Raw genomic sequence first — 57,441 nt, forward strand, 5'->3', positions numbered from 1 at the left:
GGCGCAGGCCGCAGCTGATGCGCGGGCCGCCGAGGCGGACGCGGCCAAGGCTGGGCGCAGGCCCATCGTGCCGGTGGTACTGCTCGCGCTCGCGGCGGTGCTGTTGTGGGGGTCTTCGCGGATGACGTGGGCCAGCCTCGAGATCACCAGTGATTACGGGCTGCCGCGGACGAAGGATCTCGACGGCGGGGTGTGGTTCGGCGCCCTGACGCCATTGGCGCTGGTTTTCCTGGCCACCATCGCGGCCGTCTTCGCCACGCACGGCTGGGCCAGGCGCGGCATCGGCGTGGTGGTCGCGGTGCTGGCCGCTGTCGCGGCGGTGCCGGGGTACGCCCTGTTGGTCGGGCGTGGGGAGACCGCCGACCGGGCGGCACGGCTGGCCGAATTGCACGGTGGCGACCATGCGGGGGCGGTGACGACCTCGACATTGCCCGCCGTGTTGTCTCTCGCGGGCGCGGTGGCCGCGTTCCTCGCCGGGCTGCTGCTGGTCCGGACGTCGGCGGGCGCGCCCAAGATGTCCGGCAAGTACGACAATCCGGCCAAACGGAAGCTGTCGGCGGCCGAGCAGGTCGCCGAGCATCACGTGCGTTCGCAGCAGGCCGAATCCGGGTCGCCGCAAGGCGGTGAACAGCAGCTTTCCGGCCGCGTGCTGTGGGATGCGCTCGACGAAGGCGTCGATCCGACCGATATCGAAACCAATACCCCTGCCGCACACGATGATCCAGGTAGCGGGGACGCGGGTCACCACGCCCGCTGAGCAGGTGGGGGACCGGAACCCGGTCGCCCGGACAGACCCGGCGTCAAGCACGGGAACATAGCCATTTACTCTTTATCAGCATCGGTGAGACAGCGCCTGGGGGGATTTCTCAGGCAGCAAGTCCGTCTCCCCAGAAAGGATTCGAGCCAGATGACGGTACTCGACTCGATTCTCGACGGGGTCCGCGCGGATGTGGCCGCGCGCGAAGCCCTCCTGGACTTCCAGGCTGTGAAGGCCGCCGCCGCCAAGGCCCCTTCCCCGCGTGACGCCAAGGCCGCGTTGCACGCGGACGGTATCGGCGTCATCGCCGAGGTGAAGCGGGCCAGCCCCTCCAAGGGCGCGCTCGCGGACATCCCGAACCCCGCCGACCTGGCCCGCGCCTACGAGGACGGCGGCGCCCGCATCATCAGCGTGCTGACCGAGCAGCGCCGCTTCGGCGGTTCCCTCGCCGATCTGGACGCCGTGCGCGCCGCGGTCGACATCCCGGTCCTGCGCAAGGACTTCATCGTCGGCCCGTACCAGATCCACGAGGCCCGTGCACACGGTGCGGATGTCATCCTCCTGATCGTGGCCGCGCTCGAGCAGGCCGTGCTGGAGTCTCTCATCGATCGCGCCGAATCGCTCGGGATGACCGCGCTGGTCGAGGTGCACACCGAAGAGGAAGCCGACCGCGCCCTGCTGGCCGGCGCCAGCGTGATCGGCGTGAACGCCCGCAATCTGAAGACCCTCGAGGTGGATCGCGACGTGTTCTCGCGTATCGCCCCCGGTCTGCCCAGCGAGATCATCCGTGTGGCCGAGTCCGGCATTCGCGGCACCGCGGACCTGCTGGCCTACGCCGGTGCGGGCGCGGACGCCGTGCTCGTCGGCGAGGGCCTGGTCACCAGCGGTGACCCGCGCGCCGCGGTGGCCGAACTGGTCACCGCCGGAACCCATCCCTCCTGCCCGAAGCCGGTCCGGCGGGGCCGGTGAAAGAGCCGATGACACAGACGAACATCCCCGGTAAGAACACCCTCGGCCTGCCCGAGGCCAGTGCGGGCGTCGCGCACAAGAGCGCGCACGAACCGGATACCGGCGGCCATTTCGGCGTCTACGGCGGCCGCCACGTGCCCGAGGCGCTGATGGCCGTGATCGAAGAGGTCACCGCCGAATACGAGAAGGTGCGGCTGGACCCGGGCTTCCTGGGCGAACTGGACCGCCTGCAGCGCGACTACACCGGCCGTCCCTCGCCGGTGTTCGAATGCAAGAACCTGGCCCCGCACGCGGGCGGCGCGCGCATCCTGCTGAAGCGGGAAGACCTGAACCACACCGGATCTCACAAGATCAACAACGTGCTGGGCCAGGTGCTGCTCGCCAAGCGCATGGGCAAGACCCGCATCATCGCCGAGACCGGCGCGGGCCAGCACGGCGTCGCCACCGCCACCGCGTGCGCGCTGCTCGGCCTGGAATGCATCATCTACATGGGCGCGGTCGACACCGTGCGCCAGCAGCTGAACGTGGCCCGCATGCGGCTGCTCGGCGCCGAAGTCGTCAGCGTGACAACGGGTTCGCAGACGCTCAAGGACGCCATCAACGAGGCGCTGCGCGACTGGGTCACCAATGCCGACCGCACCTACTACTGCTTCGGCACCGCCGCGGGCCCGCACCCGTTCCCGCTCATGGTGCGCGACTTCCAGCGCATCATCGGCCTGGAGGCGCGCGAGCAGGTGCAGGCCATGACCGGCCGCCTGCCCGATGCCGTAACCGCTTGCGTCGGTGGCGGTTCCAATGCCATCGGCATCTTCCACGCCTTCATCGACGATCCGTCGGTGCGTCTGATCGGCTACGAGGCCGCGGGCGACGGCGTCGAAACCGGCCGCCACGCCGCCACTTTCACCGGCGGCTCGCCCGGCGCGTTCCAGGGCGCGTACTCGTACCTGCTGCAGGACGAGGACGGGCAGACCATCGAATCGCATTCCATCTCCGCGGGTCTGGACTACCCGGGCGTCGGCCCGGAGCACGCCTACCTCAAGGACCGGGGCCGGGCCGAGTACTACCCGATCACCGATACCGAGGCCATGGACGCGCTCATGCTGCTGAGCCGCAGCGAGGGCATCATCCCGGCCGTCGAGTCCGCGCACGCGGTCGCCGGCGCGCTGAAGCTGGGCCGGGAACTGGGCGAGGGCAAGATCATCGTGGTGAACCTGTCCGGTCGCGGCGACAAGGACATGGACACCGCCGCCCGCTGGTTCGGGCTCTTCGACAAGGAGGCCGAGGCGTGAGCCAGCAGTCCCGTCTCGCCAATACCTTTGCCGCGGCCCGCGAGGAGAACCGCGCGGCGCTCATCGGCTACCTGCCGGCCGGTTACCCGGACCTGCAGGGCTCCATCGACGTGTGCCGCACCATGGTCGAATCCGGTTGCGACATCATCGAAGTCGGCGTCGCCTACTCCGATCCGGTGATGGACGGCCCGACCATCCAGCGCGCCGCCGAACAGGCCCTGGCCGGCGGCGTGCGGGTGCGCGACGTGTTCAAGGTCGTGGAGGCCATCTCCCAGGCCGGCGGCAAGGCCGTGGTCATGACCTACTGGAATCCGGTGCTGAAGTACGGCGTCGAACCCTTCTCCCGCGATCTCGCGGCGGCGGGCGGCCTCGGGCTCATCACGCCGAACCTGATTCCGGAGGAGGCCGACGACTGGTTCATCGCCTCGTCCACCCACAATCTGGATCGCATCTTCCTGGTCGCGCCGTCCTCCACCGAGGAGCGCCTGGTCAAGACCCTGGAAGCTTCGCGCGGATTCGTCTACGCCGCCTCCACCATGGGTGTGACCGGCGCCCGTGACGCGGTATCGGACATGGCTCCGGCGCTGTGCGCCCGGGTGCGCGCGCATTCCGACATCCCGATCGGCGTCGGCCTGGGTGTGCGCAATGGCGCGCAGGCCGCCGAGATCGCTTCCTACGCGGACGGCGTCATCGTCGGTTCGGCGCTGGTGAGCGCCGCCGCCGAGGGCCTGGGCGCGGTCGCGAAGCTGACCGAGGAGCTCGCCCACGGCGTGCGCTCGGCGGGCGTCGCCTCGTAATTCCCCGAACGGCAAGGGCGCGTATCGAACTCGATACGCGCCCTTTTCGTATTCCGGAGAATGGCCTGTGGCTACTGTTTGGCTAACTAATGAAAATGGTCGAATTCGTTTGTCAAGCATGCTTTATCGCCCTTAACCGTGCGATTTGAGAAGGTGCTGAGAAGTTAGTTAATGTTCAGCAATATGTTGAGCATTCTCGCACCCGCCCCTCACAAGGAGCGGTTGCCCGACAACGAGGTCGATCCGCTCTACAAGCGGATGCGCTGGCAGATCTTCATCGGCATCTTCTTCGGGTATGCCGCGTACTACCTGGTTCGCAAGAACTTCGCGCTGGCCATCCCGTACCTCACCGACGGCGAGCACGGCGACTACTCCAAAGGCCAGATGGGCCTGGTGCTTTCGGCCATCTCGCTGTCCTACGGCATCTCCAAGTTCGTGATGGGGCTGATCTCCGACCGCTCCAATCCGCGCGTCTTCCTGCCGCTGGGCCTGGTGCTGTCAGCGAGCGTCATGCTCTTCATGGGCTTCGTGGAATGGTCCACCTCCAGCGTGCTGATCATGTTCGTGCTGCTGTTCGTCTGCGGCTGGTTCCAGGGCATGGGCTGGCCGCCGTCCGGGCGCACCATGGTGCACTGGTGGTCGCAGAAGGAACGCGGCGGCATCGTCTCGGTGTGGAACACCGCGCACAATGTCGGCGGCGGCCTGCCGCCGCTGCTGTTCCTGATCGGCATGGCCTGGTTCCACGACTGGCGTTCGGCGTTCTACATGCCGGCGTTCCTGGCCATCGCGGTGGCGATCTTCGCGTACTTCATGATGCGCGACACCCCGCAGTCGGTGGGGCTGCCGCCGATCGAGGAGTACAAGAACGACTATCCGCCGGACTATTCGGCCAAGGACGAGCAGGAACTCACCGCCAAGCAGATCTTCCGGCAGTACATCCTGCCCAACAAGCTGCTCTGGTACATCGCGTTCGCGAACGTCTTCGTCTACCTGCTGCGCTACGGCGTGCTGGACTGGTCGCCGACCTATCTCAAAGAGGTCAAGCATTTCACCCTGGACAAGTCCTCGTGGGCGTACTTCCTCTACGAGTACGCGGGCATTCCGGGCACGCTGCTGGCGGGCTGGATGTCGGACAAGGTGTTTCGCGGTAATCGCGGCGCCACGGGCGTGTTCTTCATGGGCCTGGTGACGGTCGCGGTCATCGTGTTCTGGATGGCTCCGGCGGACTCGCCCGGCATCAGCATGGCCTGCATGATCGTCATCGGCTTCCTGATCTACGGACCGGTCATGTTGATCGGCCTGCACGCCCTGGAACTGGTGTCGAAGAAGGCGGCCGGTTCGGCGGCAGGCTTCACCGGCCTGTTCGGCTACCTCGGCGGCTCGGTCGCGGCCAGCGCCGTAATCGGTTACACCGTCGACCATTTCGGCTGGAACGGCGGTTTCGCGATTCTCATCGGCGGCGGCATCGGAGCGGTGCTGTTGCTGATCCTGACCATGGTCAGCGAGAAGGAGCACAAGGAACAACTGGAACTGGTGGAGGCGCGCTAGTGGCGGCGAGTCGCGGCGTGGCGATGGGCAGCGGCGCTCTCGGACAAGATTCCAGTACGGTGGGCGCGTGACCTTACGAGCCCTTGCCGAGAGCACCGGCGCCGACGTTCTGGCCTACATTCCCAGCCCCGCCCGCGGCGTCTGGTACCTCGGACCTTTCCCGCTGCGGGCGTACGCGCTGTGCATCATCATCGGCATCGTCGCGGCCATCTGGCTGGGGGAGAAGCGCTGGCAGGCGCGCGGCGGACAGGCCGGCATGGTCCTGGACGTCGCCATGTTCGCGGTGCCGTTCGGTCTTATCGGCGGGCGGCTGTACCACGTGGCCACCGACTGGGAGAAGTACTTCGGGCCCGGCGGGCGCCCGGGCGACTTCTGGAAGGTGTGGCAGGGCGGTCTCGGCATCTGGGGCGCGGTGGCGCTGGGCGCGTTCGGCGCCTGGATCGCCTGCCGCATGTACCGAATCCCGTTGCCCGCCTTCGGTGATGCGGTGGCGCCCGGCATTCTGCTGGCGCAGGCCATCGGGCGGCTCGGCAACTACTTCAACCAGGAGCTCTACGGCCGCGAGACCACCCTGCCGTGGGGTCTGGAGATCTACGAGCGGTATTCCGGCGCCACCCCGGACATGATGAACGGCACCTCGTCCGGCGTGATCATCAAGATCGTGCAGCCCACCTTCCTGTACGAGATGGTGTGGAATCTGCTCGGCGTGGCGGTGCTGCTGTATCTGGATCGCAAGTTCCGGATCGGGCACGGGCGGCTGTTCGCGCTGTACGTGGCGATCTACTGCTTCGGGCGGTTCTTCGTCGAACTGCTGCGCGATGACGAGGCCACCCACATCGCGGGCATCCGCATCAACTCCTTCACCTCCGCGGTCGTATTCCTCTGCGCCGTCGCGTATTTCGTGTTCGCCACCAAGGGCCGGGAGACGCCGGAGCAACTGCGGCCGGGCATCGAGCGGCCGTGGCCGTGGCAGCTGGGCGCGCTGCGCGCCTTCGGGGCGGCGGGCACGGTGGCATCCGAACCGGCGGGTCCGGCGGCATCCGAACCGGAGGCCGACTCCGAATCACCGTCCGACGGCAACGAATCCGGCGAGCCCGGCGATAACACCGCAGAATCCGGCGATTCCGAGCCGGTGGCGAAGGACGATGTGAAACTCGACAAGACGGACAAGGTCGACTCGGGCAAGAATGACTCCTGACCACCCGGTATCGGGCTGACCGGCCCGGCGTTTCAGGAGGATCGAGTGACCGACCCGTTCAACAAACAGCCCGAACAGGGCCCGCAGTACGGCGCGCCCGGCACGGGCCCGCAGTACGGTCAGCCGCAGCAGCCCTACGAGCAGCCGCAGTTCGACCAGCAGCAGCCCTACGGCGCGCAGCCGCAGCCCCAGTACGGTCAGCCGCAGTACGGCCAGCAGCCCTACGGCGCACCGGGTTACGGTCAGCCCACGCCCTACGGCGCGGATCCGGAGGCGCCCTTCGGCCGCAATGTGTTCGGCGTTCCGTACTCGGACAAGAGCAAGCTGACCGCGGGCCTGCTGCAGATCTTCCTGGGCGGCTTCGGCATCGGCCGCTTCTACCTGGGCTACAGCACCATCGGCGTGCTGCAGCTCGTCGTCACCATCGTCACCTGCGGTATCGGCAGCATCTGGGGCCTGGTCGACGGCATTCTGATCCTCGTCGACAAGGTGCCGGACCCGCAGGGCCGCCCGCTCAAGGACTAGCGCCGGGCGCGCGACACACCGACTTCGGGCGGGCACCACCGGGCAGGGCGGTGCCCGCCCGCCGCTATCATCACCACCGGAAAACGCGCAAGGTTTACGCGCGACGTGAGCATTGTCGTGCCGAGTGGTCGGATTGTGGCGTACCCTTTGCCGGTTGTTTGTCGCGTGGTCGTACCACGCTCGAGGAGAGGTGTTCCCCGCCGTGCGTCGTCGTAAGCTCTTCGCCGCCCTGGCCGCCGTCGTGGTGGCCGCCGGTATCACCGCCTGCAGCAGCAGCTCCGACTCCGACACCCTGAAGGTCGGCACCGAGGGCACCTACTCGCCGTTCAGCTACAAGGAGAACGGCGAACTCACCGGGTACGACATCGAGGTCATCAAGGCCGTCGGCGACAAGATCGGTCGCAAGGTCGAGTTCGTCACCACCACCTGGGATTCCATCTTCGCCGGTCTGGAAGCCAAGCGCTTCGACCTGGTCGCCAATCAGGTGACGGTGAATCCCGAACGCACGCAGAAGTATTCGCTCTCGGACCCGTACACCACCTCCGAGGGCGTCATCGTCACCAAGACCGGCGACTCCTCCATCCACGCGCTCGCCGACCTGAACGGCAAGAACTGCGCGCAGTCCTCCACCAGCAACTGGTCCAAGGTCGCCTCCGGCGCGGGCTGCAAGGTGGACAGCGTCGAGGGCTTCGTGCAGGCCGTGCAGCTGCTGAAGACCGGCCGCGTGAACGCCACCGTCAACGACACCCTCGCGGTGAACGAGTACATCAAGAAGAACGGCACCGGCGATGTGCAGGTGGGCGGCAAGACCGGTGAGATCAGCAAGATGGCCTTCGCCGCGCGCAAGGATTCCCAGGACCTGACCGACAAGATCAACAAGGCGCTCGGCGAGCTGCGTGCCGACGGGACCCTGGCCAAGATCTCCGAGAAGTACTTCGGAACCGACGTCAGCAAGTAACCCGATATGCCGATCGCGCTGAGCGACACCCTGGCTCTCGACGACGCGACCTGGTCGCTGATCCGGGAGAACCTGTGGCCGATGCTGAAGGCCACCGTCGAGATGACGCTGCCGCTCACCGCGATCAGCTTCGTCATCGGCCTGGCCATCGCCGTATTCGTGGCGCTGGCCCGGATGTCGAAGATGTGGCCGGTGCAGGCGGCGGCCCGCTTCTACATCTCGATTATTCGCGGCACGCCGCTGCTGCTGCAGCTGTTCATCATCTTCTACGGCCTGCCGAATCTCGGGATCGTCTTCGACCCGTTCCCGGCGGCGGTCATCGCCTTCAGCCTCAATGTCGGCGGGTACGGCGCGGAAATCGTTCGTGCCGCCATCCTTTCGGTCGCCGAGGGGCAATGGGAGGCGTCCTACGCGGTCGGCATGAGCCACGCGCAGGCGTTGCGGCTGGTCATCCTCCCGCAAGCCTCGCGCATCGCGGTGCCGCCGCTGTCCAACACCCTCATCTCTCTGGTGAAGGACACCTCGCTCGCCTCCACCATCACCGTGACCGAGTTGCTGAGAACTGCCCAGGACGCCGCCGCGCCGACCTTCGACTTCTTCTGGCTCTACACCGTGGCCGCCGCTTACTACTGGGTGATCTGCCTGATTCTGGGTTTCGGGCAGAGCCGCCTGGAGACCCGCCTCGCCCGTCACGTAGCCCGTTGACCCAGTAGTTCGTGGCGCGTCTCGTTCTGGACTGACGGAGCGGGGGAGCGAAGCGGAGGAGCGGAGGAGGGAAGAACGAGACATACAGCGCCACGAACCCGCCGGAGCGAAGCGGAGGCAAATAGGCACTGACCCGGTGTTTGCTGAACAGCAGGTGTATATCTTTCGCGACAGCCCGTGCCCGTTCAGCGGGACGAATGTCACAGGTCTAGGGTTGTTCTCGTGATGCGACGAACGAAGATTGTGTGCACTCTCGGGCCGGCTGTGTCGTCCGAGGACCGTATTCGTGAACTCGTCGAGAGCGGCATGGACGTGGCGCGGCTGAATTTCAGCCACGGCGAGCACTCCGATCACGCCGAGAACTACAAGAAGGTGCGTCAGGCCAGCGATCTGCTCGGCCGCGCCGTCGGCATTCTCGCCGACCTGCAGGGACCGAAGATCCGTTTGGGACGGTTCATCGAAGGCAAGACGGTGTGGGCTACCGGAGAGGAAATCCGGATCACCGTCGACGATATCGAGGGCACCCACGATCGCGTCTCGACCACCTACAAGCAGCTCGCGGAAGATGCCAAGCCGGGTGACCGGCTGCTCGTCGACGACGGCAAGGTCGGCCTGACGGTCGAACGCGTGGACGGCAACGACGTCGTCTGCCGCGTGACCGAAGGCGGACCGGTCTCCAACAACAAGGGCGTCTCGCTGCCCGGCATGGACGTGTCGGTTCCGGCCTTGTCGGAGAAGGACATCGAGGATCTGGAGTTCGCCCTCAAACTGGGCGTGGACTTCATCGCGCTGTCCTTCGTGCGATCGCCCTCCGATGTCGAACTCGTGCACGAGGTGATGGACCGGGTCGGCCGGCGGGTGCCGGTGGTGGGCAAGCTCGAAAAGCCGGAGGCCATCGACAATTTGGAGGCCATCGTGCTGGCCTTCGACGCCATCATGGTGGCGCGCGGCGACCTCGGCGTGGAACTGCCGCTCGAGCAGGTTCCGCTGGTGCAGAAGCGCGCCGTGCAGATGGCGCGCGAGAACGCCAAGCCGGTCATCGTGGCCACCCAGATGCTGGAATCGATGATCACCAACTCGCGCCCGACCCGCGCCGAGGCCTCCGACGTGGCCAATGCGGTGCTCGACGGCGCGGACGCGGTCATGCTCTCCGGTGAGACCTCGGTCGGCGACTACCCGATCGAAGCGGTGCGGACCATGGCGCGCATCGTGCACGCCGTGGAATCCGAATCCTCCACCCGGGTGCCGCCGCTGACCCACGTGCCCCGCACCAAGCGCGGCGTCATCTCCTACGCTGCCCGCGATATCGGCGAGCGTCTCAATGCCAAAGCGCTGGTTGCCTTCACGCAGTCCGGCGACACCGTGCGCCGCCTCGCGCGCCTGCACACCCCGCTGCCGCTGCTCGCCTTCACCCCGCAGGCCGAGATCCGCAGCCAGCTCGCTTTGACATGGGGCACCGAAACGTTCATCGTTCCTCCGGTGAAGGACACCGACGAGATGATCCATCAGGTCGACAACGCCCTGCTGGCCATCGGGAGGTATCACAAGGGTGACCTCGTGGTCATCGTGGCGGGCTCCCCGCCGGGTACCGTCGGTTCCACCAACCTGATTCACGTGCATCGCATCGGCGAGGAGGACCACTAGGGTGAGTGCGTCACTGGGCGCGGAGCCGTCCGCGGAGTCCGTAGCGGACCCCGAGGGGACCGGTCTATCCGACGATCTCCGGGTCCTGCTGCGGATCCTGGATCTGGCGGAAGAGGGCCCCGACATCTTCATCGGGCAGCATCCCGAGAAGGTGTGGAGCCGGACCTTCGGCGGCCAGCTGGTCGCGCAGGCGATCGTCGCCGCGGGCCGGACCGTCGGACCCGAGCGCCCGGTGCACGCCGTCAACGCGCATTTCGTGCGCGGCGGCGATACCAAGAAGCCGATCGAATACCACGTCGACCGGCACCGCGACGGGCGCTCGTTCGCCAATCGCACGGTCACGGCCTACCAGGACGGACAGGAACTGTTCGTCATGCTGGCGGCCTTCCAGGACTACGGCAAGGGGCTCGAGCACGGGACCCCGCTGCCGGAGGTGGCGGATCCGGAAGGGCTGCCGCGCGTGGAGGAGTCGTTCGCCGGGCTGGAAGACAAGCTCGAAATGTTCGTCAACGCACCGCATCCCATCGATATGCGGTACACCAACGACCCGGCCTGGATCATGAAGGGCAAGGGCGAGAGCCTGGACTACAACCGGGTGTGGATGCGGACCGACGGGCCGCTGCCCGAGGATCCGATCATTCACGTTGCGGCGCTGGCGTATTCGTCCGACACCACGGTGCTGGATTCGATCATCACCACGCACGGGCTGTCGTGGGGGCACGACCGGATCCTGGCGGCGACGGTGAACCATTCCATCTGGTTCCATCGGCCGTTCCGGTTCGACGACTGGTCGCTGTACGCGACGGAATCGCCGGTAGCGGCGGGGTCGCGCGGACTGGCGCGCGGGCATTTCTACTCGCGCGGCGGGGATCTGCTGGCGACCACGGTGCAGGAAGGCGTGATCCGGCACTTCCCGGCGCGCCGCTGAGTCTCTTTCCGAATCTCGCGGGTCACGCTGACAAGGCGTGGCCCGCGTTGTTCTTCATCCTCCGCGCCACCGGCCCGCATCCATCAGGATGCGGGCCGCATCCGTTTTGCGTCAGATGAGTTCCCGGTTCTCTTCGAGTTCGAAGTTCTCCCGTTGCAGCGCGTGCACGATGTACGGGATGGGTTCGTCCGCCGAGAGACCGAGGATCAGCTGCTGTTCCAGCTTGGCGATCCCGGCTTTGGTAAGCTGCCGGGCCTCGCCGACGAGGGAGAGGGCGATCTCGTACGTTCGCCGGTCCCCGGGCTCGTCGTCCGGATTGTCCAGACGCCATTGGGTTTCCAAGACGGTATGCGTCGGATCATCGCATTCGACCGGAAGCGTGAACCTCCAGGCGAAGATATCCCGATCCGCCACATGGTCGTCGACAATGCGGCACACCGTCTGAACGACATGATCGAGAGTCTGCGGTGTCACGTAAACATGGAGCGAAACATCCGAAATTCGTTTCGGCATGTCCTTGATCCTGTTCCTGTGTCGAACCACCGGCCGGCGGTGGTGTTCCGCGCGGAAGTGTAGCTCTTTACCGGACCAAGCGGGCAGACAGGTGCATTGACACGCAGGGTTTCGTTGCGACTTCGATGCCTAGTGCGCCGAAGTTCCGGTGCGCGAAGCATGTTGGGCGCCCGGCGCGCCCGCCGGTCCGACCGGTTTGCCCGGCTGGGCGGGTTTGCCGGATTGTCCACGGCCGCCGGGCAGTACGAGCAATTGCGGGCGCTGATCGCCGCCCTCGCCCCGGGGATCGATGGTGGCCTGCGGGTGCTGATGGGCGTGCAGCGCGAGCAGCAGCGGCACCAGGGCTTCGGCGATGCGATCGCCGACCTCGCAGAACGCCTGCGCGGACAGCCCCACCGGATCGGAGATGTTCTCCCGGCCCACATAGGCGAGATCGTCACGGGCGGCGTGCAATCCGACCACCGTGCGGGCGCCGCTGACCTTGGCGATGCGGTAGGCCTCGAGCAGGGTGAAGGTGCGGGGGAGGGCTTCGGGCACCAGCTCGCGCACCTGGTCGCGGAGTTTGTCGGTCATGGTGAGCACCAGGTCGGCGCGGTGCACCATTTCGGGTTTGAGGCGGCGGGCCTTGAAATTGCCCGGATCGCCGCCGAGCCCGGTGATGGTCTGCGCGGCAAGCGGTTCCACCGGGAAACCGACCAGTGCGCGCACGCCGGCGCTTTCGGCCGATAGGTCATCGAGTCCGTGGTCGGCGGCCACCGCGAGGGTCAGTCGTTCGGCAATGACGGACCGGCAAACGTTTCCGCTGCACACGAACAGCACATGCATGGGCACAACGTATGCCCTTCGTGTTTTGTTCGAAACGCTTCCGTGACCGGATCACACCTTTTGACCGGGATGTTCATGATGCGGTCGGGTGTCGGACGCATGCTGTTCGCTATTGCGTACCGATTGGTCCAAGGGGCAACATGTCAACGCCCCTGGAATGTGAGCATGCAGGTTCGCGCTCAGCAAATCAATAGCGGGCGTGAATAGGTTCGATTCGTAGAGTTCCGACTCCTCGACCACGGGCGCGATTTCGGTGCGCGCGCCGTGCACCCGGCCGCGCGTGGAGAACAGCCGCCCGCGCGCCGGGACCATCGGCGCGAACTTCGCCAGTCCCGCACCGGGACCCATATCGTCGTACACCGAATCGATGCCGCCGCGGGCGAAATACGCCTCGTGCCAGAAACCGGTGCCGCCCGAATCCTTCAGGAACTGCTGCCACCAGATGCGGTGCGGTTCCGAACGGGTCCAGCGCTCCAGGCTTTCCAGATCCCGCCAGTACTGCCGGGCGCCCCAATGCGGCGGGAACATCGACCACACGATGTCCTCGTGCGCGAGCAGACCGTCCGGGCGATCGTGATGGGACCGATACAGTTTGGGCCCCACCCCGAGCAGCCGCAGTATTCCTTTGGGTTTGCGGACCCGCATACCCAGCAGAATCACCACCAGATCCGGATATTCCGAAAGATCGGCCGTCACCCTGTGCACCCGCATCGGCGACCTCCCAAGATTTCGTCGCTTTGCCGGGTTGTACGAGTAGCCGGGGTGAACGGTTCGAAACATCGGTGGATCAGTCGGTATCAGTTCAGCATCGACACCACCGCGCGGGTGGCATCGGCCAGCAATGCGTTGTCGGCCTTGGTGTCGGCTCCCGTTTTGCTGCTCAGCAATGCGATGACGACCGGCACGCCCTTGTCGGTCCAGGTCACGGCCACGTCATTGGCGCCGCCGCGTTCGGTGGTCCCGGTTTTGTCGCCCACCGTCCACCCCTGCGGCAGTCCCGCTCGAATCCGCTGTCCGCCAGTCGTATTCGCGAGCAGCCAGCCCTTCAGCATTTCCCGCTCCGGCTCGCCCAGCGCATTCCCCAGCACCAATTTCTCGTAATCCGCCGCTACCGCCGCCGGTGAAGTGGTGTCCCGTTCGTCGCCCGGCGTATCGGTATTCAACTCGGTTTCCCACCGGTCCAGCCGCGAGACGGAATCGTCCAGCGAACGCAGGAACGCCGTGAATTCGCCCGGTCCGCCCTGCAGCCGCAGAATCAAATTCCCCGCCGTATTGTCGCTGACCGTGATCGCGGCCTGACACAATTCGGCGACCGTCATCCCCGTTTCCACCCGCTGTTCGGCCACCGGCGAATTGGCCACCACCTCGTCCGCCCCGAACCGGATCACCTGATCGAAATACCCGCTCGACAACGGATAGTCCTTCAGCAGCGCCCCGCAAGCCAGCCCCTTGAACGTGGAAGCCATGGCGAACCGCTCCCCGCTCCGATAAGCCACCTCCCGCCCGCTCTTGGTATCCACCGCATAAACCCCCAGCCGCGCCCCGTACTTCTCCTCCAACCCCCGCAACGTCGTTTCCCCCGCCGACCCCGCCCCCGCCATATTCTTCGCCCCCGCGCCCCCCTCACTACTCCCGCACCCCGCCAACGCCGAAACCACCACGAGCCCCGCCGCCAACCCCCGCCACCCGAACCGCATCCGACTCCCTCTCCTAAGCGAACCCATCCGATCGCGCCCCACCCTGCCACACCACTTCCCCTGCCCCACCCCAAGTTTCGATTCCCTGCCCCTCTTCACCGAATCTCCACAACGACCCCCACCCATTCCCACACCCCCTCCCTACCCTCGAAACCCGAACCCCGGCCCCGACAGGGAGACCCACATGCCCGACCCCACCGACTTCACCCGCTGGACCATCGAATTCGAAGCCAGAGCCACCGCCCGCCGCACCGCCGGCGACCCCGACTGGACCCGCCCCACCCACCTGCACCCCGCCATCCTCCGCAGCATCCAACGCTTCCAGGTAGGCGAAAGCGGCGACGGCGCCAACCTCATCACCAAAGCCGACGCCGCCGGCGACCCCACCTACGCCACCGCCGCCCGCCTCTTCGTAGCCGAGGAACAAAACCACGCCCGCCTGCTCGCCCACCTCCTCGCCGCGGCCAACGCCCCGACCATCGACTCCCATTGGACCGATGCCCTCTTCGTCCGTCTCCGCCGGGCGCTGGGCCTCCGCTTGGAGCTCATGACCCTCACGGTCGCCGAGGTCGTGGCGCTGCGCTACTACCGAGCTCTCCGGGATGGCACGTCCGACCTCCTGACTACCCAGGTGGCATCGCTGATCCTGGAGGACGAACGCCGCCACGTCCCGTTCCATTCGCAGCGGCTACGTCAGTCCTTCGCCTCGACACCCCGCCCGCTGTGCATCGTCGTCCACGCGGTCTGGTGGCTTATCCTCGTTGCCGCCGTTCTGGTGGTATCCGCCGACCACGGACCCGCGCTCCGCGAATTGGGTGTATCCCGAGTCCATTTCGCCCGCGATGCGAGTCGTCTGTTTCGAACCATTCTCCGCGGCAACATCACTCGTTCCTCGTCCGAGCTACTCCAGGCCGGATGACGCCGCGGATTCCCTATTCTCAAGGGCAGCAGAAGTTTTCGTGAGATGGGAGTCGTTGTGGGGGGAGCGTCTGTAGCTGGGCGACGTGGCATGGCGGGACGAGGTCGATCGCTGCGCCGGCCCCCGCCCCCGGCGCCACCGGAACCGAGCCCGTCTCCGGATCCGGTGCCGAGCTCACCGACGCGATGGCAGCGCACGCGGCGTCGTTTGCTCACGGTCGCGGTATGGCCGGGCTGGATGAGTTTCACCGCCCTGGTGACGACCGTGGCCGCGGTGGCCGCGCTGTGGTTCACCGGGCAATCCTTGCGCGCCACCAACAATCAGTACGATCTGGCTCAGCAGACGGCGCTGACGGACCGCTTCCAAAAAGCCGCCGAACTGCTCTCCTCCGAGAGCGCGGACACCCGAATCGCCGCCGTCTATCTTTTCGAGCGTTTGATGCAGGATTCCCCGAAGGACCATCCCGTCATCCTGTCGGTGTTGACGTCTTTCCTTCGGACTCGATCGAGCGCAGCCGACTGTGATCGCAAGGCAACGCCCGATGTTCAGGTGGCGCTGACCGTGGTCGGCCGGCGTCAAACCGGTCGCGACACCGAGCGGGTCAACCTCGAAGGTGCCTGCCTGGCTGGTCGAATATTCGCGAACACGCACTTCGCGAAGGCGAGCTTTCGAGGAACGAACCTGGCCGGAGCGATTCTGGACCGGGGCGATCTGGCGGGAGCGGACTTCCTCGAGACCGATCTGAGCAGGTCATCCATCGACGCGACAACTGTGCTGGAGGGTGCCGAGTTCGCCGGCCTCAGTGCCTCGGATCTCACCGGCGCCGACCTGTCCGGTGCGGACCTCACGGGTGTCTATTACGACCGGTCGACTGTTTGGCCCGCTGGATTCACTCCGCCGCCGAGTCGCGGTGCACGATGACGAGCCGCGGAATCCGCGAGATGATCGGACTTCGAGACGGCGACGATCTCGGGGTTACAGTCCCGGTCGCGCCGCCCGGGGGAGGAGTCTCGTGATGTCGCAGTACCTGCCGCTCATCGGAGTGCTCGTGGGCGGACTGCTCACGTTCGCGGGCGGATTCGTCGCGGAGCTCGTGCGCTGGAACTGAAGATTGCCAACGCGAAAGGTGTCTTTCCTGCCCAAAACCCAGGAACCGCAGACCTGCCCGCCTTGCTGCCCTTGCTGACCGAATCCGTGAGACTGCTGCCCGACGGTCGGGAGTTGCCCGGAGGAACTGTGAGAATCGGTTGGTATGAGCCTTGATTGGACGAGTGTTGCCGTGTCGGCCACTACTGCGACGGCGACGCTGGGGGGTGCGGCGCTGACGCAGTTCTTCGGGATCCGGAGCAAGCGGGTCGATGCGCGGTTGCAGAGTGCGGTGCGGGCGGAGGAGATGGCGGAGACGGCGCGGAAGGAGGAGTTGAGCGAAAAGCGTTCCTGTTATGCGGGTCTCAATACTTCCGTGCATTACTTCAGGGCAGTCGCACGCCGATACCTGGCGATGAAAGGCACACCGGACGGGGACGTCGCGAAACTCGAAGCGGCGTGGGAAGCGTTGCGGGAGAACTACGCGCACGCGCAAATGGTGCTGTCCGATCGCGCGCTCGACGTCGCGTCGGAGGTCACCCGGTACGCCGAGGTCGGACATCGGGAGGTCCTGGATGTCGATCCCGCCGATGTCGATCGGGTCGCGCGGATCGAGCGATTTCTCGCCGACGATATGGGGGCCGCCGTGCGGTTGTTGCGCCGGGCGCTGCGGGAGGACGTCGGGATCGCGCCACCCGCGGACGTCGACATCGACGCGCGTCTGATCGACCTGCGGGCGGAGCGGCTGCGCTATCGGGGCCCCGGAGTTCAGGGGCGTCCCGCCCGTTCGGAACAGTGGTGAGGTCGTTGTCGCAAAGACGTTGTCCAGCAGTGGATTCGGTGTAGCACCGGCGTTCGGATGCGGTCGGCCGCGAAATGCGAAGAGGGCCGTCTCGGAAAATTCCGAGACGACCCTCTCGCTTGGTGCCGAGTGTGGGACTCGAACCCACACGTCCTTCCGGACAACGGTTTTTGAGACCGTCGCGTCTGCCAGTTCCGCCAACCCGGCGCACCGGATGGAAAGCATAGCGGGTTCGGGTCGGGAGACCAAAAGGGGGCGGGGACACGCGGGTGACGTTGTGATACTGGTCGGTTTGCGCTGGGTAGATGGGTTGTGTGGGCGGGTGGACGGTACTCTTTGGGTTACTCGGGTGCGTGCCGATCCCACGAGGGTGGCGTCGGACCGGTGGTCTCGGGTGTTGAGTATGCGAAGCGACAGGGGTTCATCTATGGGAACGACAGCAGGGGGCGGTTCGAAGAAGGATGCCGCGGCGTCCGCCCCCAAGCGGGTGGTGGTTGCCGAGGACGAGGCGCTCATCCGGATGGACCTCGTGGAGATGCTCTCGGAAGAGGGTTATCTGGTGGTGGGGGAGGCGGGCGACGGTCAGCAGGCCGTGGACCTGGCGGAGGAGTTGCGTCCGGATCTGGTGATCATGGACGTGAAGATGCCACGACGGGACGGGATCGACGCGGCGGCCGAGATCGCTTCGAAACGTCTTGCGCCGGTGGTGATCCTGACGGCGTTCAGCCAGCGGGATCTGGTGGAGCGGGCACGCGACGCGGGGGCGATGGCGTACCTGGTGAAGCCGTTCACCAAGTCCGATCTGGTGCCGGCGATCGAATTGGCGGCGAGCCGCTTCCATGAGATCGCCGCATTGGAAGGCGAAGTCGCGAATCTGACCGACCGGCTGGAAACACGCAAGCTGGTCGAGCGTGCCAAGGGTGTGCTCATGCAGACCCAGGGCCTATCGGAACCGCAGGCGTTCAAGTGGATTCAGCGCACGGCCATGGACCGTCGCACCACCATGAAGGCCGTTGCCGAGGTGGTGCTGGAGAATCTGGCGCCGAAGTAAGCCGGATTTGCTCCGTTATAGCCCCTCTGTTGCCACCGATATGCGGAACTGCTTTACGCGGTGGTAACACGAGGGGCTCTTTCAATGGTTGCGATGTCACATGGATGATCCGAATGTGATGCGGAGCTAACGTGGTGGGGATATGTTCTGAGCCAGGCCGATAGATGAGGCGGCCCGCCCGGCAAGCCGGGGGAGCACAGAACATAGAGGTGAATCGTGCTTGGTTCAAAGACGCGCGGCTCTGTGAGCGGTAGGCGACGGTGGCGCACGGTGCAGGCTGCGGTCGCAGTCGGAGCGGCCGTGGCGCTCACGGTGGCCGGCTGCAGCAGTTCGTCGACCGACGACACCGGTAAGAAGAACCGGTCCAAGCTGGTCGAGTTCGTGAAGTCGTACGACGGCCCGGGCCTGGCTCGCAATTACAAATGGGGCTCCAACGGTGAGCTCGAGAAGGCCCTGATCTGGATGTACAAGGTCGACGCCTCGGGTGAGATCAAGCCCGTGGTGCAGATCGACAGCACCGGCAAGGAGGTCGCGGCCACCGATCAGGCCGCCGCCGCCAAGGCCGCCGGTGACGGCAAGGCCACCTGCACCGAGCAGTCCATCGCCATGGCGGGCCCGCTGACCGGCCCGAACGCCAACCTGGGCCTGAACATCGTGCGCGGCGTGCGGCTCGCGCTCGACGAGTTCAACAAGGCCAACCCGGGCTGCAAGGTCACCCTCAAGGAATTCGACACCGAGGGCAACCCGCAGAAGGCCACCCAGGTCATCCCGACGATCATCAACGACAAGTCGATCGTCGCGCTCATCGGCCCGACCTTCTCCGGCGAGACCAAGGCGACCGGTCAGGTGCTCAGCGAGGCGAACCTGCTCGCGCTGACCCCGTCGGCCACCAACCCCGACCTCACCAAGAACAACTGGAAGACCTTCTTCCGCGGCCTCGGCAATGACGCGGTGCAGGGCCCGGCCGTGGCCAAGTACCTGCAGACCAGCGGCAAGTACAAGAAGGTCTGCGTCGTCAAGGACAACACCGAGTACGGCACCGGCCTGGCCAAGAACCTGACCGAGACCCTCGGCCCGATCGCCGACGCGAGCTGCGCGGCGGATGTCAAGGAAGGCGACAAGGACTTCTCGGCGGTCGTCTCCAAGCTCAATTCCGCCAAGCCGGACGCCATCTACTACGCCGGTTACTACGCCGAAGCGGCCCCGCTGGTGCAGCAGCTGCGTTCGGGCGGCGTGACCGCGGAATTCATTTCCGCGGACGGCACCAAGGACGTCGAGTTCGTGAAGCAGGCCGGTAATGCCGCCACCGGCGCGTTGCTCTCCTGCCCCTGTGGCCCGGCGCCGGATTCCTTCGCCGCCGCGTACAAGGCGTCGAGCGGTTTCGACGCGGGCACCTATTCGACCGAGGGCTATGACCTGACCACCATCGTGCTGAAGGGCATCGCGGCGGCCGGCAGCAAGTAGTTCCACGTATTCGGAGAACAGCGTGTGCCGGGAATCCGGTGAGACCCACCGATTCCCGGCACACGCGTCTTCCTCGACGGCGAGAGTAGCGAATGAGTTTTCCCGTTGCGACGACCCTGCTCGCGGGGTCGATCGAATTCAACGTATCGGGGGTGGTCGACCAATTCTGGCGGCTCACCGTGGACGGTTTGTCCTACGGATCCATCTATGCCTTGGTCGCGGTGGGCTACACGCTGGTCTACGGCGTGCTGCGGCTGATCAATTTCGCCCATTCGGAAATTTTCATGGTGGGCATGTTCGGCCAGTATGTGGGCTTGATGGCGCTCGGGTTCGAACCCAGCGGTAATGCCTATTCCAAAGGCCTGATACTGACCGTCGTCTACCTGTTGCTCGCGATGCTGATCGGTATGGCGGTGGCCGGTGGCGCCGCCGTCGGCCTGGAGCGCGTCGCGTATCGCCCGCTGCGTAAACGCGGTGCGAAACCCCTGATCTTCCTGATCACCGCGATCGGCATGTCGTTCGTGCTGCAGGAGTTCGTGCACTATGTGCTGCCCAAGATCTCGCCGCGGCTGGGCGGCACCAATGCCCAGCAGCCGATCATCCTGGTGCAGCCGACCGAACAGTTCTCGATCTTCGGAGCGCCGGTCACGAACATCACCCTGGTGATCATCCTGGCCGCGGTCGGCCTGGCCGTGGCGACCGAATTGCTCATCAACCGAACCAAATTCGGCCGCGGTATCCGCGCGGTGGCGCAGGACCCGGACACCGCGACGCTGATGGGCGTCTCGCGGGAGAAGGTCATCATGCTCACCTTCCTGGTGGGCGGTCTGCTGGCCGGCGCGGCGGCGCTGTTGTACACCTTGAAGATTCCCAACGGCGTCATCTATTCCGGCGGATTCATTCTCGGCATCAAGGCGTTCAGCGCCGCGGTGCTGGGCGGTATCGGCAATCTGCGCGGCGCGCTGCTCGGCGGGCTGATCCTGGGCCTGGTGGAGAACTACGGCCAGATCCTGCTCGGCACCCAATGGCGCGACGTGGTCGCATTCCTGGTCCTGGTGGTCGTGCTCATGTTCCGCCCCACCGGCATTCTGGGTGAGAGCCTCGGGAGGGCGCGCGCATGACCGAGACAGTGAAACGCGGTGTGGGCGACAAACTTCGGACCTGGTGGGGCGGTTTGTCGCGGCCCGCGCAATGGGGCGTCGGAATTCCGGCGCTCATTCTGCTGGCGCTGCTGCCGCTGTATCCGCCGCCTTTGATCGATACTCCCGGCACCAGCTTCGGCGGCGTCATGGCGCAGTTCGCCATGGTCGCGCTCATCGCCATCGGCCTGAATGTCGTTGTCGGCCAGGCGGGTCTGCTGGACCTGGGCTATGTCGGCTTCTACGCGGTCGGCGCGTACACCGTCGGCCTGCTCACCAGCCCGAACAGTCCGTGGAATCAACTCGACGAAGGCGGCTGGCTGAAGCCGGGCTGGGCCTGGTGGGCGTGCGTGCCCATCGCCATCGCCATCACGGCGATCTCGGGCCTGATCCTGGGTTCGCCGACGCTGCGCCTGCGCGGCGACTACCTGGCCATCGTGACGCTCGGCTTCGGTGAGATCGTGCGCCTGATGGCCGACAATCTCGGCGAGATCACCAATGGCAGTTTGGGTTTGGCCGGTATCGCCTATCCGAGGGTGGGCGTGTCCGACGACCATCCGACCGGCTACTTCTCCTCCGGCAACCTCGGCGACACCGATGTGACCAGCCCCGTGGACCGCGCCAATTCCGGCACCTGGTGGTTCTGGCTCGGCATGGTGCTGGTGATCCTGGTGCTGCTGGTGGTCGGCAATCTGGAGCGCAGCCGGGTGGGCCGCGCGTGGGTGGCGATCCGCGAGGACGAGGACGCCGCCGAGATCATGGGCGTGCCGACCTTCAAGTTCAAGCTGTGGGCGTTCCTGATCGGCGCGTCGATCGGCGGGCTGTCCGGTGCGCTGTACGCGGGCCAGGTGCAGTTCGTGGCGCCGCCCGGGTTCAACATCATCAACTCGATGCTGTTCCTGTGCGCGGTGGTGATCGGCGGCCAGGGCAACAAGCTGGGCGTGATCGTGGGCGCGTTCCTGATCGTGTACCTGCCGAACCGCTTCATGTCGGTGCAGATCGGCGGGCAGTCGCTCGGTGACTACAAGTACCTGTTCTTCGGTATCGCATTGGTGGTTGTGATGATCTTCCGGCCGCAGGGGCTCTTCCCCGCGCGTCAGAAACTACTCGCCTACGGACGGCAGGTGTACCGGGCGGTGCGCAAGCCCGCGCCGGTTCCGGCCGAGACCGCCGGAGCGGCGTCATGACCGGGCCCGGCGGCGCGCTCTTCGACAACGAGGACATGGCGGCGGGCTATCAGGCGCCGCCCGAGGAAGCCAGCGCGGGCATGCTCGACGTGACCGAGGTGCTGCCGATCTACTCCGACGAGAAGGTCGTCGCCGAGGTCGTCGCACCGCATCGCGAGATCGAAACCGCCGTCGGCGCACCGCTTCTGCGCACCGAGGGGCTGACGGTGAAGTTCGGCGGCCTGACCGCGCTGGACGATGTCAGCTTCGAGATCAAGCGCGGTGAGATCCTCGGGCTGATCGGGCCCAACGGCGCGGGCAAGACCACCTGCTTCAATGCCATCACCGGCGTGTACCGGCCGGCCGGCGGCACCGTGTTCTTCGACGGCAAGCCGCTGACCAAGTCCAAGCGCAACGAGATCACCCGGCTCGGCATCGCCCGCACCTTCCAGAACATCCGGCTCTTCAACGAGATGACGGCGCTGGAGAACGTGGTGGTCGGCGCGGATGCCCGGCATCGCACCTCGGTGCCCGGCGCGGTGTTCCGCACCGCCCGGCATCGGCGCGAGGAGCACGACGCCATCGAACGTGGCATGGCGCTGCTGGAATTCGTGGGCATCGCGCCGCACGCGGTGGAGAAGGCGCGCAATCTCTCCTACGGCGATCAGCGCCGCCTGGAGATCGCCCGCGCCCTGGCCACCGAACCCAAGCTGCTGTGTCTGGACGAGCCCGCGGCGGGCTTCAATCCGAGCGAGAAGTCGGCGCTCATGGAGCTCATCCACAAGATCCGCGACGACGGCTACACGGTGTTGCTGATCGAGCACGACATGCGATTGGTCATGGGCGTCACCGACCGGATCGTGGTGCTGGAATTCGGCCGGAAGATCGCGGACGGGTTGCCGGAGGATATCCGGGAGAATCCGGCGGTCATCAACGCCTATCTGGGCGTGCCGGACGACGGCGCGAAACCCGTTGCGCCCGAACCGGAGATCCGCAAGATCGCGCCCTCGCCCGCCGACACCACCACCACGACGGTCTTCGAACCGATCCGGGACCTCGAACCGCCCGCGCCGGAGCCCGCTCCCGCGCCGCTGCTCGAAGTCGAGGAGATGACCGTCAACTACGGCAGAATCGAAGCCCTGCACGGGATTTCGCTGTCGGTGGGTCAGGGCGAACTGGTGACCCTGCTGGGCGCGAACGGCGCCGGCAAGACCACCACGATGCGCGCCCTGTCCGGTCTGCTTCCGCTCACCCGGGGCCGAATCCTGTTCGAGGGCAAGGACATCACCCGCATGAAGGCGCACGAACGCGTCGTCGCGGGCCTCATCCAAGCCCCCGAGGGCCGCGGCGTCTTCCCCGGTATGACGGTGCAGGAGAACCTCGACATGGGTTGCCACGCCCGGCCTTTCGATTCCAAGGCGGAGTACGGCGAGACCCTCGACTGGGTGTTCGACCTGTTCCCCCGCCTGGCCGAACGCCGTAAGCAGGTCGGCGGCACCCTCTCCGGCGGTGAACAGCAGATGCTCGCCATCGGCCGCGCCCTGATGGCCCGCCCGAAGCTGCTGCTCCTCGACGAACCGTCGATGGGCTTGGCCCCCATGGTGATCCAGCAAATCTTCAAGATCATCGCGGATATCAACGATCAGGGCACCACGGTCCTGCTCGTCGAACAGAACGCCCAGCAGGCCCTCACCCGCAGCGACCGCGCCTACATCCTCGAAACCGGCGAAGTAACCAAAACCGGCGACGGCTCGGCCCTGCTCCACGATCCGGCGGTCAAATCCGCCTACCTCGGCGTGGGCTGACCCGCCGGGAACCTCGGGCCGGTCGCGCGTGCAGGGTGACCGGCCCGAGTCGTTTGCACCGAGACCTCAAGTGTGAAAACCACTTCGGGCCGGTCACTCATCCGAGTGACCGGCCCGAAGCTCTTGCAGGGGCGACAGGACTTGAACCTGCAACCTGCGGTTTTGGAGACCGCTGCTCTGCCAGTTGAGCTACGCCCCTTCGCGTGCGGTCACGCTACCAGGGATCGCGCCCGGAACGGAAATCGGTTTCGGCGCAGCGGGCGTCCCTACTGCTGGGCGAGCGTGTTGAGCCGTTCGACCAGGCCGACGATCTGCGTGAAGCCGTCCAGGCTCTTCAGCGAATCCGGGATGAGGTTCGCCAGCCGCCGCCAGCGCCGGGTGACGCGCGGGACATCGGGCTGATCGGCGGAGGCGGCTTCCAGGACATCGTCGACATCCTCGGGTTCGATGGTCGCGTCGCCGGCGGCGGCGACCTGGTCACGTAGCCGTGCGAGTTCGCCGCGCAGTGCTTCGAGGGTGGCCGCCAGTTGATCGGTGTCGGCCGCCGTGCCGAAGCTGATCGGCCCCCGGACGGTGCCGGTATTGCCGGAGCCGCCGATCGCGCCCGCGACGATCTGCCCGCCATGGATGGTGACGTCGGAGGAATGGTGCGTGTTCTCAGGCATCGTGTTGTCCTCTCACTTGCTGTCGCCGGAACCGGTGGGGCTGCCGGCGGTGGCCTTATCGGTACCCACCGATCCGGAATTACCTTCTCCGCCAATGGTTCCCGCGATGACATTGGAATTGCTGACGACGGTGGAATTGTTGATCTGGGTGACCATTTCCTCGAAACCGCGGGCGACGATGCCGCGCTGCTCCAGAAACTGCCTGACCGCGCCGAGTACCCGTCGCTCCAGGATCTTCTGATAGCGGTCGGAGTCCGATCCCATGAAGAAATTCCCGTAGCGGGTCGCCGCGGCCAGTTCCCGGATGCTCGCGGCCGCGCCGAAGGTCCACGCCGCCTGTTCGGGCGTGTACCAGGTGCCTCCTGGTACGGAGCCTTCGCGTAGCCCGCGCACCACATCCGCGGTTCGCGAGGGCAAGGTGGTCGGCAGCAGTGCCAGATCGGCCAGGGCCTTCCAGATGGCGCGCCACTCCAGCGCGGCCGGGGGCGCATCGACCATGCGGAAGCCGGGTGCGATGGGCGGCAGCACGAAGGCGTGCCACTCCAGCACCAGGGTGTTCTCCTCGCAGCCGACATGCAGGTAGCCCGCGACCGCGAGCTGGCGGTCCCATCCTTCGAGCCGGTAGCACACGTAATACCGCAGCCACTCGGGCGAGCAGTCGCCCAGCTCGGTCCACGCGGGTTCCGGCAACTGTGGCGCCTGCCCGTTCTGCAATTGCGCCATCACGATGTCCAAACCGGGTGCGTAGGGCAGCTGTGCCCCGGAAACCATTGCCCAGCGGCTGATTTCGAGATCCGTGAAGCGCCAGCCGGGCGTCAGGTTGCGGGCCTTGCGCAGCCGGGCCAGGTCGATCGCCACGAACTCCTGGAGGTCGACCGGCCGGAATTCCGGAACCGGCAGCTGCTCTTTCGGTTTGCCGTTCTCGGCGCAGAGTTCGAAGGTCGCCGACCACGACCGGACCCGAATGCCCGCGCCGACGAACGGATCCTCGCCGCGGTAGACGATCACCTCGTCGGACGTGCTGCCCATACGACGCAGATCGTTGTCGGCGATCAGACGCAAGCGATCCGCGTATCGCGCGCACGCCTTGACGACCTGGTCGCGCACCGGCGCGGACGGATTGTAATTCTGCAGGCTGTACCAGTTGAGCACGGTGGTCCACGGCAGGTACACCGCGGCGACCAAGAGCGCGTACAGGATCGGGGTCAGTATCGCGGCGCCGACGACCCACACCATGGGCGGCGTGACATCGCCCAGCATCGCGGCGACGAACAGGAGCGGTGCGAGCACGATCCACCAGAGAAACGAAGTCGCGGACCAGATCACCGCAGTGACCCACCAGCGTTGAATCGGCCCCGCCAGTTTGATGCCGAACCGCGACAGCGCTCGTGATGCCGACATTTTGGCGACCACGGCCGAACACACTCGCCAGCCGAACCCGGATGCCCACCAGAATCCGAGAATCGGCGGCGCCACCACCGTCATCAGGATCAGGCCGCTCACCAAGGCGGCATTGATGGCGCGGCGGCGCGCCCGGGCCGTGACCGCTTCCCGTAGCACCACCTCGGCCCGGACACCGGGCGACGGCGGCACCGCGCGGTACTGCTCGGAGAGGAATTCCGCGACCACCGCGTCGGCGAGAGTGTCGTCGAGATGGACCGCCGAGGCCAGTAAACGAGTCGGGTGATCGCCACGCTCGTATGCCGGATTTGTCAAGTACTTCCCCCTGTGCCGAACGAATTATGTTGGCGCGCACAGGTTAACAAGGTCGCGAATGCGGCGCGCGCTGTTCCCGGCGGTAACTTGGGCCTATGTCGCGCCCGCCGCCGTGCCACGCGGTCTTGCCCGCTGCGCACGGATGTCGGTGGGGCTCCCTAGACTCTCTGGCGTGACCCCTGCCTCTACCGATCAGCGTCCGAGTGCCGTGTCCGCAGCAAGCGCCTCCGCAGAGCAGCCGACGCTGCTGCTGTTGGATGGGCATTCGCTGGCTTATCGCGCGTTTTACGCGTTGCCGGCGGAGAATTTCAAGACGCAGAGTGGGCAGACCACCAATGCGGTGTACGGGTTCACCGCGATGCTGATCAATTTGCTGCGGGACGAGAAGCCGACTCATGTGGCGGCGGCTTTCGATGTGAGCCGGAAGACGTTCCGGACCGAGGCTTATCCGGAGTACAAGGCGAATCGGGCTACCACGCCGGATGAGTTCCGGGGGCAGGTGGAGGTCACGCAGGAGGTGCTGGGGGCGCTGGGGATTCCGGTGATGGCCATCGACGGGTATGAGGCGGATGACCTTATCGCCACGTTGACCACGCAGGCGGTGCCGCAGGGGTACAAGGTTTTGATCGTTACCGGGGATCGGGATTCGCTGCAGTTGGTGAATGACGATGTGACGGTGCTGTATCCGAAGAAGGGCGTTTCGGAGCTCACCCGGTTCACGCCGGCGGCGGTCGAGGAGAAGTACGGGCTGACGCCGGCGCAGTATCCGGATTTCGCGGCGCTGCGCGGGGACCCGAGTGACAATCTGCCGGGGATTCCGGGGGTGGGGGAGAAGACCGCTACCAAGTGGATTCGGGAGTACGGGGATCTCGAGACGCTGGTGGACAAGGTGGACACCGTGAAGGGCAAGGTGGGGGATGCCTTGCGGGCCAATCTGTCCAGTGTGGTGCTGAACCGGCAGCTGACCGAGATGGTGAAGACGGTGCCGCTGCCGTACGCGCCGGACCAGCTGGCCATGCAGCCGTGGGATCGGGACAAGATCCACCGGTTGTTCGACGACCTGGAATTCCGGGTGCTGCGGGACCGGCTGTTCGACACCCTCGCGCCGGTGGAGCCGGAGGCGGAGTCCGGGTTCGAGATCAGCGGTGCGGCGCTCACGCCCGGATCGGTGGCCGATTGGCTCACCGATCATGCCAAAGCCGGTGAGCGGCACGGGGTTTCGATCGTGGGCACCGGTACGCCCATTCACGGGGACGTGAAGGCGATCGCGCTCGCCGCCGCCGACGGTGAGGGCGCGTACATCGATGTGGTCGCGCTGACCCCGGAGGACGAGAAGGCGCTGGGCGCGTGGCTCGCCGATCCGGATGTTCCGAAGGCCGTGCACGAGGCCAAGGCCGCCATGCACGCGCTCGCCGGACGCGGGTGGAAGCTGGGCGGTCTCACCAGCGATACCGCGCTGGCGGCGTACCTGGTGCGCCCGGGACAGCGCACCTTCAACCTCGACGACCTGTCGCTGCGCTACCTGAGTCGCGAACTGCGCGTGGAGGATTCGGGCGAGGCCCAGCTGTCGCTGCTGGACGAGGAAGGCGCGGCGGACGAGGAGATCGCCAAGGGCGAGATGCTGCGCGCCCGCGCGGTCGCCGATCTCGCCGACGCCTTCGACGCCGAACTCGAGCGCATCGAATCCACCGCCCTGCTGCGGGATATGGAACTGCCGCTGCTCACCGTGCTCGCCGAGCTGGAACAGGCCGGCATCGCGGTCGATTCGGCGAAGCTGGAAGAACTGCAGCGCGAATTCGCCGACCGGGTCGCCGAAGCCGCCGAAGCCGCCTACGGCGTGATCGGCAAGCAGATCAACCTGGGTTCGCCCAAACAGCTGCAGGTGGTGCTGTTCGACGAACTCGACATGCCCAAGACCAAGCGCACCAAGACCGGCTACACCACCGACGCCGACGCCCTCGAAGGGCTGTACGAGAAGACCCAGCATCCCTTCCTGCAGCACCTGCTCGAACACCGCGACGCGACGCGGCTGAAGGTGACCGTGGACGGCCTGCTCAAGTCGGTCGCCGACGACGGCCGCATCCACACCACCTTCAATCAGACCGTCGCCGCCACCGGCCGGCTGTCCTCCACCGAGCCGAACCTGCAGAACATTCCGATCCGCACCGACACCGGCCGTCGTATTCGCGACACCTTCGTCGTCGGCCCCGGCTACGAATCGCTCATGACCGCGGACTACAGCCAGATCGAAATGCGGATCATGGCGCACCTGTCCAAGGACGAGGGGCTCATCGAAGCGTTCAACTCGGGTGAGGACCTGCACAATTTCGTGGCGTCCAAAGCGTTCGACATTCCGATCTCCGACGTCGATCCGGAACTGCGCCGCCGCATCAAGGCCATGTCCTACGGTCTGGCCTACGGCTTGTCCGCGTACGGCCTGTCGCAGCAGTTGAAGATCAGCGCCGACGAGGCCAAGGTCCAGATGGACGTCTACTTCAACCGCTTCGGCGCCATTCGCGACTATCTGCAGGACGCGGTCGAGCAGGCTCGCAAGGTCGGCTACACCGAAACCCTCTTCGGCCGTCGCCGGTATCTGCCGGATCTGGACTCCAGCAACCGGCAGCGCCGCGAGGCCGCCGAACGCATGGCGCTCAACGCCCCCATTCAGGGCACGGCCGCCGACATCATCAAGGTCGCCATGATCGACACCCAGCAGGCCATCCGCGCCGCCGGCCTGAAGTCCCGCATGCTGCTGCAGATCCACGACGAACTCGTCTTCGAGGTCGTCCCGGGTGAACGCGAGCAGCTGGAAGCGCTTGCCCGCGAGCACATGTCGAAGGCCATCGAGCTTTCGGTGCCGCTCGAGGTGTCGGTCGGCGTCGGCCGCAGCTGGGACGCCGCCGCGCACTGAGCGTTTCGCCCTCGGCGTGTCTCAATGCACTCCGGATCGTCCGGAAACGCCCGCTCTCCTTCGGGAGGCGGGCGTTTTCGTATTGTCCGAACAGTCGGAAAATAGCTCTGAGCGGCGGGTGTTCACGAAGCGTTCGGTATCGGGTCCGGCGGGGTTTGCCGACTGTGACACCCGGCACTCCTAATCTGGCACTGACATACCGGGTGACCTGCGACAAAGTTACTCGTGGGTCGATTGCGAATATGGTTGCCATCGACGAGGAGTGCCCTTATGCTCGGTGCCGTGCCGAATCCCGTCTACAGTCGCAAGCTTGCGCGAGGTGTCGCCGACCGCGACCGTGCAACGCTTCTTCCGCTCACCGCGATGGTGACTGTAGCGCGCGTACTCGTAGTTCTCCGCCGTAGCGGGGTCTGATTCGGACCGGCCCCTCGCTGCGGCCGCTTGAACACTTTTACCGCTGGTCCCCTCTGCCATTTCTCTGGAAGAAGTCGGGAAGACCTAGTTCAATGACCATCACACTTGATGCCCACACGTTCATCGCCGCTGCCCCCGCGAGCCTGAAGGCCGAGGCCAGCAGCCTGACCCCCGCCGAGTTCAACGACCGGTACTGCGAGCACAGCGGTCCGATCAAACTCAGCGACTGGACCTCCATCGGCCGGACGGCGACGCTCGAAATCGCCGACCACCTGCGCACTTTCGTGGCGACGGGTAGTCCGGTGGCGGCGCTCACCTCCGCCCTCTACGACGAGGGCTACCCGGTGGAAATTCTGCAATTCCATCAGCGGCGGACCGAATCCGGCATTGCGACTTTCGTGCAGTGCGAATTCAACGGCCGCCGCGGTTGGGGAGCGGCACTGGCGGATGACTCCGCCGAGTCCACGATCCGCGCGATGATCGCCGGGATCAACCACCTCGGTTCACGCTTCTGAAAAACGAAACCCGCCCCCGCTACTGACGTAGCGGGGGCGGGATCGCGTTATGGGTAGGACGCCATCACCGCTACGGATGTAGCGGGGTGGCATCACGTTGTGGGGAGGACGCCGCCCCCGGCTACCGAGGTAACGCGGGGGCGGAATCGTGAATACCGTTGTGGCGGTGGGTTTTACTGCGCCTGCTGCTCGGCGAGCTGCTTGCGCACCTCTTCCATGTCGAGCGCCTTGACCTGACCGATCAGGTCCTCGAGGGAATCGGCGGGCAGCGCACCCGGCTGCGCGAAAACGAGCACGCCTTCACGGAACGCCATGATGGTCGGGATGGAGCGGATGTTCGCCGCCGCCGCCAGCCCCTGCTCGGCCTCGGTATCGACCTTGCCGAACACCACATCGGGGTGCTTCTCGGACGAGGCCTCGAAAGTCGGGGCGAAGGCGCGGCACGGTCCGCACCAGGCAGCCCAGAAATCGACGAGCACGACGTCGCTCCCGGTGACGGTCTCGTCGAAGTTCTGCTCGGTCAGGGTCTTGGTGGCCATGGTGTCCTCTCGTGGTCGGTTACCCGGTCCAACACCGGGCCCCGCGGCTATGTTCCTGGCGTGACCGGCCACTCCCGGGCCCGTCACCGTCCCATCGCCGGTTACCCACAACGGTAGCCCGGGAATCGTGCCCGGCCGCCATGCGCACCCGGTCGCGCGCAGGTTGCGATATGTGCGCGGGCGTGTGCCTACCCGGCGGGGAAGCGGCAATTGCGCGAGGATAGCGGGATGAACGACAGCGAGACCTTGCGGCTGGGATTGATCGAAGGGGACGGCATCGGGCCGGAAGTCGTGCGCGCCACCCGCGCGGTGGTCGACGACGCCATCGAGGTCGTGGGACTGCCGCCGGTCGAATGGGTGCCGCTGCTCATCGGGCACGCCGCCATCGCCGAATACGGGAGTCCGGTGCCGGAGGAGACCCTCAAGGCCCTCGAAGGGTTCGACGCCTGGATCATGGGTCCGCACGACAGCGCCTCCTACGAGCCGGAGCACCGGATCGGCCTGCCGCCCGCGGGGGCGGTGCGCAAACGCTTCGGGCTGTACGCCAATATCCGCTGGGCCCGCACCCACGAGGGCGTGCGCGCGGTCGCCTCGGACATGGATCTGATCATCGTGCGCGAGAACAGCGAAGGCCTCTACGCCGACCGCAATATGTTCGCCGGTTCGGGCGAGTTCCGGCCCAGCCAGGACATGGCCCTGGCGGTGGGCGTGTTCACCCGCCCGGCCATCGAGAAGATCGCGCACCAGGCTTTCAAGATCGCCAGCCGGCGGCGCAAGAAGGTCACCGTGGTGCACAAGGCCAATGTGCTGCCCATGACCATGGGCCTGTTCCGGGACGTGTGTTTCGAGGTGGCGCTGGAGTATCCGGATGTCGAGGTGACCGACGAGCATGTCGATGCGATGGCCGCGCTGTTGGTCCGCACCCCCGCCGATTTCGACGTCATCGTGACCGAGAACCTCTTCGGCGACATCCTCTCGGATCTGGCCGGCGAACTGAGCGGTTCGCTCGGAATGGCCGCCTCGCTCAACAGCTCCGACACCCAGGCCATGGCGCAGGCCGTGCACGGCGCCGCACCCACCCTGGCCGGGCACAATCGGGCGAATCCGACGGCGCTCATCCTGTCCGCGGTCGGCATGCTGCGCTGGCTGGGAACCCGGGATTCGCACAGCGCGCTCTACCGGGCCGCGGAGCGAATTGAACACGCGGTAGCGGAGACGTTGCGGGCCGGGGTCGCCACATCCGATTTGGGTGGGTTAGCATCTACGACCGAATTCACCGAGCAGGTGCGCGCCCGGCTGCACCGCTGGTGAGCGCGCACTTCCGGGACCGGGCGTGTTCGGCCACGCGACAGCGTGTCGCCGATTAATGTTCGGTTACCGACCCGCACGGACGGTCCGACCCGCCTAAGTTTCAAATGGCGGGCGACGCCCGGATGTCGCGCAACCGAACTGTGGAGGACTGCTGTGTCTGTTCGTAACTCACTCCGCGGGCGTGCCCTGCGGGCCGCCTGTGTACTCGCCGGCGGCGCCCTCGCGCTCACCGCGTGTACCAGCAACTCCGAGACCACCCAGCCCGAGGCGGGCAAGGTCGACGTCGCGAAGGTCGACACCATCGCGACCAAGGTGCCGGACAACATCAAGTCGACCGGCAAGCTGACCGTCGGCGTGAACGTGCCCTACCAGCCGAACGAGTACCGGGACCCGAGCTCGGGCAAGATCGTCGGCTTCGACGTGGACCTGATGGACGCGGTCGCCAAGGTGCTCGGCCTATCGGCGGACTACAAGGAAGCCGACTTCGAGAAGATCATCCCGGCCATCGAGGCGGGTACGTACAACCTCGGCATGTCCTCGTTCACCGACAACAAGGAACGCGAGAAGACCGCCGACTTCGTCACCTACTTCAACGCGGGCAGCCAGTGGGCCCAGCAGAAGGGGAAGACGATCGATCCCGACAATGCCTGCGGCAAGCGAGTCGCGGTGCAGCGCACCACCGTTCAGGACACCGACGAGATCCCGGCCAAGTCCGCCAAGTGCGTGGCCGCCGGTAAGCCGGAGATCACCAAGGTGGCCTACGACGAGCAGGCCCAGGCCGCGCGCGCTCTGGTCGACGGCCAGGTGGACGCCTTCTCCGCCGACTCCCCGGTGACCGCGTACGCCGTCAAGCAGGCCAGCGACAAGATCGAGCTGGCGGGCAAGATCTTCGACTCGGCCCCCTACGGCTGGCCGGTCCAGAAGGGTTCCGCGCTGGGCCCGGTGCTGCAGGAGGCCGTGCAGTACCTGATCGACAACGGCCAGTACAAGAAGATCGCCGAAGCCTGGGGCGTCCAGGAGGGCGCGATCTCCAAGTCGGTCATCAACGGCGCCTCGTAATCGATCATGTCGCAGGACGAGACCAATCCCGCAGCCTCGGCTGCGACGGTCGCGGCGAGCACCGAGCCCGAGCCGATCAAAGCGATTCCGCTGCGACGGCCGGGCCGGTGGATCGCGGCCGCGGTAATCCTCATCGCGCTGGGCCTGTTCGTCTACGGCGCGGCCACCAACGAGGCCTACCACTGGAACACCTACTTCAAGTACCTGGGCGATGTGCGAATCGCCAAGGGCGCCCTGGTGACCCTGGAACTGACCGTGCTCGCCATGGCGATCGGCGTGGTGCTGGGCGTGGTGCTGGCGGTCATGCGGCTGTCGCCGAATCCGGTGCTGCGCTCGGTGTCCTGGGCGTACCTGTGGATCTTCCGCGGCACCCCGGTGTACGTGCAGCTGGTGTTCTGGGGCCTGTTCCCCTCGCTCTACAAGACCATCACCGTCGGCGTGCCGTTCGGCCCGTCGTTCGCGCATTTCGATGTGCAGCACTGGTCGGCGCCGTTCTTCTTCGCCATGATCGGCCTGGGGCTCAACGAGGCCGCCTATATGGCCGAGATCGTGCGCGCCGGCATCAATTCCGTCGGTGAGGGTCAGCGCGAGGCGTCGGTGGCGCTGGGCATGTCGTGGACGCAGACCATGAGCCGCACGGTGCTGCCGCAGGCCATGCGGGTGATCATTCCGCCCACCGGCAACGAACTGATCTCCATGCTCAAGACCACCACCCTGGTCACCGCCATCCCGCTCACCACCGACCTCTACGGCCGGGCGCGGGACATCTACAGCGTGAACTTCCAGCCGATTCCGCTGCTGCTGGTCGCCGCCACCTGGTACCTCGCGGTCACCAGCGTGCTCATGGTGGGTCAGTACTACCTGGAGCGGTACTACTCGCGGGGCCTGTCGCGGCAGCTGACCGACAAGCAGTTGCGGGCGCTGGCCCAGATGCAGCGATCGGCGGTGGAGGGCCAGTGAGTCTCGATATGTCCAAGGGCGCAACGGGTTCCGGCGAGCTCATGGTGGCCGCCGACCGGGTGTGCAAGAACTTCGGCGCGCTGCAGGTGCTCAAGGGCATCTCGCTGGAGGTCAAGCGCGGCGAGGTGCTGTGCCTGATCGGGCCCTCGGGTTCGGGCAAGTCCACCTTCCTGCGCTGCATCAACCATCTCGAGCAGGTCAATGCCGGACGGCTCTACGTGGACGGCGAACTCGTCGGCTACCAGGAGAAGAACGGCAAGCTCTACGAGCTGCACCCGCGCGAGGCGGCCCGGCAGCGCCGCGATATCGGCATGGTGTTCCAGCACTTCAATCTGTTCCCGCACCGTACGGCGCTGGAGAACATCATCGAGGCGCCGACCCAGGTCAAGAAGATCAAGAAGGCCGATGCGGTCAAGCGGGCCAAGGAACTGCTGGCGCGAGTGGGCTTGGCGGACAAGGCCGATGCCTATCCGGCGCAGCTGTCCGGCGGGCAGCAGCAGCGGGTGGCCATCGCACGCGCCCTGGCCATGGATCCCAAGCTCATGCTCTTCGACGAGCCCACCTCGGCGCTCGATCCGGAGCTGGTGGGTGAAGTGCTCGGCGTCATGCGGGAACTCGCCGCCGACGGCATGACCATGGTGGTGGTGACGCACGAAATGGGCTTCGCCCGTGAGGTCGCCGACCAGCTGGTGTTCATGGACGGCGGCGTGGTGGTGGAAGCGGGCGATCCGCGCGAGGTGCTGGCCAATCCGCAGCACGATCGCACCAAGGCGTTCCTGTCGCGGATTCTCTGACGGCACAACGACATTCCGCCCCGCTCTGGTAATTCGGAGCGGGGCGGGGTCCGTTCAGGGCGCGGTGAGGAATTCGAGCACGGTGGCGGTCTGGCCGAGGACGGCGTGACCGACGCCGGGCAGTACCCGCACCGTGTGATCGGGGACGAATTCGCTGATGCGCCGGGCGGTTTCGGCGGAATCGAGTATGACGTCCCGATCGCCGACGATGGCCAGCACCGGCATGGGCAGGTGCGCCAGCTGTTCGTCGGTGAACCGGGGGAGCCGTTCGGTGCGCGGGTTGAAGTGCTCGAAGATCAGGACCACCTCGTCGAGCACCGGTTCCAGCTCCGGGCCGGACAGGCCGGTGACTACGCTCGCGGATCGGCGCAGGTCGTGGCGGCCCAGCAGACGCGGGATGATCGATTTCAGGAGCCAGCCGTAGCGCTGCCTGCCGATGCCGCCGGGGCACAGCAGGGCCAGCTTCTCGACCTTGTCCGGACGCCGGACGGCGTAATCCATTGCGGTCCAGCCGCCCAGCGACATTCCGACGAACGCCGCCCGCGAAATGCCCAGTCCGGCAAGGACATCGTCGATCCACTCCGCGACGGCCTCGGTGCCGAGCACTGGACGCGACGGAGCGCTGCCGCCCGGTTCGCCGGGCAGATCCACCGCGTAGGTGCGGAAATGCTGTGACCAGGAGCCGATATCGCCGAGCCAGGTGCTCGAGTTCGCGCCGGAACCGTGCAGCAGCACCACTGGCGGCGCGTCGGCCGGGCCGGAGATCACGACGAAGATATCGCCCGCACGGGTCGGGATCTCGCGGTGCTCGGCGGGGACCGGCCACTGCGCGAGCCGGGCCTGATAGCGGCGCGCGACGGTCTCGGCGCCGGCCTCGGATTTGTAGATGGCGCTCATGAACCGAGCACTCCCTCCATGTATTCGAGCAGCCGGGCGGTTTCGCCCAGGCCGCCGACGATGATCACTTTCAGGCGGGCGCGTTCCGCGTCGTAGAAGGTCTGGAAGCGCAGCGGCTGATCGTTCGGGTGGCGATTGCCGGTGGCGCCGGTGAGCAGACTGCTGAGCCGGTCCACGGTGGCGCGGTCCACGGCATCGATCTCCACGATGCTGGAGACCTCGGCGTGCCCTTCCCGGGCGGCGGCCTCGCGCGCGGTGGCGGGGACCGGGCCGCCGGTGAAGGCTTCCAGGTCGGCCTGATTGATGCGGTACTGCTTGCCGATGCGGGTGGCGGGCAGCTTGCCGTCGCGCACATAACTGCGGACGGTGCGCACGTGCAGGCCGAGACGTTCGGCGACGTCTTCCACGGAGTACAGGCGATCGGTCACGTAAACTACCTTAAACATCCCTATCTGAAAGCGCAATAGGGAGTGATGGGGAAGTTTGCGTACTACTTCTCCCGAACCTTCCCCGGCGGCGCGCAAATCAACTACCTTTCGTAGTAGACATCTCTGTCGCCTGTCTGGGAGGTAGCGCCATGCGAGCGCTGGCAGTACCGGAACACCGAATCACCTTGCCCCAATGGAGTTTTCTGCAATGGGCGGTGCTCATCGTGGGTGTCGCGCACATCGTGTGGGCCATCGCCGGCTGGATCGCCGAACCCAGCTTCGCGATGGGCGAGCACGCGCCCGCCACCCAGATCCTGGGCATGGACTACAACGCCTGGCACGGGCTGGCCGGGCTGCTGCTGTTCGGGCCCGCGCTGCTGGCCGCGACCCGCAAGAGCTGGGCGGCCTGGTACTGCGTGCTCGCGGCCCTGGGCGGCGGGTTCGGCGTCGGCATCTGGGCGCTGTTCTCGCACAATGTGCTGGTGTTCAGCTTCCCGAACCACATCACCGACGGCATCATGCACCTGGTCACCGGGGCGGGCCTGCTGGCGCTGGTGGTGGTGCAGGTGGCGTGGGACGGCGGGCTGCGGCCGGTGTTCCTGCCCGGCGCGGCCACGGCGTGAGTGCCGGCGCGGCCAGTGCCCGAGCGCGTTCGCGGTTACTGTCCGATCGCCGTCGCGGCCGGATCCTTCCAGTTCGCCAGTGCGATACGGAGTTGTCCCAGTAGCACTTTCGCGGGCGGGCTCAGCGGCCGCTCGGTATTCCAGGCCAGCACCAGCCGCCCGCTCATCTGCGGATCGATCTCCAGTATGCGCACCCCGAGCGCGGCGGCGTCGGCGGCCGGAAGCGGCGGCACGATGGCGATGCCGAGCCGGTAACCGGCCAGTCGCATGAGCAGTGGGGGAGCGCCGGCCTCGAAGGCGAAGTTCGGGGTCAATCCGGCGGCGTGACAGGTGTTCTCGAAGCGGCCGCGGATGCCGGTGCCGGGCGGCAGGCAGATGAGCGGGTGCTCGCACAGTTCGGCGAGACCGATCCGATCGCCGAAACCCGGGGCGTGCACGGCGACGGCCGCGACCAATCGGGTGGTCAGTACCGTCTCGGTGCCGATGGCCGGATCCAGTTCGTCGCCGGACAGGCTCATCAGGGCGATATCGAGGGCGCCGCGGCGCAGCGCCGCGTACATGGCTTCGGAGGTGTCCTCGGTCAGCGAGATGCCGATCTGCGGATGATCTTGGTGAAAGGCGCTCAGCTCCTTGGCGATATCGAGTTCGCCGTCGGCCGCGCCCGCTATCAGTCCCACTCGGACGTGCCCGCGGAGCAGGCCGGTGAATTCGTCCGCGGTATGGGTGATCCGCTCCGCGGCGGCCAGTGCGGCCCGGGCCAGCGGCAGTACCGCCTCGCCGACCGGCGTCAGCGTCACCGACCGGGTCGAGCGGATCAGCAGGGGCTGGCCGAGTTCCTTCTCCAGCTGTTTGATCTGCGCGCTGAGTCCCGGCTGGGCGAGATGCAGGCGGGCGGCCGCGCGGGTGAAGTTGGCTTCGTCCACGACGGTGACGAAGTAACGCAGCTGCCGCAGTTCCATAACTGCTGATTCTAGCTATGAGAAAATCTATCTGTTGGAATTATCAATCGGTGGCGAGCAGAGTCGAAGGCATGACATCGAACGCCTCGAACACCGAACTGCCCGCCACCACCGGCCCGCTCTTCCAGCCCGGCGATACCGGGTACGACGCCGAAATCGCGGGCTTCCAAACGGCTTACACGCATCGCCCGGCCGTGGTCGTCGGCGCGGTGCACGCCGAGGATGTGCGCGCGGCCGTGGAATACGCGGCGCGGCACGGACTTCCGATCGCGGTGCAGGCCACCGGGCACGGCCTGTCGGTCGCCGTCGAGGGCGGCGTGCTCGTCAATACCGCTCGTATGAAGGACATCCGGATCGATCCGGCCACCCGCACCGCCCGCGTCACCGCCGGGGTGCAGGCCGGTGAACTGATCGAAGCCGCCGCCGCGCACGGGCTCGCGCCGCTCAACGGCTCCTCGCTGTCGGTCGGCGTGACCGGGTACGTCCTGGGCGGCGGCATCGGCATTCTGGCCCGCGAATTCGGTTATGCCGCCGATCATGTGCAGGCGGTGGAACTGGTCACCGCGGACGGCCGGCTGCGGCGGCTGGAACCCGGCGACGAACTGTTCGGCGCGGTGCTCGGCACCGGCGGCAATTTCGGCGTGGTGACCGCGCTGGAGCTCGAATTGCTGCCCATCGCAACGGTTTACGGTGGTCAGCTGCAGTTCGACACCCCGCTGGTGGCGCGGGCGCTGGAAGCCTGGCGGTTGTGGACCACCGAGCTGCCGGACGCCATGACCTCGGCGTTCACCGCGCTCACCTTCCCGGACATCCCGCAACTGCCGCCGCACCTGCGCGGACGGTACGTGGCGACGATCAATATCGCCTACACCGGATCCCCGGAAGACGGGGAACGGCTGGTCGAACCGCTGCGTGCGGTCGGTGCGCGGCTGGTGGACGACCTGCGGGTGATGCCGTACACCGACAGCCACGCCATCTACCGCGACCCCGATTCCCCGCACGCCTACATCGCCACCAACGCCCTGCTGTCCGACCTGCCCGCCGAGGCCACCGACGCCTTCCTGGAGCTGACCGGACCGGATGCCGCCGTGCCGGTGGTGGCCGGATTCCGGCATCTCGGCGGGGCGCTGCGGCGGCGCGGGCCCGGCGGGATCGCCGTCGGCCATCGCGAGGCGGAATACGTGGCGCGCGTCCTCGCCATGCCCCGGCCGGACAATGCGGAAGCCATCGACGAGCACTTCGGTCTGATCCGAAAGGCCTTGGAGCCCTGGACGATCGGTCACAACTTGAACTTCCTCTACGGCGGTGGCGACCGGGCCGATGAAGCGCAGACCCGGGCCGGATTCGACCCGGACACCTACGACCGCCTGGCCGCACTCAAGACCCAATACGACCCGCGCAACCTGTTCCGCGGCAACCGCAATATCCGCCCGAACTGAGCTGGCGGACCTGGATCGCCGCCGCCCTCTACTCGGGCGGCGGCGGAATCTCGAGGGGGTTCGGGGGCGAAGCCCCTGAGAGACACGAGAGTTGTCATCTGCTATCGTCGTGATATCACTTCGATACTAGGAGAGTGTCATGGAGTTGCGTCAGGCGTTCCGGTTGAACGGTTTCTTGATGCTGGGCGTGCTGGTGCTGATCGTCGCCGGGGCGTTCGGCATCCTGGCCGCGGTGTCCAGTGGAGGGGATAACCCGCCTGCCGCGGCCGGTGTCGTCCTCGCGATCGCGATCCTCATCGGCATCGTCATCCTGACCGGGTTCGTGGTCGTGAATCCCAACCAGGCCAAGGTGATTCAGTTCTTCGGCCGCTACATCGGCTCGGTCAGCGAATCCGGCTTCCACTGGGTCGCCCCGTTCAGCAGCCGCCGCAATATCTCGCTCCGCGTGCGGAACTTCGAAACCCAGAAACTGAAGGTCAACGACTCCGACGGCAACCCCGTCGAGATCGCCGCCGTCGTCGTCTACCAGGTCGTTGACAGCTACAAGGCCGCTTTCGCGGTCGACGACTACGAGGACTTCGTGCAGACCCAGTCCGAGACCGCCGTCCGGCACCTGGCCACCACCCACCCCTACCAGTCCGACGAGGCCGAGGGCACCAGCCTGCGCAACGGTTCCGAGGTCGCCGAGGAATTGACCGTCGAGCTGCGCGAACGCACCGGCCTGGCCGGCATCGAGATCCTGGAAGCCCGCATCACCCACCTCGCCTACGCCCCGGAGATCGCCCAGGCCATGCTGGTGCGCCAGCAGGCCGCGCAGGTGGTGGCGGCCCGCAGCCGCATCGTCGAAGGCGCGGTCGGTATGGTCGGCATGGCCCTGGATCGACTCGCCGAACAGGGCGTGGTCGAACTCGATGAGGAGCGTAAGGCGGCAATGGTTTCCAACCTGCTGGTCGTGCTGTGTGGTGACCGCGCCACTCAGCCCGTCGTCAACACCGGATCGCTCTACAACTGATGTCCGCCGCCAAACGCGAGCCGAAACGCGTACTGCTCCGGCTGGATCCAGCCGTGCACGACGCCATCGCCAAGTGGGCGGCCGACGACCTTCGCAGTATCAATGCTCAGATCGAGTACGCCCTGCGCTTGGCCTTGAAGCAAGTCGGCCGGGAACCGAAATAGCATCGAACCCCCTGCGCCCCCGCATCATTCGATACGGGGGCGCACTGCCGTCCGGTCCGGTCCCGACTGCCGGCAGCTCCCGTGAACCCGCCCGAATACGCTGTCCCCGTGCCACTATCGTTCGATACCGCCGGACTCCGCCAGGTCGATACCGATCGCTGGATCAGCCCCGACACCGGCGACATGTTCCACCTCCAGTACCACGACATGGTGCCCGACCTGCCCGCGCCACTGGAACAGCTCGACACCCTGCGCCGCCGACTGGCCGAGCTGCACGCCCAGAACGGTTGCCTCATCGAAGCCTTCGTCATCGGCGTCGACGCCCAGCCCGCCCTGCTCCGTCTGGAGAAACTCCCGCATCCGCAATTGCCGCGCGGCCAGATCTTCGCCGCCTCCATTGTCGTGCCCAAGGATCGCTGCAGTCTGTCGCTGGCGATCCTGTGCCCCGAAGCCGGGGTGACCGGTATGCGCGAGGCCATGCTGGGCGCCCAGCTCGGCTTCGACAATTTCTACCCGCCCCACCCGTACGCCCCGGAAGTGCAGAGCAAGCTGCCCTTCCACATCGCCGACGACATCCGGTACGACCAGCAGTTCCCGGAGCATCCGCTCACCCGCGCCCGGCAGCTGGTCGCGCGCCTGGTCCCCGGTATGCGCCTGGACCCGAATTTCGCCGGGCTGCCGTCTTTTCAGCCGCGATAGACGCCGATCAGGAGACGAGTTCGGCGCTGTCGATGAGGTAGGTGTCGCCGGTACGGACCAATTGGGCGCGGCGGTGCTCGGTGGCGGTGCGGTCGTCCTTGAAGCGGAAGGACAGGGTGTAGGTGACCGTCAATTGGGTGGAGTCGGCGGATATCGCCGAGATGGAGACGGAATCGACTGTGTCCCAGAACTTCCGGTAGGTGTCGTAGCCGCCGATGTAGGTCTGGTAGCGGGTGGTGAGACGGGACCAGGCGGTGGCCGTGTCGGTGGGCAGCAGGGTGTAGTGCGAGCGGACGAATTCGGCTGCGGCGGTGGCGGAGTCCTGCGCGCCGGTCGTGGTGGTCGTCCGGGGGCCGGGAAGCGAGGTGGTCGGGTCGGTGCTCAGCAAGGGAAGGGTATTCGTGGCGGGGGCGGGCAGGTAGGCGCCGCTCGTAGGGGAGGTCGCCTGCGGAGCGGCTGTATCCGAGGAGGTGTCGCTCGGCAGGCGGATCAGCACCACGGTCACCGCGCCGACCAGCGCTACGGCGATGCCGGCCGCCCAGGCCAGGGCGCTGAGGGAGCGTTGCGCCGGGTCCTGGCGGCGGGTCTCGCCGCGTGCGGACGGGCCCAATTCGGTGTCGGCGGTAGCGGCGGCGTGACGGTGCTGGGTCCGGGTGTCCGAGTCCTCGGAACCGGAATGCGGACCGGTGCGGGCGCGTGACGCCGGATCGGATGCCGGGTCGCCTGCGGTCGCGCGGGTGAGCGCGGCCGGATCCGAGCTCGCACTCCGGTCTGCGCCGGTGAACGGAATGACCTGTGTGGCAGCGGTTCTGGCGATCGTGGTGGCGTCGTCGCGGTCGTCCGCCAGCGCCGCGCGGGCGGCCGCGGCCAATGCGCCCGCCGTCGGAAACCGGTCCGCGGGCTGCTTGGCCATGCCTCGCGCGATGACCGCGTCGAAGGCGGCGGGTACGCCGACACTGCTCGCGGACGGCCGCGGCGGCGGCGTCGACAGATGCGCCGCGATCTGGCGTTCCACGCTCGTGCCCGGGAACGGTTTCGAACCGGTCATGCATTCGTAGAGCACGCAGGCCAGCGAATACACGTCCGCGCGTCCGTCGTAGTCGCCGTGGTCGAGCCGTTCCGGAGCCATGTAGGCGAAGGTGCCGATGGCCGCGCCCGCCGTGGTCAGGCCGGCGTCGCCTTCGCCGCGCGCGATGCCGAAATCGATGAGGTACGCGAAACCATCGGGGGCGGTGAGGATATTGGAGGGCTTCACATCCCGGTGCACGAGCCCGGCGCGATGTGCGGCGTCGAGCGCGGCCGCGACCTGCGCGATGCAGGACACGGCGGCGGCCGGAGTCAGCGCGCCGTCGGTGTTCAGCAGCGTCGCCAGATCGGTGCCCTCGACCAGGCGCATATCCAGATACAGGCGGCCGTCGATCTCGCCGTAATCGTGGATGGGCACGATGTGCGGTTCGCTCAGGCGCGCCGCGACCTGCGCTTCCCGGCGGAACCGGGCCCGGTACACCGGATCGTGCGCGTACTCCGGCGGCAGCACCTTGAGCGCGACCACGCGTTCGGTGCCGGTGTCGTAGGCGCGATAGACCTGACCCATCCCGCCCGCGCCCAGCAGCCCGCGCAGGCGATAGCGGCCGAACGGGGTTTCCTCCTCCACTCGGCTAGGCCTATCACGTTCCGCGCCGGGCCGACAGCCCTCAGTTCGGTTTCTCGGTGACGAAAATGGCTGTGCCTGGGAAGATCTCGCCGCGCAGCGGACTCCACTGACCCCATTCGCGATCCAGCCATTCCGGCCAGTCCGGTTCGATGATGTCCTTCAGGATCAGCCCGGCGGCCACGATCTCGCGCACCCGATCACCGATGGTGCGGTGATGCTCCACGTAGGTGGGCTCGCCGTCGGCATCCAGCTCCACATAGGGCGTGCGATCGAAATAGGGGATGGCGGCGCGCAAACCGTCCGGCCCGGGATCGTCGGGGAAGATCCAGCGCATCGGATGATTCACCGAGAACACCCAGCGCCCGCCCGGCTTCAGCACCCGCCGCACCTCGCGCATCACCTGTTCGGAATCGGCCACGAACGGCACCCCGCCGAACGCCGAGCACGCCAGATCGAAGGATTCGTCGGCGAACGGCAACTCTTCGGCACCCGCTTGCACCAAGGGCACGCGCGGTCCGCCGGCGTTCATCGCGGCCACGCCGCGATCCAGCATGGCGCGCGAAATATCCAGCCCGACCGGGTGCGCACCGTGCGCCGCCAGCCAGCGCGAGCACGGCGCCGAACCGCAGCCGATCTCCAGTACGCGCTTGTCCTCTATATCCCCGAGCAAATGCCAGTCACCTTCGTGCAACCCTTCCGGGCACCATACGAATTCGCCTGCGGGTGAATCGACTCCGAGGAAATCGGCGTGGGTTTCGTGATAGGCGTCGGCGTCCGCGTCCCACCAGCGGCGGCTGGCGCGGCGGCTGGCGGCGGAATCGACCTTGGCGCGGGTCACCCCCGTGGTGCCGAGCAGGGCGTTCGCTGCGGCGTGCCGGGCATCTTCGGTAGGCTCGGGGTGATCTTCGGGCATGGTCTCACCCTATCGACCCGCGTGGAAGTACCCGTGTTTGCTTGGTACAACACACCTCGCGTACGCTGTTTCCCGCGAGTGTCTTCTGTACCCGATTCGCAGGAGCCGAGTAGAGCAGACAATCGTGCTGTGAGTCCGCATGCTTTCCAGGGCAGCGTTGTGCTCCGTCGCAGCGATGTGCTGTTGCATGGCCAACGTTAGTTCCATCGCTGTGTGTTCGCAGCAATACCGAAAGTCCACATGTCCACTACCGACCACAATCCGTCCGGAGCCTCCCAACACATGCCCACCACTGTCACCTCGCCGCAGGTAGCCGTCAACGATATCGGCTCTGCCGAGGACTTCCTCGCCGCCATCGACAAGACCATCAAGTACTTCAACGACGGTGACATCGTCGAAGGAACCATCGTCAAGGTCGATCGGGACGAGGTCCTTCTCGACATCGGTTACAAGACCGAAGGCGTCATCCCGTCTCGCGAACTGTCCATCAAGCACGATGTCGACCCGGCCGAGGTCGTTTCCGTGGGCGATGAGGTCGAGGCCCTCGTTCTCACCAAGGAGGACAAGGAAGGCCGCCTGATCCTGTCGAAGAAGCGTGCTCAGTACGAGCGGGCTTGGGGCACGATCGAGGAGCTCAAGGAGCGTGACGAGGCCGTCAAGGGCACCGTCATCGAGGTCGTCAAGGGCGGCCTGATCCTGGACATCGGCCTGCGCGGCTTCCTCCCGGCTTCGCTGGTGGAGATGCGTCGCGTCCGCGACCTCCAGCCGTACGTCGGCAAGGAGATCGAGGCCAAGATCATCGAGCTCGACAAGAACCGCAACAACGTGGTGCTGTCGCGTCGCGCCTGGCTGGAGCAGACCCAGTCCGAGGTGCGCAGCGAGTTCCTGCACCAGCTGCAGAAGGGCCAGGTCCGCAAGGGCGTCGTGTCCTCCATCGTCAACTTCGGTGCCTTCGTGGACCTGGGTGGCGTCGACGGCCTGGTGCACGTCTCCGAGCTGTCCTGGAAGCACATCGATCACCCGTCCGAGGTCGTCGAGGTCGGCAACGAGGTCACCGTCGAGGTTCTCGACGTCGACCTGGACCGCGAGCGCGTCTCCCTGTCGCTCAAGGCGACCCAGGAAGACCCGTGGCGTCAGTTCGCCCGCACCCACGCCATCGGCCAGATCGTGCCGGGCAAGGTCACCAAGCTGGTTCCGTTCGGTGCGTTCGTGCGCGTCGAAGAGGGCATCGAGGGCCTGGTGCACATCTCCGAGCTGGCCGAGCGCCACGTCGAGGTCCCGGACCAGGTCGTTGCCGTCGGCGACGACGCGATGGTCAAGGTCATCGACATCGACCTGGAGCGTCGCCGGATCTCGCTGTCGCTGAAGCAGGCGAACGAGGACTACACCTCCGAGTTCGACCCGTCGAAGTACGGCATGGCCGACAGCTACGACGACCAGGGCAACTACATCTTCCCCGAGGGCTTCGACTCCGAGACCAACGAATGGCTCGAGGGCTTCGAGAAGCAGCGCGAAGAGTGGGAGACCCGGTACGCCGAGGCCGAGCGTCGCCACAAGATGCACACCGCTCAGATGGAGAAGATGGCCGCCGACGCGGCCGCGGAGGCCGCCAACGGCGGGCCGTCCAACTACTCCTCGGAGAGCGGCGCGCAGGCGGCCGGTTCCTCCTCGTCGGCCGAGCCGGCCGGTGGGTCGCTGGCGTCCGACGCCCAGCTCGCCGCCCTGCGCGAGAAGCTGTCGGGCAACGCCTGATTCGCGTCTCGTCGCGTGAGCGATAGTTAGACAGAAGGAAGCCCCCGGGTCCTGACGGACCCGGGGGCTTTCTCGTGGGGAGGGAAGGAAAGCGTCCGCGTCGCAACCGAGCCGGGGCATTCCGATGGCGGGCGAGGCCGATGCGGCCATGGCGTCCCGGCGGCGGGCGGGGGCAGGCGCAACGGCCGGGCCTTCCTCCAGCGCGGGGCGGCCCGATGCGGTTCGGCACGCGGCCGAATTCCGCCGGGTATCCTCGAATGGATATGTCCGAGTCTGTCGTGGAGTCGCCCGGATCCCTGTGGGAGCGACGCAAAGTCGAGGCCATGAGCCGTATTCAGCGGGTGGCGCTGGATCTGTTCGACGAGTACGGGTATCGCGATGTGACGGTGGAGCGAGTGGCCGCGGCGGCGGGGGTGTCGCCGAGTTCGATCTACCGGTATTTCGGGACCAAGGAGATGCTGGTCCTCTACGACCAGGCCGATCCGGAGCTACTCGAAGCGATGCGGCACGCGGGTGACGGCGCGGTACTGGATTTCGGTGCGATGCTGGCCATTGCGCGGCCCTTGGCGCCGGTGCTGATCGAGGCCATGATCACCGATGAGATGGAGAACCGGACGCGGTTGCGGATGCAATACGCGCTGACCATTCCCGAGGTCCGGGACCGGCAGACCCGGCAGATGCGGGAGCTGGAGGACCAGTTCCGGCTGGTGTTCGCCGAGCGCACCGGGTCCGACGCCAACGATCCGACCGTCCGGATGGCGGCCGCCATCGCCATCTGGGGCTGTATGTCCGCCCTGAACCATTGGGCGGGAACAGGTTTCGAGCGTCGCCTGAAGGACGTCTATCACGACGCGGTGGATTCCATCCTGTCCGCGCTGGAGGCCGTCGTCTCCTGACGCCGGCGCAGGCGTGGCAGCCACCAGTTCCACCGGCCGAACAGCTGCATGAACGCCGGTACCAGGATCAGCCGCACGATGACCGCGTCGATGGCCACCGCCACCGCCAGCGCGAAGCCGATCTGCTTCAGCTCCAGCACATCCGCGGTCACGAAACTCGCGAACACCGCCACCATGATGGCGGCCGCCGCGGTGATCGGGCGGGCGGTGCGTTGCAGACCTTCGGCCACGGCGGCGGTGTTGTCGGGGTTTCGATCCCAGGCTTCCTTCATGCGCCGCACCAGGAACACCTCGTAATCCATGGACAGCCCGAAGAGCACGGCGAACACCAGCATCGGCAGATACACCTGGAGGAACCCGGTGCTGTGGAAGCCGAGCAGCGATTCCCCGAAACCGCCCTGGAAGACCGCGACCGTAATGCCCAGTGCCGCACCGGTGGCCAGCAGATTGAGCGCGATCGCCTTGACCGCCAGCACGATACTGCGGAACGCGTACACCAGGAAGGCCAGCGACACCGCGAGCACCAGTGCGATCACCCAGGGGAAGCGGCCGGTGATCTGGCCGGACACATCGGCGAACGCCGCCGGGACGCCGCCCACCCGGATCTCGGCCGATACGATATCGCCTGCGCGGGAACGAATATCGGCGGTGAGGTCGGCGACCGCGGTCGAGTCGAAGGAATCCTTCGGCACCACCATGGCGAGCATGCGGCCGCCGGCCTGCTGCGGCACCACCGACGCGATGCGCGAATCGCGGTTCAAACCGGCGATGAGATTGTTGGCGTCCACGAAACCGTTGCCGGACAAGGCCGTATCTCCCGGCCCGGATACCGTGAGCTGAACGGGGGAGAGCAAACCGGGCCCGAAATTGTCCTGCACCAGGCGGGTCGCCCGGCCGGACGGCTGATCGCCGAGCGAACCCAATCCCATATCGATGCCGTATTTGATGCCGGTGAGCGGCAGGGCGGCCGCCGCCAGCAAGGCCACGCCGATCGTGCCGAACAGCACCGGACGGCCCATGACGGTGTGCGCCCAGCGGGTCCAGGCGCTCGAGGTGGTGGCCGCGCGGGTCTCGGCGGGACGCAATCTCACCGGCAGCGCACCACGATTCACGGCCGGGCCGAGCGTGGCCAGCACCGCGGGCAGCAGGGTGAACGCGGCGGTGAGAGTGCCGATCACCGCGGTGACCACGCCGACCGCGACGCCGTTGAGCATGGGCAGTCCGACCACGACCAGGGCGCACAGCGAGATCATCACGATCAGCCCGGACGCTAGGATGGTGCGGCCGGTGGTATCCAGGGCGGTCCCGACCGCGGCGTGAATAGCCTTGCGCGCCTTACGATCCCGCACCCCACGCCGGGTCAGCTCCTCGTTGAACCGGCTCACGATGAACATGGCGTAGTCGATGGCGGTACCGGTGCCGATCATCGTCGCCACCGACAGCACCAGCGAATCGAAGGTGAGATAGCTGGTGAGCCCGAACAACACGCCCACCGCCAGCGCGATGCCCGCCGCGGTGACCGTGATCGGAATGGTCGCCGCGACCACCGCTCCCAGCGCCAGCACCAGCACCAAGGCCGCCACCGGCAGGCCGAGGCTCTCGGCGCGCTGCATATCGGCGGTCTCCATGCGCATGAGCGCGCCCTCGACCGGCGCGTACCCGGCGACCATGACCTCGACCCCGGAGCTGGTGGCCGGGGTGAGCGCGGTCTGTAACCGCTCGGCCACCTCGACCCGCTCGGACATATTGCCGTTCAAGCCGACAATGCCGAACGCGGTGTGCCGGTCCGCCGAGATTTGCAGCGTGGCATTGCCTTCGAAGGGCCCGATCGCGCCCGCGATACCCGGGGTGGCCCGGGCCTTCCCGATCGCCTCGTCGATCGCGGCGCGGAATTCCGGACTGTCGGCGGTATAGCGCCCGGAATGGAAGACGATGAGATCCTGCTCGGTGCCGAAGGTCGAGAAGTGCTCGGCGGCAAAGCGTTCCACCTCGGCGGATTCCGATCCGGGCACGCTGTAGTCCGGTGCGCCGAGCCGGTCGTGCAGCGCCGGATACGCGGCCCCGCACACGAGCACCAGTAGTAGCCATACGCCCAGGACCACGCGCCGATGCCGGGCCATGAGCAGCCCCCAGCGCCCGAGGAAGCCGAGTTGTTCCGAGTGAACGAGCTCGTCGGGCGGTGCGGGCGCGGCGGATCGTGTCATGGTCCCCTCCGGATCCGGATACCTGAAAGTCACTCTCAGGTATTGCCCGTCAGCCTAGGAGCGCCGGCTCACACCTGCAAGTGACTGTCAGGAATTCGACATTTTCCGTGCACGACTCGCCATTCCGGGTTCGCCGCCGCGACATGACGCCGCGGTTGGATGCAACCGGCACGCTCAGCTGACATGATCTGGGCGCGTTGCGCATTGCAGACTCAGCGGAAGGTTTCTTCGGAACATGGGCGTCTTCGCCGGTTTGAACAGACGAGATTTTCTGGCGAAGGCCATGGCCGCGGGTGGCGTGGCCGCGCTGGGCGCCTACGCGAATCCGATCATCGAGCGCGCCTACGCCGCCGATCCGGCCGGTATGGGCGGGCTCGGCGATATCGAGCACTTCGTACTGCTCATGCAGGAGAACCGCAGTTTCGACCACTACTTCGGAACCCTCTCCGGGGTACGGGGTTTCGACGATCCCTCCGCGTCCTGGCAGCAATACGGCTGGACCCCGGGCGTCGGACCGGCCGCCGACGGCTTCGTTCTCCCATTCCGCCTGGACACCGAACGCGGCGCGACCCTCGACGGCGAATGCATCAACGACCCGGATCACTCCTGGGCCGCCATGCACGAAGCCTGGAACGGCGGCGGCAACGACCGCTGGATGCCGATGTCGATCAAGTCCGTCGGTCCCGGAAACGCCCCGGCCGCAATGGGTTACTACACCCGCGCCGACGTGCCGGTGCATCACGATCTGGCCGACGCGTTCACCGTCTGCGACAACTACCACTGCTCGGTGCTGGGCCCGACCGACCCGAACCGGCTGTACTGGATGTCGGGGACCATCGACCCGGACGGGATGAACGGCGGTCCGCTGCTGGAGACCCCGGCGCTGATCCCGCAGAACGCCTACAGCTGGCGGACCATGCCGGAGAACCTTTCCGAAGGCGGCGTGAGCTGGAAGATCTACAACAATCGCGATCTGGGACCGCTGTCCTCGGTCATCCTCGACGGCATGATGGGCTGCTTCAAACAGGCCGCCGACCCGAATTCCGAACTGGCGCGGCTGGGTAAGGCCCCGGTCTACCCGAACGACTTCGCCGCCGACGTCGCCGCGAACCGGCTGCCCGCCGTGTCGTGGGTGATCCCGCCGCTGTTCAACTGCGAGCATCCCGCGCTGCCGCCGGCCCTCGGCGCGGTCGGCATCATGCAGGTGCTCGACATCCTCACCTCGAACCCGGCGGTCTGGGAGAAGACCGCGCTGATCATCAGCTACGACGAGAACGGCGGCTTCTTCGATCACGTCACCCCGCCCACCCCGCCGCCCGGCACGCCCGGCGAGTACGTGACCGTGCCGCTGGACCGGGTGTCGAAGTCCATGGGCATCGCCGGGCCGATCGGCCTGGGCTACCGGGTGCCGTGCCTGGTCGTCTCGCCCTACAGCCGCGGCGGGCTGGTGGCATCGGAGACCTTCGACCACACCTCGCAATTGCGTTTGCTGGAACGGCGTTTCGGCGTCGAGGTGCCGAACCTGACCGCGTGGCGGCGCGGCGTCACCGGCGATATGACCTCGGCCTTCGATTTCGCGGCGCGCCCGGACAGCACGAAACCGGCCTTCGCACCGGCGGATCGGAAGGTGCAGGCCGCGCTCGCGCAATGCGGGCCGAACGTGGCCCTGGGTACGGCGACGGTCGGCACGCCGTATCCGGTTCCGCCGAACTCGATGCCGGTACAGGAGCCGGGGACGCGCCGCCGCCCGAGCGGTCTGGTCTGAGTTCGCCTCCGGGCACACGACAACGGCCCAGTCCGCAGGGGCTGGGCCGCGGGTGCGAGAAGATCAGCCGACTGTCGCCGGAACCCAGTGGGCCGCTGTCGCCGCGGATTCGGACCGTTTTCGCATGGCCGCGAAGCTGTGCCGAGCCGGATTGATCAGCATGGAAAGCCACGAACGGCGGTGCTCGGCGAGCATCGCCGCGACCGCGGGAATCTGGATGCAGTGCATCGTGCCCGGCAGTCCCAGACGGTGGCGACCCGTCTGGATGTTTCTGGTGCCCAATGATGTTCCTTCTCTTGCGTTTTACCGGCCTGGAATCGCCTCCGGCGAACCTTAGCCGAACAAAAGTGTGTGTCACCGTATTTTGCGCGACATTCGCCCCGGCGTGTCGGAATGTTGCCGACGTACGGTCGGGATTGGTTGAAAAAGTTGCGAATTGGTCTCGTCGATATCACGGAATGAGCAAGTACTGCATGTGCAGGTGAAATTGCCTCGGCGAGTGGGTAATCGGTTCGTTTGAGCGCCCTGAAGTGAAGCACTCGCAGGTAGATGCGAGACTGGGGCCATGTTGCGAATCGGCCTCACCGGAGGCATGGGTGCGGGCAAGTCCACCGTCGCGCGATTGCTCGTGCAGCGCGGTGCGGTATTGGTGGACAGTGATCTGATCGCTCGCGAGGTGGTTGCCCCGGGTACGCCCGGATTGGCCGCGCTGGCCGAGGCTTTCGGTCCGGATATTCTCGCCGCCGACGGCAGTCTCGATCGTCCCGCCCTGGCGGCCAAGGCTTTCGCCAGTGACGAGGCGCGAAAGACGCTGAACGGCATTACGCACCCGCTGGTCGGTCAGCGCACCAACGAGCTCATCGCCGCCGCCCCCGCCGACGGCATTGTGGTGCAGGATATTCCGCTGCTGGTCGAGAACGGCCTGGCCCCGTTCATGAACCTGGTGGTCATCGTGGACGCCGCCGAGGAGACCCGGGTCCGGCGCCTGGTCGAATTCCGCGGTATCGACGAGGCCGACGCCCGCGCCCGCATCGCCGCCCAGGCCACCGACGAGCAGCGCCGCGCCGTCGCCGATGTGCTGCTGGACAACAATGGCGACAACGGCGCGGTCGACGCCGAGGTGCACCGGCTCTGGGACGAGCGCCTGATCCCGTTCGAGCGCAATCTCCGCAACGGCAATCCGGCCCCGCTGCCGGAACTGCCGGTGGTGGAAGCGAATCCGGAATGGCCGGCGCAGGCCAAACGCCTGATCGCCCGGCTCGCCGTGGCCTGCGCGGCCGACGCCCAGCGCATCGAGCACGTCGGCCCGACCGCCGAACCGGGCAAGCCGGCCGCCGATATTCTCGAGCTCCGCGTCACTGTGGCGAGCACCGAGGTGGCCGACGGGCTCCGGGACCGCTTGGCGGCCATCGGTTTTCCGCCCATCGATACGGGGGAGTGGCTGCACGCGAGCGCCGACCCGGGCCGGCCGGCGATCGTCAGCCTGTCGGTGGACTGATCCCGCGTTACTTCCAGGTCAGCTTGATGCCGTGCGCTTCCAGCCACGGTTCGAGCAGGTGGCCGTGCGCGGCGATGCCGTCGATGACCGCGGTGGCGGTTTCGATCGCCTTCTGGGCTTGGGCGAGATCGAGGTAACCGGCCGAGTGGGCCGCGAGCAGCTCGTCCACGTCCAGCAGTTCGACCTCGCGATTGCTGCGCACCACCAGATCCAGATAGTGGTCGACCGACTTCCAGGTACCCGGCTCCACCTGGGCGAATTCGCCCAGGTCGATGTAGTAGTCCTGGTCGCGCAGGTCCGCGGGCGTGAAATGGAAGACCGTCACGCGAATGGAAAGGCTGGGCAGCAGCCAGGATTCGATGTAGTGGAACTCCGGATGATCGGAGGGACGCGCCATGTACAGCCCCCAGGGCTCGACGTGGTAGCGCTCCACCTGCCGCACGAATCCCTTGGGATCGATATTGGTGAGCTCGTCGACATGGAAGTACTCCACCTTGGGCCGGTGCAGGTCCACCGTGGGGGCGTGAGTCATGCCTCTCAGGATCGCGGTTCGAGCGGCGGTCGTCCAGGGGAGCGAGTGTTGCGTCGCCGACAGCTTGCTGGGCGGCCGGGCTCGGTTCGGGCGAATTTCGCCGAAACCCGATCTGAAGCGTGTGTATTTCGCTAATGTGCGGCTGACCCGCCGCACCTGGGCGGGGGAGCACAACAAAGGGAAGTACCTGCATGAACGCACAGAAGGCCCGGGTTCGTCGGGTCGGTATGGGGCTGTCCACCTTCGGCGCGCTGACCGCGACCATGGTGCTGGCCGCGCCCCAGGCCGGCGCGTGGGTGGGCAATCTCGAGGTATCGGGCAGTGACCACAAGGTCGGCTGCCAGTACACCCTGACCGCATCGGTCGAGGTGGACCGGTTGTCCACGGTGAAGTTCACCGACAATGGCAAGGACATCCCGGGCAGCCCGGTGTCGCCGTCGTTGCTGAGCAACAAGGTGACCCTGAAGTGGACGCCGGACACCGCCGGATCGCACAAGATCGAGGCGCGGCAGATCCTGATCAGCGACTCCATTACCGTCCAGGTGGGCGCGAGCAGCGGCACCGGCAGCTTCGGCTGCGGCGGCGGACTGGGCGGGCTGATCCCGAGCCTGTCCGGCTAGCCCGGCAAAGTCCTGACCAACGAGAACCGCCCGGGCCGAGCGCAAGACGGTCCGGGCGGTTTTTCGTATTATCCGCTCACAGCCAGGTCAGTGCGATGCCTTTGGTGGCGAACCAGCGATCCACATCGTGACCGCAGCCCGCGATGCCGTCCACCACGTGCGCGGCCCGCTCGATGGCCCGATGGGTGCGCGCGGTGTCGAAGTGACCCGCCGCGTGCGCGGCCAGCAGTTCGTCGATGCCCACCAGTTCGGGGACTCGGCCGGGCCGGGCGACCACGTGCAGGTAGTGCCCCTCGGCCCGCCACTTCTTCGGCTCGACCGGCCCGTAGTTGCCGATATCGAGGTAGTAGGTCTGCCCGCGGTCGTGGCCGGGTCGCAGGTGGTAGACGGTGGCGCGCAGCGACAGCTCCGGTAGCAGCCACGATTCGATGTAGTGGAAGCGCGGGTTGTCCACCAGGCGCTCGACGTACAGGCCCCACGGTTCGGCGTGCAGCCGCTCGACCGGGTGTAGATAGCCGTGGTGATCGGTCCAGGACAGCTCGGCCAGATTGAAGAATTCGAGTCTGGGGCGGTGCGGGGAAGCCGAGTGGTTGGTGCCGCTCATCCGATGGGGGTCCACTCCATTCGTGGAATTGCGCTGTGGCATACGAAGACCGGTCATCGTCACGCCCTTCTCGACTCGTCCGACCAGCCAGATCAGGTTACACCTGCGGGCTGGGAACGGAACCCCTCTGAGCGAAAAGGAATTTCACTGTCATCGGCTCGAAATTTTCGTGAAGTGTGTTGCAAGACGGGATAATTCGGACATTTGTGAACTGATCGGTTTGTTCGATCGGGTGGCGCGCCCGCCGCCGTCCGCCCGGCGCTCCGGAGCGCCCGGTGTGACCGGATGCATACCCTGCCGGCTCGGCCGGGCGGAATCTGTCGGTGGGTCGTCCTAGGCTGGTGAACATGGCTTTCGCAACCGAGGTTCCCGACGACCTGCCGCTGGCGCATTCCGAGCACCGGCCGATCGGCGAGATCGAGCGGCTCGGGGGACAGTTCCAGGTGGTCAGCGACCATGTGCCGGCCGGTGACCAGCCCGCCGCCATCGCCGAACTCGAGCGCCGCATCAAGGCCGGCGAGCGGGATGTGGTGCTGCTCGGCGCGACCGGTACCGGTAAGTCGGCCACCACCGCCTGGCTCATCGAGAAGTTGCAGCGCCCGACCCTGGTCATGGCGCCCAACAAGACACTGGCGGCCCAGCTGGCCAACGAGCTGCGCGAGATGCTGCCGAACAACGCGGTCGAGTACTTCGTCTCGTACTACGACTACTACCAGCCCGAGGCGTACATCGCGCAGACCGACACCTATATCGAGAAGGACAGCTCGGTCAACGACGATGTGGAGCGGCTGCGCCACTCGGCCACCTCGAGCCTGCTCTCGCGCCGCGATGTCGTGGTGGTGGCCTCGGTCTCCTGCATCTACGGCCTCGGCACGCCGCAGTCCTACCTGGACCGTTCGGTCACCCTGGAGGTCGGCGGCGAGATCGACCGGGACCGGCTGCTGCGTTTGCTGGTCGATGTGCAATACACCCGCAACGACATGTCCTTCACCCGCGGTTCCTTCCGGGTGCGCGGCGACACCGTCGAGATCATCCCCTCCTACGAGGAATTGGCGATCCGCATCGAATTCTTCGGTGACGAGGTCGAGGCGCTGTATTACCTGCATCCGCTCACCGGCGATGTGGTGCGCAAGGTGGATATGGTCCGCATTTTCCCGGCCACGCATTATGTCGCCGGTCCCGAACGCATGGAACGCGCGGTGCGCGATATCGAAGCGGAACTCGAGACCCGGCTCGCGGAATTGGAGAAGCAGGGCAAACTACTGGAGGCGCAACGACTTCGGATGCGCACCCAATACGACCTGGAAATGATCAAACAGGTCGGCTTCTGCTCGGGTATCGAGAATTACTCGCGGCATATCGACGGGCGTGGTCCCGGCACCGCGCCGGCCACCCTGCTGGACTATTTCCCCGAGGACTTCCTGCTCGTCATCGACGAATCGCATCAGACGGTGCCGCAGATCGGCGCCATGTACGAAGGCGATATGTCGCGCAAACGGAACCTGGTCGAATTCGGCTTCCGCTTGCCGTCGGCCGTCGACAACCGGCCGCTCACCTGGGAGGAGTTCGCCGACCGGATCGGGCAGACGGTGTACCTGTCGGCCACGCCCGGCCCGTACGAATTGGGCCAGGCGGGCGGCGAATTCGTCGAACAGGTGATCCGCCCGACCGGTCTGGTGGATCCGCACGTGGTGGTGAAGCCGACCAAGGGACAGATCGACGATCTGGTGCACGAGATCCGGCTGCGCACCGAACGGGACGAGCGGGTGCTGGTCACCACGCTCACCAAGAAGATGTCCGAGGATCTCACCGACTATCTGCTCGGGCTGGGCGTGCGGGTGCGATACCTGCATTCGGAGATCGACACCCTGCGCCGAGTGGAATTGCTGCGGCAGCTGCGGCTCGGCGAATACGACGTGCTGGTCGGCATCAACCTGCTCCGGGAGGGTCTCGACCTGCCCGAGGTCTCGCTGGTCGCGATCCTGGACGCCGACAAGGAAGGGTTCCTGCGGTCGGGCACCAGCTTGATCCAGACCATCGGCCGCGCGGCGCGCAATGTGTCCGGTGAGGTCCACATGTACGCGGACAAGATCACCGACTCCATGCGGCACGCCATCGACGAGACCGATCGCCGCCGGGCCCGGCAGATCGCCTACAACGAAGAGCACGGGATCGACCCGAAACCCTTGCGCAAGAAGATCGCCGACATTCTCGACCAGGTGTATCGCGAGGCCGAGGACTCCGAGGTCGAGATCGGCGGTTCCGGCCGCAATGCCAGCCGCGGCCGCCGCGCCCAAGGCGAACCGGGCCGTGCCGTCAGCGCCGGGGTGTACGAGGGCCGCGATATCAAGTCCATGCCGCGCGCCGAACTCGCCGACCTGGTCAAGGACATGACCGAGCAGATGATGAACGCCGCCCGCGAACTCCAGTTCGAGCTCGCGGGCCGACTCCGCGACGAGATCCAGGACCTGAAGAAGGAACTACGCGGCATGGATGCGGCGGGCATTCAGTAGCCGCCTCCCCGAGCCTCCAGCGGGCGGCAGAGTGCCGTTGGCACTTGGCAACCCGTGCCGGCGGCCCGCCACCCGGCCGATTCTGGGCGTACCCGGCGAGTTACCCTCGCCTGCGCCAAATCAGTTGTTGCGTGAGTTGGCCATCCAATCGTTCACTCGGCGCTCGGCCTCTTCGCGTGACACGTCCTCGACGCGGGTCATGACCACCCAGCGGTGACCGAACGGATCCATGACGCGCCCGTAGCGGTCGCCGGTGACGAAGGTCTGCGGCTCGTCCACATAGCGCGCTCCGTTTTCGCGGGCGAGTTTCGCGACCGCGTCGACGTCGGGGCAATAGTGGACGATGCTGGTGTGCACCCAGCCCTCTTCGGGGGCGCGCACGCCCTCGTCGGGCATGGGCATGCCGATCTGAATGGTGGAATCGCCGATCAGCAATTCGGCGTGCGCGGGCTGACCATCGGGAAGGTCATTGCGGCTCACCACCTGCGCGCCGAAGACGGTGGAGTAGAAGTCGATGGCCCGGTTGCCGTCGGGAACGGCCAGGAAGCAGGTGATGGAGTGGTAGTTCTCGGGAATCGGATGCACTGTCTCGCTCATGCCCCCAACTCTCGTCCGGGCCGCCCGCTCGTTCTTGTAAGAAAGCGACACCCCCATGACTGACAGCATTCCCGGCCGGTTCCGGCCGCGCCCGGTCCCGCCGCCGGAAACCGCGAAAGGCATTCTGCGGCCGTGGGAACAGCTCCGCACCGGCAACCACCGCCGGCTCCCGGCGGAGGAGCGGGTGTGCCGCTATGTCGAGTGGTACTGGGCCGTCAACTGGGACCTGCGCGGTATGCCGCCCTACTACGCCGAGGTGCTGCCGTTCCCGGCCGTGAATCTGACCTTCGAACGCGAACACGACCACACCGGCGGCTTCGTCACCGGCGTCTGGAGTACCAAGTACACCCGCGAATTGTCCGAGGAGGGTGAGACATTCGGCGTGAAGTTCCGGGCCGGCGGGTTCGGCGCCTTCACGGGTCTGGACGTCGGCGCGCTCCGCGACACCTCGGTGCCGCTCCTGGAGGTGCTGCCCGCGGCCGCCGGTCTGTCCGAAAGAGTCCTGGCCGAGCCCGAACTCGAGGGCCGGCGCGCCGTGGTCGAGGACTTCCTGGTCGGCGAGTTCGAGCGGCGCGGCGTCGCCGACGACGAGTCCTATCGCCTGGTGCTGCGGATCATCGAAACGATGGAGCAGGACCGCGACCTGACCCGGGTGGATCAGCTCACCACCCTGTTCGACATCCCCATCCGCACCCTGCAACGCCTGTTCCGCCGCTATGTCGGCACCAGCCCGAAAGCGGTGCTGCGCCGCTACCGGCTGCAGGACGGCGCGCACCTGCTGGCGGAGGGCCGCACCACCGATCTGGCCGCGCTGGCGCTCGACCTCGGCTACTTCGACCAGGCGCATTTCACCAACGAGTTCACCAAGGAGATCGGTATGGCTCCGCTGGATTACGCCCGCACCTCGCTACCCTCCTGACAAGATCGAGTATGGGAATAGCCCACCTTCCTGATGAGTTGGTTGCCGTATCACCCAATGGCGGTTTCATCAAAGGAGTGGGCC

At 66.6% G+C, this 57,441-nt stretch carries 51 protein-coding genes, 2 tRNA genes and 3 pseudogenes; 38 read left to right on the forward strand and 18 right to left on the reverse strand.

Annotation, left to right across the window (positions count from 1 at the left end; all coding sequences use genetic code 11):
• The 11 genes from NY1_RS27825 to NY1_RS27875 all read left to right on the forward strand — a co-directional run.
• A partial coding sequence (locus tag NY1_RS27825) for a TIGR02234 family membrane protein (RefSeq protein ID WP_233434518.1) occupies nt 1–757 on the forward strand: 757 nt, incomplete at its 5' end.
• A gap of 150 nt (nt 758–907) precedes the next feature.
• A complete protein-coding gene (gene trpC, locus NY1_RS27830) occupies nt 908–1,726 on the forward strand; it encodes an indole-3-glycerol phosphate synthase TrpC (RefSeq protein WP_067719651.1) in 819 nt (272 codons plus the stop codon).
• Nucleotides 1,727–1,734: 8 nt separating this feature from the next.
• Nucleotides 1,735–3,015 carry a tryptophan synthase subunit beta gene (gene trpB, locus NY1_RS27835; RefSeq protein ID WP_067719653.1) on the forward strand — a complete coding sequence of 427 codons (1,281 nt, stop codon included), beginning with the start codon at nt 1,735–1,737 and terminating at the stop codon, nt 3,013–3,015.
• Complete coding sequence (gene trpA / locus NY1_RS27840) at nt 3,012–3,812, forward strand: tryptophan synthase subunit alpha (RefSeq protein ID WP_067719656.1); 801 nt, start codon at nt 3,012–3,014, stop codon at nt 3,810–3,812. Before trpB ends, trpA begins: the two co-directional genes overlap by 4 nt.
• 183 nt (nt 3,813–3,995) lie before the next feature.
• Entirely contained in the window at nt 3,996–5,360 is a 1,365-nt protein-coding gene (gene glpT, locus NY1_RS27845) for a glycerol-3-phosphate transporter (protein ID WP_067720038.1), read from the forward strand.
• 67 nt (nt 5,361–5,427) lie between these two features.
• Nucleotides 5,428–6,558, forward strand: a complete 1,131-nt coding sequence (gene lgt, locus NY1_RS27850; protein ID WP_084535427.1) for a prolipoprotein diacylglyceryl transferase — start codon at nt 5,428–5,430, stop codon at nt 6,556–6,558.
• 45 nt (nt 6,559–6,603) lie between these two features.
• Nucleotides 6,604–7,083, forward strand: coding sequence for a TM2 domain-containing protein (locus tag NY1_RS27855; protein ID WP_067719659.1), 480 nt, complete (start codon nt 6,604–6,606; stop codon nt 7,081–7,083).
• A gap of 202 nt (nt 7,084–7,285) precedes the next feature.
• Nucleotides 7,286–8,041 (forward strand): transporter substrate-binding domain-containing protein, encoded by a 756-nt coding sequence (locus tag NY1_RS45430; RefSeq protein ID WP_067720041.1) that lies wholly within the window; start codon nt 7,286–7,288, stop codon nt 8,039–8,041.
• Between the two features lie 6 nt (nt 8,042–8,047).
• Entirely contained in the window at nt 8,048–8,746 is a 699-nt protein-coding gene (locus NY1_RS45435) for an amino acid ABC transporter permease (protein WP_067719661.1), read from the forward strand.
• A gap of 222 nt (nt 8,747–8,968) precedes the next feature.
• Entirely contained in the window at nt 8,969–10,390 is a 1,422-nt protein-coding gene (pyk, locus tag NY1_RS27870; RefSeq protein ID WP_084535429.1) for a pyruvate kinase, read from the forward strand.
• 13 nt (nt 10,391–10,403) lie between these two features.
• Complete coding sequence (locus NY1_RS27875) at nt 10,404–11,318, forward strand: acyl-CoA thioesterase (protein ID WP_067720046.1); 915 nt, start codon at nt 10,404–10,406, stop codon at nt 11,316–11,318.
• A 111-nt stretch (nt 11,319–11,429) separates the two neighbouring features.
• Here the strand turns inward: NY1_RS27875 and NY1_RS27880 are convergent, their stop codons facing one another.
• The 4 genes from NY1_RS27880 to bla all read right to left on the reverse strand — a co-directional run bounded on the left by NY1_RS27880 (nt 11,430) and on the right by bla (nt 14,257).
• The gene (locus NY1_RS27880) at nt 11,430–11,792 is read right to left on the reverse strand and encodes a hypothetical protein (RefSeq protein ID WP_233035876.1); all 363 of its coding nucleotides are present in this window, start codon (nt 11,790–11,792) and stop codon (nt 11,430–11,432) included.
• Between the two features lie 168 nt (nt 11,793–11,960).
• Complete coding sequence (locus tag NY1_RS27885; RefSeq protein WP_084535431.1) at nt 11,961–12,656, reverse strand: arsenate reductase/protein-tyrosine-phosphatase family protein; 696 nt, start codon at nt 12,654–12,656, stop codon at nt 11,961–11,963.
• A 51-nt stretch (nt 12,657–12,707) separates the two neighbouring features.
• Nucleotides 12,708–13,367: a monooxygenase family protein gene (locus NY1_RS27890; protein ID WP_084535433.1), complete on the reverse strand. Its 660-nt coding sequence runs from the start codon at nt 13,365–13,367 to the stop codon at nt 12,708–12,710.
• A gap of 86 nt (nt 13,368–13,453) precedes the next feature.
• On the reverse strand, nt 13,454–14,257 hold the full coding sequence (gene bla, locus NY1_RS27895; protein ID WP_233434519.1) for a class A beta-lactamase: 804 nt from the start codon (nt 14,255–14,257) through the stop codon (nt 13,454–13,456).
• 280 nt (nt 14,258–14,537) lie between these two features.
• Here bla and NY1_RS27900 point away from each other — a divergent pair, with 280 nt between their 5' ends.
• From NY1_RS27900 to NY1_RS27910, 3 genes are all read left to right on the forward strand, one after another.
• Nucleotides 14,538–15,272, forward strand: coding sequence for a hypothetical protein (locus tag NY1_RS27900; RefSeq protein WP_067719667.1), 735 nt, complete (start codon nt 14,538–14,540; stop codon nt 15,270–15,272).
• A gap of 237 nt (nt 15,273–15,509) precedes the next feature.
• Nucleotides 15,510–16,193: a pentapeptide repeat-containing protein gene (locus tag NY1_RS27905; protein ID WP_067719669.1), complete on the forward strand. Its 684-nt coding sequence runs from the start codon at nt 15,510–15,512 to the stop codon at nt 16,191–16,193.
• Between the two features lie 358 nt (nt 16,194–16,551).
• Complete coding sequence (locus NY1_RS27910) at nt 16,552–17,160, forward strand: hypothetical protein (protein ID WP_067719672.1); 609 nt, start codon at nt 16,552–16,554, stop codon at nt 17,158–17,160.
• Nucleotides 17,161–17,280: 120 nt separating this feature from the next.
• Here the strand turns inward: NY1_RS27910 and NY1_RS27915 are convergent.
• A tRNA-Leu gene (locus NY1_RS27915) sits at nt 17,281–17,367 on the reverse strand.
• A gap of 220 nt (nt 17,368–17,587) precedes the next feature.
• Here NY1_RS27915 and NY1_RS27920 point away from each other — a divergent pair.
• The 6 genes and pseudogenes from NY1_RS27920 (at nt 17,588) to NY1_RS44780 (ending at nt 23,785) form a co-directional block, all read left to right on the forward strand.
• Nucleotides 17,588–18,211: an ANTAR domain-containing response regulator gene (locus tag NY1_RS27920; protein WP_067719675.1), complete on the forward strand. Its 624-nt coding sequence runs from the start codon at nt 17,588–17,590 to the stop codon at nt 18,209–18,211.
• A gap of 462 nt (nt 18,212–18,673) precedes the next feature.
• Nucleotides 18,674–19,669: pseudogene (locus NY1_RS27925) on the forward strand (branched-chain amino acid ABC transporter substrate-binding protein); the annotation flags it as partial.
• A 98-nt stretch (nt 19,670–19,767) separates the two neighbouring features.
• Entirely contained in the window at nt 19,768–20,796 is a 1,029-nt protein-coding gene (locus tag NY1_RS27930; protein WP_067719681.1) for a branched-chain amino acid ABC transporter permease, read from the forward strand.
• Nucleotides 20,793–22,001, forward strand: coding sequence for a branched-chain amino acid ABC transporter permease (locus tag NY1_RS27935; RefSeq protein ID WP_067719683.1), 1,209 nt, complete (start codon nt 20,793–20,795; stop codon nt 21,999–22,001). The genes NY1_RS27930 and NY1_RS27935 overlap by 4 nt, the downstream gene beginning before the upstream one ends.
• Nucleotides 21,998–22,939: pseudogene (locus NY1_RS44775) on the forward strand (ABC transporter ATP-binding protein); the annotation flags it as partial. The gene NY1_RS27935 and the pseudogene NY1_RS44775, both read left to right, overlap by 4 nt.
• 150 nt (nt 22,940–23,089) lie before the next feature.
• Nucleotides 23,090–23,785 (forward strand): ABC transporter ATP-binding protein, encoded by a 696-nt coding sequence (locus tag NY1_RS44780; RefSeq protein ID WP_233434533.1) that lies wholly within the window; start codon nt 23,090–23,092, stop codon nt 23,783–23,785.
• A 126-nt stretch (nt 23,786–23,911) separates the two neighbouring features.
• Here NY1_RS44780 and NY1_RS27945 read toward each other — a convergent pair.
• From NY1_RS27945 to NY1_RS27955, 3 genes are all read right to left on the reverse strand, one after another.
• Nucleotides 23,912–23,984: transfer RNA gene (locus tag NY1_RS27945), tRNA-Trp, on the reverse strand.
• 67 nt (nt 23,985–24,051) lie between these two features.
• On the reverse strand, nt 24,052–24,450 hold the full coding sequence (locus NY1_RS27950) for a hypothetical protein (RefSeq protein ID WP_067719685.1): 399 nt from the start codon (nt 24,448–24,450) through the stop codon (nt 24,052–24,054).
• 12 nt (nt 24,451–24,462) lie between these two features.
• The gene (locus NY1_RS27955; protein WP_157762514.1) at nt 24,463–26,166 is read right to left on the reverse strand and encodes an AbeC-like domain-containing protein; all 1,704 of its coding nucleotides are present in this window, start codon (nt 26,164–26,166) and stop codon (nt 24,463–24,465) included.
• Nucleotides 26,167–26,338: 172 nt separating this feature from the next.
• Between NY1_RS27955 and polA the strand changes: the two genes are divergently transcribed.
• Nucleotides 26,339–29,077, forward strand: coding sequence for a DNA polymerase I (gene polA / locus NY1_RS27960; RefSeq protein WP_067719691.1), 2,739 nt, complete (start codon nt 26,339–26,341; stop codon nt 29,075–29,077).
• Nucleotides 29,078–29,583: 506 nt separating this feature from the next.
• Nucleotides 29,584–30,006: a 2-isopropylmalate synthase gene (locus NY1_RS27965; protein ID WP_067719693.1), complete on the forward strand. Its 423-nt coding sequence runs from the start codon at nt 29,584–29,586 to the stop codon at nt 30,004–30,006.
• A 173-nt stretch (nt 30,007–30,179) separates the two neighbouring features.
• Here NY1_RS27965 and trxA read toward each other — a convergent pair whose 3' ends face one another.
• A complete protein-coding gene (trxA, locus tag NY1_RS27970) occupies nt 30,180–30,545 on the reverse strand; it encodes a thioredoxin (RefSeq protein ID WP_067719697.1) in 366 nt (121 codons plus the stop codon).
• A gap of 228 nt (nt 30,546–30,773) precedes the next feature.
• Between trxA and NY1_RS27975 the strand changes: the two genes are divergently transcribed.
• From NY1_RS27975 to NY1_RS27990, 4 genes are all read left to right on the forward strand, one after another.
• Entirely contained in the window at nt 30,774–31,856 is a 1,083-nt protein-coding gene (locus NY1_RS27975; RefSeq protein ID WP_067719699.1) for an isocitrate/isopropylmalate dehydrogenase family protein, read from the forward strand.
• 153 nt (nt 31,857–32,009) lie between these two features.
• Nucleotides 32,010–32,915 (forward strand): ABC transporter substrate-binding protein, encoded by a 906-nt coding sequence (locus tag NY1_RS27980; protein ID WP_067719703.1) that lies wholly within the window; start codon nt 32,010–32,012, stop codon nt 32,913–32,915.
• A gap of 6 nt (nt 32,916–32,921) precedes the next feature.
• On the forward strand, nt 32,922–33,875 hold the full coding sequence (locus NY1_RS27985) for an amino acid ABC transporter permease (protein ID WP_067719706.1): 954 nt from the start codon (nt 32,922–32,924) through the stop codon (nt 33,873–33,875).
• 41 nt (nt 33,876–33,916) lie between these two features.
• On the forward strand, nt 33,917–34,669 hold the full coding sequence (locus NY1_RS27990; RefSeq protein WP_157762527.1) for an amino acid ABC transporter ATP-binding protein: 753 nt from the start codon (nt 33,917–33,919) through the stop codon (nt 34,667–34,669).
• A gap of 54 nt (nt 34,670–34,723) precedes the next feature.
• Here NY1_RS27990 and NY1_RS27995 read toward each other — a convergent pair whose 3' ends face one another.
• Nucleotides 34,724–35,566: an alpha/beta fold hydrolase gene (locus NY1_RS27995; protein ID WP_067719712.1), complete on the reverse strand. Its 843-nt coding sequence runs from the start codon at nt 35,564–35,566 to the stop codon at nt 34,724–34,726.
• Nucleotides 35,563–35,994 carry a helix-turn-helix domain-containing protein gene (locus NY1_RS28000; protein WP_067719714.1) on the reverse strand — a complete coding sequence of 144 codons (432 nt, stop codon included), beginning with the start codon at nt 35,992–35,994 and terminating at the stop codon, nt 35,563–35,565. The genes NY1_RS27995 and NY1_RS28000 overlap by 4 nt, the downstream gene beginning before the upstream one ends.
• Before the next feature lie 149 nt (nt 35,995–36,143).
• On the opposite strand from NY1_RS28000, the gene NY1_RS28005 reads away from it, so the two are divergent.
• Entirely contained in the window at nt 36,144–36,617 is a 474-nt protein-coding gene (locus NY1_RS28005) for a DUF4383 domain-containing protein (protein ID WP_067719716.1), read from the forward strand.
• 35 nt (nt 36,618–36,652) lie between these two features.
• Here NY1_RS28005 and NY1_RS28010 read toward each other — a convergent pair whose 3' ends face one another.
• Entirely contained in the window at nt 36,653–37,576 is a 924-nt protein-coding gene (locus NY1_RS28010) for a LysR family transcriptional regulator (protein ID WP_067719718.1), read from the reverse strand.
• Nucleotides 37,577–37,647: 71 nt separating this feature from the next.
• Here NY1_RS28010 and NY1_RS28015 point away from each other — a divergent pair, with 71 nt between their 5' ends.
• The 4 genes from NY1_RS28015 to NY1_RS28025 all read left to right on the forward strand — a co-directional run bounded on the left by NY1_RS28015 (nt 37,648) and on the right by NY1_RS28025 (nt 40,890).
• Complete coding sequence (locus NY1_RS28015; RefSeq protein WP_067719721.1) at nt 37,648–39,015, forward strand: FAD-binding oxidoreductase; 1,368 nt, start codon at nt 37,648–37,650, stop codon at nt 39,013–39,015.
• Nucleotides 39,016–39,154: 139 nt separating this feature from the next.
• The gene (locus NY1_RS28020) at nt 39,155–40,027 is read left to right on the forward strand and encodes an SPFH domain-containing protein (RefSeq protein ID WP_067719724.1); all 873 of its coding nucleotides are present in this window, start codon (nt 39,155–39,157) and stop codon (nt 40,025–40,027) included.
• Entirely contained in the window at nt 40,027–40,191 is a 165-nt protein-coding gene (locus NY1_RS43810) for a type II toxin-antitoxin system antitoxin (protein ID WP_169815404.1), read from the forward strand. Before NY1_RS28020 ends, NY1_RS43810 begins: the two co-directional genes overlap by 1 nt.
• 108 nt (nt 40,192–40,299) lie before the next feature.
• Nucleotides 40,300–40,890, forward strand: a complete 591-nt coding sequence (locus NY1_RS28025) for a hypothetical protein (protein WP_067719727.1) — start codon at nt 40,300–40,302, stop codon at nt 40,888–40,890.
• 7 nt (nt 40,891–40,897) lie between these two features.
• Here the strand turns inward: NY1_RS28025 and NY1_RS44265 are convergent, their stop codons facing one another.
• Both NY1_RS44265 and NY1_RS28035 read right to left on the reverse strand, forming a co-directional pair.
• Entirely contained in the window at nt 40,898–42,544 is a 1,647-nt protein-coding gene (locus NY1_RS44265; RefSeq protein ID WP_067719728.1) for a serine/threonine-protein kinase, read from the reverse strand.
• Between the two features lie 40 nt (nt 42,545–42,584).
• Complete coding sequence (locus NY1_RS28035) at nt 42,585–43,457, reverse strand: class I SAM-dependent methyltransferase (protein ID WP_067719731.1); 873 nt, start codon at nt 43,455–43,457, stop codon at nt 42,585–42,587.
• Nucleotides 43,458–43,739: 282 nt separating this feature from the next.
• On the opposite strand from NY1_RS28035, the gene rpsA reads away from it, so the two are divergent.
• Complete coding sequence (gene rpsA, locus NY1_RS28040) at nt 43,740–45,209, forward strand: 30S ribosomal protein S1 (protein ID WP_067720052.1); 1,470 nt, start codon at nt 43,740–43,742, stop codon at nt 45,207–45,209.
• Between the two features lie 263 nt (nt 45,210–45,472).
• A complete protein-coding gene (locus NY1_RS28045; RefSeq protein ID WP_169815405.1) occupies nt 45,473–46,105 on the forward strand; it encodes a TetR/AcrR family transcriptional regulator in 633 nt (210 codons plus the stop codon).
• On the opposite strand, the gene NY1_RS28050 is transcribed toward NY1_RS28045, so the two are convergent.
• On the reverse strand, nt 46,054–48,309 hold the full coding sequence (locus tag NY1_RS28050) for an MMPL family transporter (protein ID WP_067719735.1): 2,256 nt from the start codon (nt 48,307–48,309) through the stop codon (nt 46,054–46,056). The two genes, NY1_RS28045 and NY1_RS28050, sit on opposite strands and share 52 nt — an antisense overlap.
• Before the next feature lie 235 nt (nt 48,310–48,544).
• Between NY1_RS28050 and NY1_RS28055 the strand changes: the two genes are divergently transcribed.
• A complete protein-coding gene (locus NY1_RS28055) occupies nt 48,545–50,074 on the forward strand; it encodes a phospholipase C (RefSeq protein WP_067719738.1) in 1,530 nt (509 codons plus the stop codon).
• Between the two features lie 565 nt (nt 50,075–50,639).
• Nucleotides 50,640–51,569 (forward strand): annotated as a pseudogene (gene coaE, locus NY1_RS28065) (dephospho-CoA kinase); the annotation flags it as partial.
• Between the two features lie 10 nt (nt 51,570–51,579).
• Here the strand turns inward: coaE and NY1_RS28070 are convergent.
• Complete coding sequence (locus NY1_RS28070; RefSeq protein WP_084535443.1) at nt 51,580–52,104, reverse strand: ribonuclease FAU-1 family protein; 525 nt, start codon at nt 52,102–52,104, stop codon at nt 51,580–51,582.
• A gap of 191 nt (nt 52,105–52,295) precedes the next feature.
• On the opposite strand from NY1_RS28070, the gene NY1_RS28075 reads away from it, so the two are divergent.
• Nucleotides 52,296–52,724, forward strand: coding sequence for an Ig-like domain repeat protein (locus tag NY1_RS28075; protein ID WP_067719745.1), 429 nt, complete (start codon nt 52,296–52,298; stop codon nt 52,722–52,724).
• A gap of 76 nt (nt 52,725–52,800) precedes the next feature.
• Here the strand turns inward: NY1_RS28075 and NY1_RS28080 are convergent, their stop codons facing one another.
• The gene (locus NY1_RS28080; protein ID WP_067719747.1) at nt 52,801–53,328 is read right to left on the reverse strand and encodes a ribonuclease FAU-1 family protein; all 528 of its coding nucleotides are present in this window, start codon (nt 53,326–53,328) and stop codon (nt 52,801–52,803) included.
• Nucleotides 53,329–53,675: 347 nt separating this feature from the next.
• Here NY1_RS28080 and uvrB point away from each other — a divergent pair, with 347 nt between their 5' ends.
• Nucleotides 53,676–55,841: an excinuclease ABC subunit UvrB gene (gene uvrB, locus NY1_RS28085; protein ID WP_067720056.1), complete on the forward strand. Its 2,166-nt coding sequence runs from the start codon at nt 53,676–53,678 to the stop codon at nt 55,839–55,841.
• 120 nt (nt 55,842–55,961) lie between these two features.
• Here uvrB and NY1_RS28090 read toward each other — a convergent pair whose 3' ends face one another.
• Complete coding sequence (locus tag NY1_RS28090; protein ID WP_067719748.1) at nt 55,962–56,438, reverse strand: VOC family protein; 477 nt, start codon at nt 56,436–56,438, stop codon at nt 55,962–55,964.
• 55 nt (nt 56,439–56,493) lie between these two features.
• On the opposite strand from NY1_RS28090, the gene NY1_RS28095 reads away from it, so the two are divergent.
• The gene (locus tag NY1_RS28095) at nt 56,494–57,357 is read left to right on the forward strand and encodes a helix-turn-helix domain-containing protein (RefSeq protein ID WP_067719749.1); all 864 of its coding nucleotides are present in this window, start codon (nt 56,494–56,496) and stop codon (nt 57,355–57,357) included.
• The last annotated feature ends 84 nt before the right edge of the window (nt 57,358–57,441 follow it).

The sequence above is a fragment of the Nocardia yamanashiensis NBRC 100130 genome (genome assembly GCF_001613325.1).
Lineage (GTDB): Bacteria > Actinomycetota > Actinomycetes > Mycobacteriales > Mycobacteriaceae > Nocardia > Nocardia yamanashiensis.

Excerpts from the sequence above, each read along its gene's own strand:
- NY1_RS27975 (WP_067719699.1), top strand. The coding sequence starts at position 30,774 with ATGAACGACAGCGAGACCTTGCGGCTGGGATTGATCGAAGGGGACGGC.
- NY1_RS43810 (WP_169815404.1), top strand. The coding sequence starts at position 40,027 with ATGTCCGCCGCCAAACGCGAGCCGAAACGCGTACTGCTCCGGCTGGAT.
- NY1_RS27985 (WP_067719706.1), top strand. The coding sequence starts at position 32,922 with ATGTCGCAGGACGAGACCAATCCCGCAGCCTCGGCTGCGACGGTCGCG.
- NY1_RS28015 (WP_067719721.1), top strand. The coding sequence starts at position 37,648 with ATGACATCGAACGCCTCGAACACCGAACTGCCCGCCACCACCGGCCCG.
- NY1_RS27935 (WP_067719683.1), top strand. The coding sequence starts at position 20,793 with ATGACCGAGACAGTGAAACGCGGTGTGGGCGACAAACTTCGGACCTGG.
- trpB (WP_067719653.1), top strand. The coding sequence starts at position 1,735 with ATGACACAGACGAACATCCCCGGTAAGAACACCCTCGGCCTGCCCGAG.
- NY1_RS28035 (WP_067719731.1), bottom strand. The coding sequence starts at position 43,457 with ATGCCCGAAGATCACCCCGAGCCTACCGAAGATGCCCGGCACGCCGCA.
- NY1_RS45435 (WP_067719661.1), top strand. The coding sequence starts at position 8,048 with ATGCCGATCGCGCTGAGCGACACCCTGGCTCTCGACGACGCGACCTGG.
- trxA (WP_067719697.1), bottom strand. The coding sequence starts at position 30,545 with ATGGCCACCAAGACCCTGACCGAGCAGAACTTCGACGAGACCGTCACC.
- NY1_RS27890 (WP_084535433.1), bottom strand. The coding sequence starts at position 13,367 with ATGCGGGTGCACAGGGTGACGGCCGATCTTTCGGAATATCCGGATCTG.
- NY1_RS27885 (WP_084535431.1), bottom strand. The coding sequence starts at position 12,656 with ATGCATGTGCTGTTCGTGTGCAGCGGAAACGTTTGCCGGTCCGTCATT.
- NY1_RS28055 (WP_067719738.1), top strand. The coding sequence starts at position 48,545 with ATGGGCGTCTTCGCCGGTTTGAACAGACGAGATTTTCTGGCGAAGGCC.
- uvrB (WP_067720056.1), top strand. The coding sequence starts at position 53,676 with ATGGCTTTCGCAACCGAGGTTCCCGACGACCTGCCGCTGGCGCATTCC.
- NY1_RS28020 (WP_067719724.1), top strand. The coding sequence starts at position 39,155 with ATGGAGTTGCGTCAGGCGTTCCGGTTGAACGGTTTCTTGATGCTGGGC.
- NY1_RS28080 (WP_067719747.1), bottom strand. The coding sequence starts at position 53,328 with ATGAGCGGCACCAACCACTCGGCTTCCCCGCACCGCCCCAGACTCGAA.
- rpsA (WP_067720052.1), top strand. The coding sequence starts at position 43,740 with ATGCCCACCACTGTCACCTCGCCGCAGGTAGCCGTCAACGATATCGGC.
- glpT (WP_067720038.1), top strand. The coding sequence starts at position 3,996 with ATGTTGAGCATTCTCGCACCCGCCCCTCACAAGGAGCGGTTGCCCGAC.
- NY1_RS27965 (WP_067719693.1), top strand. The coding sequence starts at position 29,584 with ATGACCATCACACTTGATGCCCACACGTTCATCGCCGCTGCCCCCGCG.
- trpC (WP_067719651.1), top strand. The coding sequence starts at position 908 with ATGACGGTACTCGACTCGATTCTCGACGGGGTCCGCGCGGATGTGGCC.
- NY1_RS28090 (WP_067719748.1), bottom strand. The coding sequence starts at position 56,438 with ATGAGCGAGACAGTGCATCCGATTCCCGAGAACTACCACTCCATCACC.
- NY1_RS28010 (WP_067719718.1), bottom strand. The coding sequence starts at position 37,576 with ATGGAACTGCGGCAGCTGCGTTACTTCGTCACCGTCGTGGACGAAGCC.
- NY1_RS44780 (WP_233434533.1), top strand. The coding sequence starts at position 23,090 with ATGACCGTCAACTACGGCAGAATCGAAGCCCTGCACGGGATTTCGCTG.
- NY1_RS28095 (WP_067719749.1), top strand. The coding sequence starts at position 56,494 with ATGACTGACAGCATTCCCGGCCGGTTCCGGCCGCGCCCGGTCCCGCCG.
- NY1_RS27990 (WP_157762527.1), top strand. The coding sequence starts at position 33,917 with ATGGTGGCCGCCGACCGGGTGTGCAAGAACTTCGGCGCGCTGCAGGTG.
- NY1_RS27930 (WP_067719681.1), top strand. The coding sequence starts at position 19,768 with ATGAGTTTTCCCGTTGCGACGACCCTGCTCGCGGGGTCGATCGAATTC.
- NY1_RS27900 (WP_067719667.1), top strand. The coding sequence starts at position 14,538 with ATGCCCGACCCCACCGACTTCACCCGCTGGACCATCGAATTCGAAGCC.
- bla (WP_233434519.1), bottom strand. The coding sequence starts at position 14,257 with ATGGCGGGGGCGGGGTCGGCGGGGGAAACGACGTTGCGGGGGTTGGAG.
- NY1_RS27995 (WP_067719712.1), bottom strand. The coding sequence starts at position 35,566 with ATGAGCGCCATCTACAAATCCGAGGCCGGCGCCGAGACCGTCGCGCGC.
- NY1_RS28045 (WP_169815405.1), top strand. The coding sequence starts at position 45,473 with ATGTCCGAGTCTGTCGTGGAGTCGCCCGGATCCCTGTGGGAGCGACGC.
- NY1_RS28070 (WP_084535443.1), bottom strand. The coding sequence starts at position 52,104 with ATGACTCACGCCCCCACGGTGGACCTGCACCGGCCCAAGGTGGAGTAC.
- NY1_RS28075 (WP_067719745.1), top strand. The coding sequence starts at position 52,296 with ATGAACGCACAGAAGGCCCGGGTTCGTCGGGTCGGTATGGGGCTGTCC.
- NY1_RS27950 (WP_067719685.1), bottom strand. The coding sequence starts at position 24,450 with ATGCCTGAGAACACGCACCATTCCTCCGACGTCACCATCCATGGCGGG.
- NY1_RS27920 (WP_067719675.1), top strand. The coding sequence starts at position 17,588 with ATGGGAACGACAGCAGGGGGCGGTTCGAAGAAGGATGCCGCGGCGTCC.
- NY1_RS28050 (WP_067719735.1), bottom strand. The coding sequence starts at position 48,309 with ATGACACGATCCGCCGCGCCCGCACCGCCCGACGAGCTCGTTCACTCG.
- NY1_RS27905 (WP_067719669.1), top strand. The coding sequence starts at position 15,510 with ATGAGTTTCACCGCCCTGGTGACGACCGTGGCCGCGGTGGCCGCGCTG.
- NY1_RS28005 (WP_067719716.1), top strand. The coding sequence starts at position 36,144 with ATGCGAGCGCTGGCAGTACCGGAACACCGAATCACCTTGCCCCAATGG.